Source organism: Massilia phyllostachyos (assembly GCF_021044825.1).
Lineage (GTDB): Bacteria > Pseudomonadota > Gammaproteobacteria > Burkholderiales > Burkholderiaceae_D > Telluria > Telluria phyllostachyos.
This window is the reverse complement of sequence record NZ_JAJNOC010000013.1, coordinates 1-57266: the sequence shown is the minus strand read 5'-3', so window position 1 is coordinate 57266 and position 57266 is coordinate 1. Positions and strand designations below refer to the sequence as shown.

General features: G+C 66.2%; 51 protein-coding genes (1 of these 51 running past the window's edge). 39 read left to right on the top strand and 12 right to left on the bottom strand.

What is annotated here, in order from left to right; translation table 11 throughout:
• Positions 1–872, bottom strand: partial view of a DUF885 domain-containing protein gene (locus tag LQ564_RS24475; RefSeq protein ID WP_231060736.1) — the 5' portion only. 835 nt of this gene lie to the left of the window's left edge; the window shows 872 of its 1707 coding nt (coding positions 1–872); it begins with the start codon at positions 870–872; its stop codon lies off the left edge, out of view.
• Positions 873–1161: 289 nt separating this feature from the next.
• Here LQ564_RS24475 and LQ564_RS24470 point away from each other — a divergent pair, with 289 nt between their 5' ends.
• The 3 genes from LQ564_RS24470 to LQ564_RS24460 are packed head-to-tail and all read left to right on the top strand — an operon-like array spanning position 1162 to position 4417.
• On the top strand, positions 1162–1560 hold the full coding sequence (locus LQ564_RS24470) for a hypothetical protein (RefSeq protein WP_231060735.1): 399 nt from the start codon (positions 1162–1164) through the stop codon (positions 1558–1560).
• Entirely contained in the window at positions 1561–3030 is a 1470-nt protein-coding gene (locus LQ564_RS24465; protein WP_231060734.1) for an ATPase domain-containing protein, read from the top strand. It abuts the gene before it with no gap.
• A gap of 7 nt (positions 3031–3037) precedes the next feature.
• A complete protein-coding gene (locus LQ564_RS24460) occupies positions 3038–4417 on the top strand; it encodes a hybrid sensor histidine kinase/response regulator (protein ID WP_231060733.1) in 1380 nt (459 codons plus the stop codon).
• A 4-nt stretch (positions 4418–4421) separates the two neighbouring features.
• On the opposite strand, the gene LQ564_RS24455 is transcribed toward LQ564_RS24460, so the two are convergent.
• Together LQ564_RS24455 and LQ564_RS24450 are read right to left on the bottom strand one after the other, a co-directional pair.
• Complete coding sequence (locus LQ564_RS24455) at positions 4422–5615, bottom strand: pyridoxal phosphate-dependent aminotransferase (protein WP_231060732.1); 1194 nt, start codon at positions 5613–5615, stop codon at positions 4422–4424.
• Positions 5616–5677: 62 nt separating this feature from the next.
• Positions 5678–7192, bottom strand: coding sequence for a peptide MFS transporter (locus LQ564_RS24450; protein WP_231060731.1), 1515 nt, complete (start codon positions 7190–7192; stop codon positions 5678–5680).
• A gap of 162 nt (positions 7193–7354) precedes the next feature.
• On the opposite strand from LQ564_RS24450, the gene LQ564_RS24445 reads away from it, so the two are divergent.
• Positions 7355–8332 carry an amidohydrolase family protein gene (locus LQ564_RS24445; RefSeq protein WP_231060730.1) on the top strand — a complete coding sequence of 326 codons (978 nt, stop codon included), beginning with the start codon at positions 7355–7357 and terminating at the stop codon, positions 8330–8332.
• A 92-nt stretch (positions 8333–8424) separates the two neighbouring features.
• Positions 8425–10821, top strand: coding sequence for a glycoside hydrolase family 31 protein (locus LQ564_RS24440; RefSeq protein ID WP_231060729.1), 2397 nt, complete (start codon positions 8425–8427; stop codon positions 10819–10821).
• A 159-nt stretch (positions 10822–10980) separates the two neighbouring features.
• Here the strand turns inward: LQ564_RS24440 and LQ564_RS24435 are convergent, their stop codons facing one another.
• Together LQ564_RS24435 and xth are read right to left on the bottom strand one after the other, a co-directional pair.
• Positions 10981–11604 carry a LysE family translocator gene (locus tag LQ564_RS24435; RefSeq protein WP_231060728.1) on the bottom strand — a complete coding sequence of 208 codons (624 nt, stop codon included), beginning with the start codon at positions 11602–11604 and terminating at the stop codon, positions 10981–10983.
• Positions 11605–11656: 52 nt separating this feature from the next.
• Complete coding sequence (gene xth, locus LQ564_RS24430) at positions 11657–12454, bottom strand: exodeoxyribonuclease III (protein ID WP_231060727.1); 798 nt, start codon at positions 12452–12454, stop codon at positions 11657–11659.
• A 182-nt stretch (positions 12455–12636) separates the two neighbouring features.
• Between xth and LQ564_RS24425 the strand changes: the two genes are divergently transcribed.
• The 8 genes from LQ564_RS24425 to LQ564_RS24390 all read left to right on the top strand — a co-directional run bounded on the left by LQ564_RS24425 (position 12637) and on the right by LQ564_RS24390 (position 19542).
• On the top strand, positions 12637–13467 hold the full coding sequence (locus tag LQ564_RS24425; RefSeq protein WP_231060726.1) for an ABC transporter substrate-binding protein: 831 nt from the start codon (positions 12637–12639) through the stop codon (positions 13465–13467).
• Positions 13468–13495: 28 nt separating this feature from the next.
• Complete coding sequence (locus tag LQ564_RS24420; protein WP_231060725.1) at positions 13496–14191, top strand: amino acid ABC transporter permease; 696 nt, start codon at positions 13496–13498, stop codon at positions 14189–14191.
• Between the two features lie 10 nt (positions 14192–14201).
• Positions 14202–14882: an amino acid ABC transporter permease gene (locus LQ564_RS24415; protein ID WP_231060724.1), complete on the top strand. Its 681-nt coding sequence runs from the start codon at positions 14202–14204 to the stop codon at positions 14880–14882.
• A gap of 15 nt (positions 14883–14897) precedes the next feature.
• Positions 14898–15626, top strand: coding sequence for an amino acid ABC transporter ATP-binding protein (locus tag LQ564_RS24410; RefSeq protein WP_231060723.1), 729 nt, complete (start codon positions 14898–14900; stop codon positions 15624–15626).
• 91 nt (positions 15627–15717) lie between these two features.
• Positions 15718–16899, top strand: coding sequence for an FAD-dependent oxidoreductase (locus LQ564_RS24405; protein ID WP_231060722.1), 1182 nt, complete (start codon positions 15718–15720; stop codon positions 16897–16899).
• Between the two features lie 69 nt (positions 16900–16968).
• Positions 16969–17583 (top strand): pyridoxamine 5'-phosphate oxidase family protein, encoded by a 615-nt coding sequence (locus LQ564_RS24400; protein ID WP_231060721.1) that lies wholly within the window; start codon positions 16969–16971, stop codon positions 17581–17583.
• Positions 17584–17943: 360 nt separating this feature from the next.
• Positions 17944–19239: a hypothetical protein gene (locus LQ564_RS24395; protein WP_231060720.1), complete on the top strand. Its 1296-nt coding sequence runs from the start codon at positions 17944–17946 to the stop codon at positions 19237–19239.
• 54 nt (positions 19240–19293) lie between these two features.
• Complete coding sequence (locus tag LQ564_RS24390; protein WP_231060719.1) at positions 19294–19542, top strand: hypothetical protein; 249 nt, start codon at positions 19294–19296, stop codon at positions 19540–19542.
• Between the two features lie 12 nt (positions 19543–19554).
• Here LQ564_RS24390 and LQ564_RS24385 read toward each other — a convergent pair whose 3' ends face one another.
• The 3 genes from LQ564_RS24385 to map are packed head-to-tail and all read right to left on the bottom strand — an operon-like array spanning position 19555 to position 23766.
• The gene (locus tag LQ564_RS24385) at positions 19555–20301 is read right to left on the bottom strand and encodes a pseudouridine synthase (RefSeq protein WP_231060718.1); all 747 of its coding nucleotides are present in this window, start codon (positions 20299–20301) and stop codon (positions 19555–19557) included.
• A 23-nt stretch (positions 20302–20324) separates the two neighbouring features.
• Positions 20325–22919, bottom strand: coding sequence for a [protein-PII] uridylyltransferase (locus LQ564_RS24380; protein WP_231060717.1), 2595 nt, complete (start codon positions 22917–22919; stop codon positions 20325–20327).
• Positions 22920–22929: 10 nt separating this feature from the next.
• A complete protein-coding gene (map, locus tag LQ564_RS24375) occupies positions 22930–23766 on the bottom strand; it encodes a type I methionyl aminopeptidase (protein WP_231060716.1) in 837 nt (278 codons plus the stop codon).
• 259 nt (positions 23767–24025) lie between these two features.
• Between map and rpsB the strand changes: the two genes are divergently transcribed.
• The 17 genes from rpsB to LQ564_RS24290 all read left to right on the top strand — a co-directional run bounded on the left by rpsB (position 24026) and on the right by LQ564_RS24290 (position 40972).
• Positions 24026–24775: a 30S ribosomal protein S2 gene (rpsB, locus tag LQ564_RS24370; RefSeq protein WP_231060715.1), complete on the top strand. Its 750-nt coding sequence runs from the start codon at positions 24026–24028 to the stop codon at positions 24773–24775.
• Positions 24776–24927: 152 nt separating this feature from the next.
• On the top strand, positions 24928–25836 hold the full coding sequence (gene tsf, locus LQ564_RS24365) for a translation elongation factor Ts (RefSeq protein WP_231060714.1): 909 nt from the start codon (positions 24928–24930) through the stop codon (positions 25834–25836).
• A 286-nt stretch (positions 25837–26122) separates the two neighbouring features.
• Complete coding sequence (gene pyrH / locus LQ564_RS24360; RefSeq protein ID WP_231060713.1) at positions 26123–26839, top strand: UMP kinase; 717 nt, start codon at positions 26123–26125, stop codon at positions 26837–26839.
• Between the two features lie 56 nt (positions 26840–26895).
• Positions 26896–27456 carry a ribosome recycling factor gene (frr, locus tag LQ564_RS24355; RefSeq protein ID WP_231060712.1) on the top strand — a complete coding sequence of 187 codons (561 nt, stop codon included), beginning with the start codon at positions 26896–26898 and terminating at the stop codon, positions 27454–27456.
• A gap of 117 nt (positions 27457–27573) precedes the next feature.
• Positions 27574–28326: a polyprenyl diphosphate synthase gene (gene uppS / locus LQ564_RS24350; protein ID WP_231060711.1), complete on the top strand. Its 753-nt coding sequence runs from the start codon at positions 27574–27576 to the stop codon at positions 28324–28326.
• Between the two features lie 38 nt (positions 28327–28364).
• Positions 28365–29195 carry a phosphatidate cytidylyltransferase gene (locus LQ564_RS24345; protein ID WP_231060710.1) on the top strand — a complete coding sequence of 277 codons (831 nt, stop codon included), beginning with the start codon at positions 28365–28367 and terminating at the stop codon, positions 29193–29195.
• Between the two features lie 22 nt (positions 29196–29217).
• A complete protein-coding gene (gene ispC / locus LQ564_RS24340; RefSeq protein WP_231060709.1) occupies positions 29218–30393 on the top strand; it encodes a 1-deoxy-D-xylulose-5-phosphate reductoisomerase in 1176 nt (391 codons plus the stop codon).
• Between the two features lie 4 nt (positions 30394–30397).
• The gene (rseP, locus tag LQ564_RS24335) at positions 30398–31735 is read left to right on the top strand and encodes an RIP metalloprotease RseP (RefSeq protein WP_231060708.1); all 1338 of its coding nucleotides are present in this window, start codon (positions 30398–30400) and stop codon (positions 31733–31735) included.
• A gap of 75 nt (positions 31736–31810) precedes the next feature.
• The gene (bamA, locus tag LQ564_RS24330; RefSeq protein WP_231060707.1) at positions 31811–34144 is read left to right on the top strand and encodes an outer membrane protein assembly factor BamA; all 2334 of its coding nucleotides are present in this window, start codon (positions 31811–31813) and stop codon (positions 34142–34144) included.
• A gap of 18 nt (positions 34145–34162) precedes the next feature.
• Positions 34163–34687, top strand: coding sequence for an OmpH/Skp family outer membrane protein (locus LQ564_RS24325; RefSeq protein WP_231060706.1), 525 nt, complete (start codon positions 34163–34165; stop codon positions 34685–34687).
• Between the two features lie 76 nt (positions 34688–34763).
• Positions 34764–35837, top strand: coding sequence for a UDP-3-O-(3-hydroxymyristoyl)glucosamine N-acyltransferase (gene lpxD, locus LQ564_RS24320; protein WP_231060705.1), 1074 nt, complete (start codon positions 34764–34766; stop codon positions 35835–35837).
• Complete coding sequence (gene fabZ, locus LQ564_RS24315; RefSeq protein ID WP_231060704.1) at positions 35834–36316, top strand: 3-hydroxyacyl-ACP dehydratase FabZ; 483 nt, start codon at positions 35834–35836, stop codon at positions 36314–36316. The genes lpxD and fabZ overlap by 4 nt, the downstream gene beginning before the upstream one ends.
• A 1-nt stretch (position 36317) precedes the next feature.
• Positions 36318–37106: an acyl-ACP--UDP-N-acetylglucosamine O-acyltransferase gene (gene lpxA, locus LQ564_RS24310; RefSeq protein WP_231060703.1), complete on the top strand. Its 789-nt coding sequence runs from the start codon at positions 36318–36320 to the stop codon at positions 37104–37106.
• Positions 37107–37158: 52 nt separating this feature from the next.
• Complete coding sequence (lpxB, locus tag LQ564_RS24305; protein ID WP_231060793.1) at positions 37159–38289, top strand: lipid-A-disaccharide synthase; 1131 nt, start codon at positions 37159–37161, stop codon at positions 38287–38289.
• A 5-nt stretch (positions 38290–38294) separates the two neighbouring features.
• The gene (rnhB, locus tag LQ564_RS24300; RefSeq protein WP_231060702.1) at positions 38295–38939 is read left to right on the top strand and encodes a ribonuclease HII; all 645 of its coding nucleotides are present in this window, start codon (positions 38295–38297) and stop codon (positions 38937–38939) included.
• Positions 38936–39724, top strand: coding sequence for a TrmH family RNA methyltransferase (locus tag LQ564_RS24295; protein WP_231060701.1), 789 nt, complete (start codon positions 38936–38938; stop codon positions 39722–39724). The genes rnhB and LQ564_RS24295 overlap by 4 nt, the downstream gene beginning before the upstream one ends.
• 51 nt (positions 39725–39775) lie before the next feature.
• Positions 39776–40972 carry an EAL domain-containing response regulator gene (locus LQ564_RS24290; RefSeq protein ID WP_231060700.1) on the top strand — a complete coding sequence of 399 codons (1197 nt, stop codon included), beginning with the start codon at positions 39776–39778 and terminating at the stop codon, positions 40970–40972.
• A gap of 435 nt (positions 40973–41407) precedes the next feature.
• Here the strand turns inward: LQ564_RS24290 and ppsR are convergent, their stop codons facing one another.
• Positions 41408–42256 carry a posphoenolpyruvate synthetase regulatory kinase/phosphorylase PpsR gene (gene ppsR, locus LQ564_RS24285; RefSeq protein WP_231060699.1) on the bottom strand — a complete coding sequence of 283 codons (849 nt, stop codon included), beginning with the start codon at positions 42254–42256 and terminating at the stop codon, positions 41408–41410.
• Between the two features lie 263 nt (positions 42257–42519).
• On the opposite strand from ppsR, the gene ppsA reads away from it, so the two are divergent.
• The 5 genes from ppsA to LQ564_RS24260 all read left to right on the top strand — a co-directional run bounded on the left by ppsA (position 42520) and on the right by LQ564_RS24260 (position 48345).
• Positions 42520–44898, top strand: a complete 2379-nt coding sequence (gene ppsA, locus LQ564_RS24280; protein ID WP_231060792.1) for a phosphoenolpyruvate synthase — start codon at positions 42520–42522, stop codon at positions 44896–44898.
• Positions 44899–45156: 258 nt separating this feature from the next.
• Positions 45157–45579, top strand: a complete 423-nt coding sequence (locus LQ564_RS24275) for an NfeD family protein (protein ID WP_231060698.1) — start codon at positions 45157–45159, stop codon at positions 45577–45579.
• Positions 45580–45618: 39 nt separating this feature from the next.
• On the top strand, positions 45619–46539 hold the full coding sequence (locus LQ564_RS24270) for an SPFH domain-containing protein (RefSeq protein WP_231060697.1): 921 nt from the start codon (positions 45619–45621) through the stop codon (positions 46537–46539).
• Positions 46536–47360, top strand: a complete 825-nt coding sequence (locus LQ564_RS24265; protein WP_231060696.1) for an SDR family oxidoreductase — start codon at positions 46536–46538, stop codon at positions 47358–47360. The genes LQ564_RS24270 and LQ564_RS24265 overlap by 4 nt, the downstream gene beginning before the upstream one ends.
• 130 nt (positions 47361–47490) lie before the next feature.
• Positions 47491–48345 carry a hypothetical protein gene (locus LQ564_RS24260; protein WP_231060695.1) on the top strand — a complete coding sequence of 285 codons (855 nt, stop codon included), beginning with the start codon at positions 47491–47493 and terminating at the stop codon, positions 48343–48345.
• A gap of 106 nt (positions 48346–48451) precedes the next feature.
• On the opposite strand, the gene LQ564_RS24255 is transcribed toward LQ564_RS24260, so the two are convergent.
• Positions 48452–50614, bottom strand: a complete 2163-nt coding sequence (locus LQ564_RS24255) for a TonB-dependent receptor (RefSeq protein ID WP_231060694.1) — start codon at positions 50612–50614, stop codon at positions 48452–48454.
• 109 nt (positions 50615–50723) lie between these two features.
• Here LQ564_RS24255 and LQ564_RS24250 point away from each other — a divergent pair, with 109 nt between their 5' ends.
• The 3 genes from LQ564_RS24250 to LQ564_RS24240 all read left to right on the top strand — a co-directional run bounded on the left by LQ564_RS24250 (position 50724) and on the right by LQ564_RS24240 (position 53605).
• Positions 50724–51896 carry a PepSY-associated TM helix domain-containing protein gene (locus LQ564_RS24250; RefSeq protein ID WP_231060693.1) on the top strand — a complete coding sequence of 391 codons (1173 nt, stop codon included), beginning with the start codon at positions 50724–50726 and terminating at the stop codon, positions 51894–51896.
• A complete protein-coding gene (locus tag LQ564_RS24245; RefSeq protein ID WP_231060692.1) occupies positions 51893–52075 on the top strand; it encodes a hypothetical protein in 183 nt (60 codons plus the stop codon). Before LQ564_RS24250 ends, LQ564_RS24245 begins: the two co-directional genes overlap by 4 nt.
• A gap of 75 nt (positions 52076–52150) precedes the next feature.
• Positions 52151–53605: a Ppx/GppA phosphatase family protein gene (locus tag LQ564_RS24240; protein WP_231060691.1), complete on the top strand. Its 1455-nt coding sequence runs from the start codon at positions 52151–52153 to the stop codon at positions 53603–53605.
• Between the two features lie 101 nt (positions 53606–53706).
• On the opposite strand, the gene LQ564_RS24235 is transcribed toward LQ564_RS24240, so the two are convergent.
• On the bottom strand, positions 53707–54198 hold the full coding sequence (locus LQ564_RS24235; RefSeq protein WP_231060690.1) for a SixA phosphatase family protein: 492 nt from the start codon (positions 54196–54198) through the stop codon (positions 53707–53709).
• Positions 54164–56320 (bottom strand): polyphosphate kinase 1, encoded by a 2157-nt coding sequence (gene ppk1 / locus LQ564_RS24230; RefSeq protein ID WP_231060689.1) that lies wholly within the window; start codon positions 56318–56320, stop codon positions 54164–54166. The genes LQ564_RS24235 and ppk1 overlap by 35 nt, the downstream gene beginning before the upstream one ends.
• A 144-nt stretch (positions 56321–56464) precedes the next feature.
• Here ppk1 and lepB point away from each other — a divergent pair, with 144 nt between their 5' ends.
• Complete coding sequence (lepB, locus tag LQ564_RS24225; RefSeq protein WP_231060688.1) at positions 56465–57130, top strand: signal peptidase I; 666 nt, start codon at positions 56465–56467, stop codon at positions 57128–57130.
• The last annotated feature ends 136 nt before the right edge of the window (positions 57131–57266 follow it).

Genomic DNA, 57266 nt, shown 5'->3' with positions numbered 1-57266 from the left:
TGCTTCATGGTCTCCAGCATCTCGGCGCGGATCTTGGCCATCTCCGCCAGCCCGATCGCGTGGATCTGCTCGGCCGTCAGGTGCGTGGTCGTGAATTCGACGATCTTCGACTGGTAATACGCTTTCCCGCCCGGCATGCTCTCGGCGGCGAGGGTGGCGCGCGCCTGCGGCACGTAGTCGTTGCGGAAGAAGGCCAGCACCCTGGCATAGGCCGGCTGCACCTGCCGCCGGATGACCTCGCGCGCCTGTGCGCGTAGCGCTTCCTGCTCGCCGGCGGGAATCGCCGCCGGCATGGTCTTGAACGGGGTGTAGAACACGACATCCTGCGCCGACTTGGCCTCGGCGATCGCCGCCAGCGCCACGTCGCGCCCCGCCAGGGTCACGCGCGGCGGCGTGAAGCCGCGCGCCAGGCCGGCGCGCATGTTCGCCGTCTCCTGCTCGAAGTAGCCGGGGAGGGCGGCCAGCTGCTGCAGGTAGTTGCGGTAGTCCTCGCGCGTGGCGAAGGGCCGGCGCGCGCTGAAGGTGACGCTGGTCCAGAAGGCGCTGTCGGCGTTGACCGGCTGCTCGTATTCGCGGAAGCGCTGGGCGTCCAGCAGGGCGGCGATCTGGGCGCGGTAGACCGCGTAGTTCACCTGCTCGGGAGCGGACAGTGCGGCCGGCCTGATACCGTCGAGCTCCTTCAGGATGCCTTCCCAATACACCCGGCGTGCCTCCTGGGCCGGGGCGTCGACCCGCGCGAACGAGGTGCCGACGCCGCGCTCGCCTTCGCCGCGGGCAAGCTGCTCCGCGACGCGCCACTTCCATTCTTTGGTGTAGATTGTCTTGAAACGCGCGTCGGCGCTGGGGGCGGCTTGGGCAGAGGAAACTGCCACGGCCAAAACGATCCATGCCGCCGGAACGGCCGTGCTCAGTCTCATGTTCATTTCTTCCCGCGATCATCGAGCGACATTGCTCGGCAATGCATCTTAGCGGGGCTGTGCTTGTTTGACATCAACCAAAATGTTTCTGGACGATCGTAGTCGAATTAATCAGTTTGCCGGAACGACACGTTATAATGCGCGTTGCACTGGGAGCCGGCCCCGGCGTCCATTGCCGCGCACTGGCGCCAGTCCAGTAGATCCAGACAACCATCAGCGGCATTCATTGTTGAACGACGAAGACATGACGAATCGTACGGGCGCGCCGACGTCCGCGGCGGGCAGCGGCGCGCTGCTGCAACCGTGGCGGCGCATCGCGCAGCAGCTTTGCCCGCTGATCGGCGAGAGCGGCTTTTGCGCCTTATTCGGGCGGGCCGTGCACATGATCGGTCCGGAGCACGCCTGGCTGGCGCAGCAGCAGCCCTGCCGTTCGCCCGACCAGCTGTTCACCGCCCTCGAAGAGCGCCTCGGCAGCGTCGACGCGGCGCAGGCCGGCGCGGCCAATGAGGCCCTGCTGCGCACCTTTACCCAACTACTTGCCGCACTCATCGGTGAGAAACTGACCCAGCGCCTGCTGGCGTCGGCCACGGCCCCTGCGGAACCCGCGCCAGGCCAGCAGACGAATGCACAGGAGCAGAAATAAATGAGCGACAAAGTATCCTTGGGGAAATTGGCTACCGGCGTGCCGGGGCTCGATATCCTCCTGGGCGGTGGATTGAACGAGTTCTCGTTCAACCTGATCACCGGAGCGCCCGGCTGCGGCAAGACCACGCTCGCGCACCAGATCATGTTCTCGCTCGCCACCACCGAGCGCCGCGCGCTGTTCTTCACCGTGCTGGGCGAGCCGCCGCTGAAGATGCTGCGCTACCAGCAGCAGTACAGCTTCTTCGACATGGAGAAGGTCGGCACCGCGATCCGCTACGTGAACCTGGCGGCCGACCTGCGCGCCGGCGACTTCAGCGGCGTGCTCGAGCGCATCACGAAAGAGGTCGAGGACTTCGCCCCCAGCCTGGTGTTCGTCGACTCGTTCCGCTCGGTGATCCAGACCGGCAAGCCGGGCATCGAAGGCATGAGCGACCTGCAGTATTTTGTCCAGGAGCTGGGCACCCGCATGACCAGCTGGATGGCTACCACCTTCCTGATCGGCGAATACCAGAAGAGCGAGATCGAGGCCAACCCGATCATGACGGTGGCCGACGGCACGCTGGCCCTGTCGCAGAACCATGACCAGAACGCGGTGGTGCGCAAGATCCGCGTGGTCAAGATGCGCGGCCAGGCCCACATGGCCGGCTCGCACACCTTCCGCATCACCGACGCCGGCCTGCGCATCTATCCACGCCTGCTGCCGCCGCTGGCCTCGGACCACCGGGCGGGCATGGAGGTCGACCGCGAGCCGCGCCGCATCCCGACCGGCATTCCGGGGCTCGACGAGCTGCTGCACGGCGGCCTGCCGCAGGGGCATTCGCTGCTGGCGCTCGGACCGACCGGCTGCGGCAAGACCATCATGGGGTCGAAGTTCCTGCAGGCCGGCGTCGAGCGCGGCGAGAACGGCGTCATCATGCTGTTCGAGAAGGGCACCTCGCGCCTGCGCAACGCCGAACTGGCCGCGATGGTGCAGTCCGGCCGGGTCGGCGTGGTGGAGACCCGCTACATCGACATGACCGCCGAGGAGTTCGAGGACGACCTGCTGGTCGCGATCGACCGCATCGGCGCGCGCCGCGTCGTCATCGACTCGCTGTCCGAGTTCAGCCTGTACCTCGCGCCCGAGTGCCGGCGCGACCTGCGCGAAGCCGTGTTCCGCATCCTCACCAGCCTGGCCAAGAAGGGCGTGACGGTGCTGGTCACGGTCGGCCTGGACGACCGCAGCCTTGATATGAATTCGGCGCGCGCCGACCTTGCTTACCTCACCGACGCCCTGGTCGCCATGCGCTACGCCGAAGTCGACGGGCATGTGAAGCGCTACATGTCGGTGGTCAAGGTGCGTGGCAGCGACCATAGCCACGACCTGCGCGAATACCGCATCACCGACGAGGGCATCGAGGTCGACGCCTTGCCGGCGCCTGTGAGCGGGGTCATGTATGGCCGCGTCGACAGCGTCATTTCAGCGGACTGAGGACGGGATGGGAACGCACGACAAATCGGCTGACGGCAGTCCAGAGCGTTCCCCCATCGGCGAGGGCGGCTCCTTGTCCGGCGCGCAGCGCGAATCCGATCTGCGCAAGCGCATCCAGGCGCTGGAAGCGGAGCTGTCCGCCAGCCGCGTGCAGGCGCGCGAGCACGCCCGGCTGGAAGAGCAGGTCGAGCAGCTGCGCGAAGCCAACGAACACCTGGTGATGGCGACCGTCAGCGCCCAGTCGCTGCGCGACCTGGCCGAAGCCACCAACCGCCGCCAGACCGAATTCCTCGCCATGCTGGCGCACGAGCTGCGCAACCCGCTGGCGCCGCTGAGCATGTCGGCCAGCCTGCTGCACAGCCTGGGCGGCAGCAACCAGCAGCTGACCCACGTGGCCGGGGTGGTGCGGCGCCAGGTCGACCACATGGCGCGCCTGCTCGACGACCTGCTCGACGCCGCGCGCATCAGCAGCGGCAAGATCACCCTGGCGGTGCGCCCGATGACGCTGTCCGCCGCGCTCGACCAGGCCATCGAGACCGTGGCGCCGCGCATCCGCGAACGCAGCCAGCACTTGCAGGTGGCGCTGCCGGACGAGCCCTTGACCATCGAGGGCGACCCGGTGCGCCTGACCCAGGTCTTCGCCAACCTGCTCGGCAACGCCTCCAAGTACACCGGCGACGGCGGCCGTATCGCGCTGCGCGCCTGGCGCGCGCAGGAAGAAGTGGTGGTGGAGGTGAGCGACAACGGCAGCGGCATCGCCGCCGAGATGCTGCCGCAGGTGTTCGACCTGTTCATCCAGGGCCCGCGCTCGCTGGCGCGCTCCGAAGGGGGCCTGGGCATCGGCCTGAACGTGGTGCGCAACCTGGTCGGCATGCACGGCGGCAGCGTGGGCGCGGACAGCGCGGGCGAAGGACGCGGCAGCACCTTCACCGTGCGCCTGCCGCTGTCCGCCGCGGCGGCGCCGGCCATGGAAGTCGCGCCCGGCCCCAGCGCGGCCGAAGGCGCCTGCCGCATCCTGCTCATCGAAGACAACGTCGATGCCTGCGACACCCTGCGCACCCTGCTGGAGCTGGCCGGCCACGAGGTGACCGTCGCCTACGACGGCCATGCCGGCCTGGCCGAGGCGCAGGCGGGCCCCTACGACATCGTCATCTGCGACATCGGCCTGCCCGGCATCGACGGGCTCGAAGTGCTGGCGCGCCTGCGCGCCGGCCAGAGCGGCCCGGGTGTGCGCTGCTTCGCGATCGCCCTGTCGGGCTATGGCCAGCTCGAAGACCGCGAGCGCGCATTGGGCGCCGGCTTCGACCGCTACCTGGTCAAGCCGGCCGCGCCGGACGCCCTGCTCGGACTGGTCGGCGAGGCGCGCGGGCTGCGCCAGCCCGCCTGAGTGGTCAACGGCCCAGGAAGGCCCTGAGGCGCGCCAGCGCTTCCTCGATCCGCTCCTGCTTCGTCGCATACGAAAAACGCACATGTCTGGCCGGGGCCGCGAAACCGAAATCGTCGCCCGGCACGATCGCCACGTGCGCTTCCTTCAGCACCGACCAGCAGAACGCCGTGCTGTCCTGCGCCTGCGGGTGCGCCAGCTTCGAGATGTCGGCGTAGACGTAGAAGGCGCCGTCCGGCATCACCGGCACCTCGAAGCCCAGGTCGACCAGGGCAGGCACCAGGTAGTCGCGGCGGCGCTGGAATTCGCGCCGGCGTTCTTCGTAGGTGGCCAGGGCTTCGGGCGTGAAGCAGGCCAGCGCCGCCTGCTGGGCCACGGTCGGCGCGCAGATGAACAGGTTTTGCGCCAGCTTCTCGAAGGTCGGCGCCAAGCAATCCGGCACCACCAGCCAGCCCAGGCGCCAGCCGGTCATGCTGAAGTATTTGGAGAAGCTGTTGACGGTGATGACGTTCTCGTCGAGCGCCAGCGCGCTCACCGGCTGGTGGTCGTAGGACAGGCCCTGGTAGATCTCGTCGATGATGGCGAAGCCGCCGCGTGCGCGCACCGCCGCCAGCATGGCTTGCAGCTGCTCGGGCGTCATCGAGGTGCCGGTCGGGTTCGAGGGCGAGGCGACCAGCACGCCGCGGGTGCGCTCGCTCCAGGTCGCGGCGACGTGGGCGGCGGTCAGCTGGTAGCGATCCTCGGCCGCCGCCGGCACCAGCACCGGCTTGCCGCCGAAGCTCGAGACGAAATGGCGGTTGCAGGGGTAGCAGGGGTCGGGCATCAGGACCTCGTCGCCCTCGCCGATCAGGGCCGCGCAGGCCAGCAGCAGGCCGGCCGAGGCGCCGGCGGTGACGACGATGCGGCGCGGGTCGATGTCGAGGCCGTGCACCTTCGCATAGTGGCCGGCAATCGCCTCGCGCAGCTCGCGCAGGCCGAGCGAATCGGTGTACTGGGTGACGCCGCCCTTGATGGCTTCCATGGCGGCGTGGGCGACGACGTCGGGCGCGGTGAAGTCGGGCTCGCCCACGCTCATGCTGATGACGTCGATGCCGCCGCGGCGCATGTCGCCGGCGGCTTTCACCATCTCCATCACGCGGAAGGGTTCGATGGCGTGGACGCGCTGGGCGACCTGCAGCTTGTTCGAGAGATTGATGCTCATGCTGAAACCATATAAATCAGATCCGCCATCATACCGTAGGGTGGGCGGGTTTCCCGCCCACCCTACTGGTGTGCGTTGTGCGTGGCAGTTAACTTGCGCATCAAGGGCAAGGCCGCCAGCGCAATCACGGTGCACGCAATCGCCGCCAAACCGAGCTTGTTGAACAGGCTCGTATAAATCGGCAGCGTCTGCACCGGATCGACGACGTCGCGCGGCACGCTGGCCAGATTCGCCACCACGCCGCCCAGGTACTGCGAAATCCCGACGCCGACGTAGTAGGCGCCCATCATGAAGCCGCCCATCCGCGCCGGCACGTAACGCGCGATCATCGCCAGCCCCAGACCGCTCACCAGCAGTTCGCCCAGCGAATACAGGCCGTAGCCCGCGATCATGATCCACGACGAGGTCAGCCCGTTCACCGCGAACGCCCCCGCCACGCCATAGGTGAAGAAGCCGGCCGCCACCACCGCGAAGCCGAGCGCGAACTTGGCGGCGATCGAGATGTCCCTGCCGCTCGCGCCGGCGCGGGTGTACAGGAAGGCCAGCACCGGGCTCAGGACCATGATCCAGATCGCGTTCAGGGCCTGGAACTGGGCCGGGGACCAGGTCCACAGGCGCTGGCCGAACACGAAGAAGCCGAGGTCCACGTTACGCAGCGCGAACAGCGACAGCGAGGTCGACATCTGCTGGTAGAAGATGAAGAAGAACACCGTCTGCAAGGTCAACACCAGCGCCGCGATCAGACCGGCGCGTTCGTTCGGGGCGCTGGTGCGGATCAGGTGGAAGAAGATGCCCAGCACGACGAAGCCGGCCACGTAGACGAAGGCGCGTGCCAGCGCCTGGTATTCGAGGATCACGGCCGACGCCGCGACCGCCACCAGGCCGCCGCCCAGCACCGCCAGCAGCTTGTTCACCTGCAGCGGCTGCGCATCCGGCGGCGAGCCCACGTGCGACACCGTCGCGCGCAGCACGCCCACCGTCAGCAGGCCGACGAACAGGCCGACGCTGCACACCGCGAAGGCCACGTGCCAGCCCAGTTCACCGCCGTAATTCAGGTTGACGTAGTCCTTGATCCAGGGCGTGGCCAGCATCGAGAAGGTCGAGCCGACGTTCACCGCCATGTAATACAGGGTGAAGGCGGAATCGATCTTCGAATCGTCGCCTTCGTAGATCTTGCGCACCAGGTTGGCGGTGTTCGGCTTGAACAGGCCGTTGCCGACCACGATCACGCCCAGCGCCGAGAAGGTCATCCAGGTATTCGTGGTGGGCACCGCCATCAGCGCGTAGCCGAGCGAAAGGATGATCCCGCCCAGGATCATGCAGCGGCGCGTGCCCAGCACCTGGTCGCCGATCCAGCCGCCGATCGCCGGCGCCACGTAGATCAGGGCCGCCGCGGCGCCCCACACCAGGTTGGCGCGGCTGTCCTCGAAGCCGAGTCGCTGCACCATGAAGTACACGATCAGCGCCTGCATGCCGTAGTAGCCGAAGCGCTCCCACAGCTCGATCAGCGCCACCGTGGCGAAGGAGCGGTTCTTGCTCATCGTGGGCGCCGCTGCCGGCGCAAGTCCGTTTTTCATCTGCTTCCTTTGTCAGTACGGCCGCCGCTCCGGCTTGCCGCGATCCGGCGATGCTACGCGAGGCGCATGAAAGCTGCAATCTTGACAGCGGCTGCTGCCAATGCGATAACATGGCGTTCCCCGGCATCGATGCCGGGCGCTTTTTTCGTGCGAGGTATCTGTATGAGGCGTGTCCCTGTCCTGCTGTCCGCTGCCGTGCTGCTGGCCCTCGCCGGCGCCGCCAAGGCGGGGCCGAGCGCGCCGTCTGCGCCGATCCGCGCGCCGCTGGCCGACCATCACCAGTACATCTACAGCCCCGCGGCCGCCGCCTTCCTGTCGTCGAACGCGCAGCTGGAGCCGGTGTCGGCCCACGACCTGATCGCCCAGCTCGACGCCGCCGGCATCGAGCGCGCGGCGGTGCTGTCGGTGGCCTGGATCTACGGGCGTCCGGCCCAGCTGCCGGGCGAAGAATATGCGCGCGTGCGCGCCGAGAACGACTGGGCCGCGCGCCAGGCGAGCGACTATCCGGGACGCCTGGTGGCGCTGTGCAGCGTCGACCCGCTCAAGGATTACGCGCTGGCCGAACTGGCGCGCTGCGCCGCGAGCCCGGAGTTCGGGCGCGCCATCAAGCTGCACCCGGGCTCGGTCAGCCGCCTCGACGAGGCCGACCAGATCGAGCGCGTGCAGCGCGTGTTCCGCGCGGCGAATGCGCGCGGCCTGGCGATCGTGCTGCAGCTGCGCGGCACCAGCGCCGCCGGCGCGCGCGTCCTGATCGACCGGCTGCTGCCGTTCGCGCCCGACGTGCCGGTGCAGGTCGCGTATGCCGAGATGTTCCCGGGCGGCGCCGCGCAGGCGGAGGCGGCCACGCCGCTGGCGGCATTGAGCGTGCTGGCCGAAGCCGCCGTGCGCCAGGACCCGCGCATGCGCCAGGTCTGGCTCGATGCGGCCTCCTTTACGCGTCCGGGCCTGTCGCGCGCCGACGCGCTGCGCCTGGTGCGGCGCCTGCGCCAGGTCGGCCTGGAACGCGTGCTCTACGGGTCCGAGACCGCGGTCGGCACCGAGGTGCCGCCGAGCGACGCCTGGGCCGCCTTCCGCAGCCTGCCGCTGACCGACGCCGAGGCAGCGCGGGTGGCCAACAACGTGATGCCGTATCTGCGCTAGCGACGACCTCATGTAATTTTCTTACATGAATGTTGTACCCCCGGGCGGATTTCTGTCATGCTCTCGTTTGGTAAAAACGACAACCGGAATCCATGACGCCCACGACGATCGCCCGCTTGATGCTGTGCCTGCTGGCCAGCCCGCTTGCCTACGCCCAGAACGCTGACCGCCAGCTGCAGGGCCATACCCGCAACCAGAACACCCTCGAACTCGCGACCAGCGACGGCCGCTACCTGATCAAGCCGTATTCGGCGAACGTGGTCGAGACCACCTTCATCCCGAACGGCGAACGGTTCGAGGCGGCCTCGCACGCCGTGGTGCTGGCGCCGGTGGACGTGGGCGCCCGCTTGACGGACGAGGGCGCGCGCCTGGTGTACGCGACGGCCGGCATCACGGTGGTGGTCGACAAGCGGCCGTTCCGCATCAGCTACCTGTACAAGGGCAAGCCGCTGGTGGCGGAGAAGCACGGCTACGGCCGCGACGGCAAGATGGAGACCATCGAGTTCGCGCTCGACGACGGCGAGGCGCTGTACGGCGCCGGCGCGCGCGCTGCCGGCATGGACCGGCGCGGCAAGCGCTTCCAGCTCTATAACAAGGCGCACTACGGCTACGGCGAGAAGTCGCAGCTGTTGAACTTTACGATTCCGCTCGCGCTCTCGTCGAAGAAGTACGCGATCCACTTCGACAATCCGCAGGTCGGCTGGCTCGATTTCGACAGCCGCAAGGACGGCACCCTGCGCTACGAGGTGATCGGCGGCCGCAAGACCTACCAGGTGGTGGCCGGCGACAGCTGGGACGGCGTGATGGCCGACTACACCGCGCTCACCGGCCGCCAGCCGCTGCCGCCGCGCTGGGCCTTCGGCAACTTCGCCAGCCGCTTCGGCTACAAGAGCGAGGCCCAGACCCGCGCCGTGGTCGACCGTTTCATCGCCGACAAGATCCCGCTCGACGCCGTGGTGCTGGACCTGTTCTGGTTCGGGAAGACCGTCAAGGACACGATGGGCAACCTGGCCTGGGACCGCGACACCTTCCCGAACGCCGAAAAGATGATGGCGGACCTGAAGCAAAAGGGCGTCAAAACGGTGATCGTCACCGAGCCGTTCGTGTTGACGACCTCGCAGCGCTGGCAGGAAGCGGTGCAGCAGCGCGTGCTGGCCACCGACGAAGCGGGCAAGCCGGCGACCTACGATTTCTACTTCGGGAACACCGGCCTGGTCGACATGTACACCCAGCGCAGCCGCGACTGGTTCTGGAACGTGTACAAGAACCTGAAGGCCGGCGGCGTGGCCGGCTGGTGGGGCGACCTGGGCGAACCGGAAGTGCATCCTTCGTGGGTGCAGCACGGCGAAGACGGCGCCAGACAGGGCGCCGACCGCATCCACAATATCTACGGCCACGACTGGGCGCGCCTGATCGCCGAAGGCTACCGCAAGGATTACCCGAACGAGCGCCCCTTCATCCTGATGCGCGCCGGTTACTCGGGTTCGCAGCGCTTCGGCATGATCCCCTGGTCGGGCGACGTCAGCCGCGGCTGGGGCGGACTGCAGTCGCAGGTGGAGATCTCGCTGCAGATGGGCATGCAGGGCCTGGCCTATATGCACTCGGACCTGGGCGGATTCGCCGGTGCGGTGCTGGACGATGAACTCTACGTGCGCTGGCTGCAGTACGGCGTGTTCCAGCCGGTGTTCCGCCCGCACGCCCAGGACGACGTGGCGCCCGAGCCGGTGTTCCGTTCCGAGCGCACCAAGGTGCTGGCGCGCGAAGCCGTGTGGCTGCGCTACGCCATGCTGCCGTATAACTACACGCTCGCTTTTGACAACAGCAGCACCGGCATGCCGCTGATGCGGCCGGTGCTGTTCGAGGAAGACGAAGCGACCGCCATCTCGTCGACCTATTTGTGGGGGCATGACTTCCTGGTCGCGCCGGTGGTCGAGCCGGGCGCTACCCGTAAGGAGGTGCACTTCCCGGTGAAGGGCTCGGTCTGGTTCGATTTCCACACCGGCGAGAAGCATATGGGCGGGATCACGGAAGTTGTAAAACCGGCCGAAGCCAACATTCCGGTCTACGTGCGCGCCGGCGCCTTCGTGCCGATGGCGAAGGTGGTGCAGAGCACGCGCGACTACTCGACCCGCAGCATCGACCTGCACTACTACCACGACGCCAGCGTGGCGAAGGGGGAGGGCAAGATGTATGACGACGATGGCGAGACGGCGGACGCCTATGCCAAGGGGCGGTACGAGATCGTGCGCTTTGCCAGCCAGTACGCGGGCGGCAAGCTCGAGATCAGGTTCAGCACCGAGACCGGCAAGGCGCAGGCTGCCTCGGAGCGTGGCTTCGCGCTGAAGGTGCACAATGTGCAGGCCAGGCCGCGCGCGGTGACGGTGGATGGCAAGGCGGTGCGGTTCAGCTGGAATGACCAGCACAATTTGCTGGAGGTGCCGGTGGCGGCGCGCAAGCAGCCGTCAAGCACGGTGGTGGTGACGCTTTGAAGGAGGATGCGGGCTGGCGGCAAGCTTTTGCGGCCCGCAACCTCGGCACGTCGTTCCCGCGCAGGCGGGAACCCAAGTTTGTTCGCGGATTGCTAGCTGATATTGGATCCCGGCCTTCGCCGGGATGACGTGCTGAACAAGCGTATTGCAGTTGATGGTTCAGCGCGCAACGATCAGGCGCAGGCCCAGGCCCACGAAAATCGCCCCCGCGATCCGATCCAGCCACATCCCCGCGCGCGGCGTGCGGTTCAGCCACTGGCCGATCGACCCCGAGAAGTAGCCGAGCAGGCCGAAGATCAGCGCCGCCTGCGCGGTGAAGATCAGGCCCAGCCAGGCGATCTGCCAGTTCGCATCGCCGCGCGAGGCGACCACGAACTGCGGCAGGAAGGACAGGAAGAACAGCACCACCTTCGGATTGATCGCATTCGCCAGCAGCCCCTTGAAGAACAGGGTGCGCGCCGATTCGTCCGGCACGCCGGACGCCACCGTGGCGCCGCCGCGGCTGCGCAGGGCGCCGATGCCCATCCAGATAAGATACAAGCCACCGGCGACCTTGAGCGCCGTGAAAGCGACCGGCGACGCCGCGAGCAGGGCGCTCACGCCGATCACGGCCAGCAGGGTGTGATTCAGGCAGCCCAGGGCGCAACCGAGTCCGAAGGCGATCCCGCGCGCGCGTCCCTTGGCGATGCCGGCGCCCAGCACCATCATGTTGTCGGGGCCGGGCGAGAGGGTGATCAGGATGGCGGCGGTGAGGAAGCCGAGGAACTGTTCGGGTGTGAGCATGGTGCTGGTTTATCGATGACAAACCAGCATGGTAGCGCAAATGATGGCGCCGTCACCCCTTCGGCTGCAGCGCCGCGGCCATGTCCAGCTCGACCCAGGTCGGCGCGTGGTCGCTCGGCTTTTCCTTCGCGCGCTGGAACTTGTCGACGCCGGCGCCGCGCAGGGCGGGCGCCAGGGCAGGGCTGAGCAGCAGGTGGTCGATGCGGATGCCGGCGTCGCGCCCGAAGGCGTTGCGGAAGTAATCCCAGAAGGTGTAGACCACCTGGTCCGGGTACATCGTGCGCAGCGAGTCGGTCCAGCCCTGCGACATCAGGCGCGCGAAGGCGGCGCGGCTCTCGGGGCGGAACAGGGCGTCGTCCAGCCAGCGCTCCGGCTTGTAGACGTCGAGATCCGTCGGGATCACGTTGAAGTCGCCGCACATCACGACCGGCGCCTTCGTTTGCATCAGCTCCGCGCCGCGCAGGATCAGGCGCTCCATCCACGCCAGCTTGTAGTCGAACTTCGGCCCCGGCGCCGGATTCCCGTTCGGCAGGTACAGGCCGCACACCACCAGGCCCTGGTAGACCGCCTCGATGTAGCGGCTTTGTTCGTCCGTCGGGTCGCCCGGCAGGCCGCGCTGCAGTTCCTGCGCCGGGCCATCGCGGGTGAGGATGGCGACGCCGTTCCAGCTCTTCTGGCCATGCCAGATCGCGTGGTATCCGGCCTCGCGGATTTGGATTTCCGGAAACTTCTCCTGCGGCGCCTTGAGCTCCTGCAGGCAGACCACGTCCGGCTTGCGTTCGTCGAGATATTCGAGCAGGGCCGGCAGGCGCGCCCCGATTCCGTTCACGTTATAGGTTACGACCAGCATGGCGCCTCCGCTTCAATCCTTGTTGCTTGCCACTCTAGCATGGCGCGGCGGAGTACGGATGACTGAACACATCCCGGCCTTTATAGTCGAGAGCGCATTTTCTTATGGCTAATTGATCGTTCGGCCATGCAAGATCATGCCTTATACTTCTCCGATTGAATTTTTGCTGCATGGAGAAGAATATGTTCAGCCGCCGTCACGTTTTGCTGGGTGCGCTCGCCCTGTCCGCCAACCTGGTCGCCGCCGCCGCGCATGCCGACCAGCTGGCCGACATCAAGAAGAAGGGCACGATCGTCTTCGGCGTGCTCGGCACCGACGAACCGAACAGCTTCGTCGACCCCAGGACCCGCCAGCTGGTCGGCTACGAGATCGACATCGCCACCGCGGTGGCCAAGAAGATCGGCGTCAAGCCGGTGTTCAAGCAGATGTCGGTGTCGGCCCGCATTCCGGAGCTGCAGCAGGGCCAGGTCGACGCGCTCGCCGCCACGCTCACCCACAACAAGGAGCGCGAATCGCAGGTCGACTTCGCGCTGACCCATTTCGTGACCGGCTCGAAGGTCATGGTCCGCGCCGGCAGCGGCATCGGCGCGCTGCCCCAGCTGGCCGGCAAGAAGGTCGTCACCGTGCGCGGCGGCACCCAGGAAACCAATATCCGCGCGGCCGTGCCGACCGCCCAAGTGGTGACGTTTGAAAACACCCAGCAGGCCTTCCAGGCGCTGCGCCAGGGGAAGGGCGTCGCCTACGTCAACGACGAATCCTCGCTGCTGGCCGACTACGGCAAGCTCGGCCCGGCCGCCAAGGGCTTCACCATCCTGCCGACTTCGATCGGCAACGAGTCGATCGCCCTCGGCCTGAAGAAAGGTGAAAAGAGCCTGAAGGCGGTGGTCGACCAGACCCTGCGCGAACTCGAAGCCAGCGGCGCCGCCGAGCAGCTGTTCAACAAGTGGTACGGCCCGGGCACCCGCGCCAACATCGCCAAGCGCACCTTCAAGATCAGCTCCGACAAGATCTGATTGCCGACTGTCTTCGATAGCTAGCGTTTTGCCGTTTTTCGATCCCAGCATCCTGCAATCCGGCCAGTACCACGACTGGCTGGTGCAGGGCCTCGTCCTGTCCCTGCAACTGACCGCCGCCAGTTTCGTCATCGCGCTGCCGCTCGGCGCCCTGGTCGCCCTGATGCGCACCTCGACGGCCGCGCCGCTGCGCATCATTGGCGCCGCCATCGTCGAAGGCATCCGCAACGTGCCGCTGCTGGCGCACCTCCTGTTCTGGTACTTCGCCTTTCCCGAACTGCTGCCGGAAGGCGCGCGCGAGTTCCTGTATGCGCACAACCCGGAAGCCGTGTGCGCGGTGATCGCGCTGTCGCTGTACAGCGGCGTGCACATGGCCGAGGACATCCGCAGCGGCATCCGCGCGGTGCCGGCCTCGCAGCTGGAGGCGGCCCGTTCGCTGGGCCTGGGACGCATCAAAGCGATGCGCCTGGTGCTGCTGCCGCAAGCCTTCCGCGCCTCGGTGCCGCCGCTGCTGTCGCAGACCATCAACCTGTGGAAGGACACCAGCGTTGCCACCGTGATCGGCGCCGCCGAGATGATGTACCAGGCCGCGCGCGTGGAGACCGCGAGCTTCCGCAGCGTCGAGGCCTTCACCTTCGCGACCCTGGCCTACCTCACCGTGTCGCTGCTGATTTCGTTCGCTGCGCATTTGTACCAGCGGCGCTTCCCGGTCCGTCCGGCATAAGGCTGAACCCATGCTCGAACTGATCGATACCTACTGGCTGTACTTCCTGGTCGGCCAATATCCCGATGGTCCCCTCGGCGGCCTGGCGCTCACCGTGCTGCTGTCGTTCGGCGCGCTGCCCCTGGCGATGCCCTTCGGCCTGCTGCTGGGCGTGGCGCGCGTGAGCAGCCATCGCGCGGTCCGCTGGCCGGTGGCGACCCTGGTGCAGCTGGTGCGCGCGGTGCCGCTGCTGCTGGTCGTGTTCTGGGTCTACTTCTTCCTGCCCGCCGTGACCGGCGTGAAGACCGGCCAGGCCACCACCATGCTGATGGTGCTGGTGCTGTTCGATGGCGTCTACCTGGCCGAGATCGTGGCCGCCGGCATTCGCGCGCTGCCGAAAGGGCAGCTCGAGAGCGCCCGCTCGCTGGGCCTGTCGTACCCGCAGGCGCTGCGCCTGGTGGTGCTGCCGCAGACCCTGCGCAACGGCCTGCCGTCGATCGTCAGCCAGCTGGTCTCGACCATCAAGGCGACCTCGCTCGGCTACATCATCGGCCTGTCGGAAGTGTCGTTCATCGCCACCCAGATCAACACCCTGGTGTTCACGCAGGCGGTCGAGGTCTACCTGATCCTGGCGCTGACCTATTTCATCCTCTGTTTCGGCCTGTCCCGCCTGGCCTTCCTGCTCGAGCGCCGCCTGGCGCGGGCTTCGTAAAAGGGTAGTCGAACGATGATCGTTCTCGATAAAGTCAACAAGTTTTACGGAGATTACCATGCGCTCGTCGATGTCAGCGAGCGCGTGGAGAAGAACGAGGTGGTCGTCGTGTGCGGACCCTCGGGCTCGGGCAAGTCGACCCTGATCCGCACCCTGAACCGCCTCGAGGAAATCGACGGTGGCACGATCTCCATCGACGGCCGCGAGATCCACGCGAAGGGGACGAACGTCGACCGGCTGCGCGCCGGCATCGGCTTCGTGTTCCAGCACTTCAACCTGTTCCCGCACCTGACCGTGCTGGAGAACTGCACGCTGGCCCCGGTCAACCTGAAGCGCGCGAGCTCGAGCGAAGCGCGCGACTACGCAATGACGCTGCTGGAGCAGGTCGGCCTGGCGCACAAGCGCGACGCCTATCCGAATGCACTGTCGGGCGGCCAGCAACAGCGCGTGGCGATCGCGCGCGCCCTGGCGATGCGCCCGCCGATCATGCTGTTCGACGAGCCGACCAGCGCCCTCGACCCGGAAATGGTGGGCGAGGTGCTGGGCGTGATGCGCTCGCTGGCGCACGGAGGCATGACCATGGTGTGCGTCACCCACGAGATGGGTTTTGCGCGCGAAGTGGCGGATCGCATCGTGTTCATGAGCGAGGGCCGCATTCTCGAACGCGCCAAGCCGGAAGACTTCTTCGCCAACCCGCAGACGCCGCGCGCGCAGCAGTTCCTGGCCGATCGCCGGCGCAGCTGAATCTCCCGCTTCATGCGGGATCGATAGAAGCTGCGCTGCCCGTTCCGATCGCTTACCATTGCGCTGATGGCATCGCGGTCGTTGGGAGATCATGGAAAAAAGCAGATATCGGATCGGCATCGTCGGCGCGGGCACGGCGGGCCTGGCCACGGGCATCGCCTTCGCCCGTCTCGGGCATGAAGTCGACGTGTTCGAAAAACACCCCGCGCTGGCGACGCTCGGCGCGGGCGTCCTGATCCAGCCGCAGGGCGTCGCCGCCCTCGACGATCTCGGCGTCGGCCCGGCCTTCGAGGCCGCCAGCGTGCCCGTCGACGCCCTGGTCGGCCTGAACCAGCGCGGCTGGAAGCTGGTCGATATCCGCTACCGCGAGCTGCAGGCGCGCGCCGTCAGCCGCAGCGCGCTGGGACGGGTGCTGCAGCAGGCCTGCCTCCAGCTCGGCGTTACGCTGCGCTTCGGCGCGGACGTGCAGGCCGTGCGTACCCAGGACGAACGTGGACTGGTCGCAGTCGATGGCGCCACGCGCGACTTCGACATCGTCGTCATCGCCAACGGCGCAAGCTCGCACCTGCCGGCCGACTCCGGACTCGCCGTGCCCTCGAGGCCCTATGCCTGGGGCGCCCTGTGGTCCCTGATCGACCTGCCGGACTGGTACGCGCCGACGGAGCTGCTGCAGCGCTATCGCGGCACGCGCCAGATGTTCGGCATCATGCCGACCGAGCGCGTAGCTGACGCCCTGCGCGTGTCGTTCTTCTGGAGCCTGCACCGCAACGCCTTCGCGGCGTGGCGCGAGACGCCGATCGAGGCATTCAAGCGCGAGCTGCTCGCACTCTGGCCAGAGTCGAACCCGCTGGTCGAGCGCATCCACTCGCACGACCAGTTCGCCTTCGCCGCCTATTGCCATGCCCGTCCCTCGCGCCTGGCCGAAGGACCGATCGCCATCGTCGGCGACGCCGCCCACGCCATGAGCCCGCAACTCGGCCTGGGCACGACCCTGGCGGTCCAGGATGCGCTGGTGCTGGCCGCGAACGTGCAGGCGCACGGGCCGGCCGAGGGCCTGGCGCGCTATTCGGCGAGCCGCCTGCGCACCGTGCGCGCCTACCAGGCCCTGAGCCGCGCGCTGACGCCGTGCTTCCAGGCCGATTCGAACGGCTTGTGGCGCGACCTTGCCTTCGCCGGCTCGCTGTACCTGCCGGGCACGCGCTACCTGATGCATCGCTCGATCGCCGCGCCGCGCCGCTGCGTGCGCCAGGCCTGGGTCGCGCAGACCGAATGACGGTGGCGCGGGCGCGGCTGGCTGTGCTAGGGTAGAAGAGACCTATTCATTCCTGTTGACCGGAGCGCCATGGCCGAACATCTCATCACCGATCTCGCCGCGCTGGAGGCCCTGTTCGGCCAGGTGGCGCCGCAGTCGATCGCCAAGGAAACCGATCGGCTCCATCCCGCCTACACGCGCTGGATCGAGAACGCCCGCTTCGCGCTCCTGGCGACGAGCGGACCCCAGGGCGTGGACGTCTCTCCGCGCGGGGATGCGGGGCCGCTGGTGCGCATCGTCGACGAGCACACGCTGCTGCTGCCCGAACGGCGCGGCAACAACCGGATCGACAGCCTGCGCAACCTGATCGCGGACCCGCGCATCGGCCTGATCTTCCTGATTCCCGGCGTCGGCGAGACGCTGCGCATTCGCGGCCGCGCACAGATCGACGTCGATCCGGCGCTGCTCGCATCGTTTGCGGTCGCCGGCAAGCAGCCGCATTGCGTGCTGCGCATCGCGGTCGACACGGTGTTCTTCCAGTGCGCCCGCTCGATCCTGCGCTCCCGCCTGTGGCATCCCGGGGAACACGACACTACCGGCGTGCCGTCGCCCGGGACGATCCTGGCCGCACTGACGCAGGACGGTTTCGATGGCGATGCGTACGACGGCGCTTTGCCGCAGCGCCAGCGCGATACCTTGTACTAGACCGGAAGGCAAAAGGGGACTCGCCGACGGCTACGAACACAGGGAGGCCGGAAGCGTCGGAGTGCCGGCGGCCTCCGCCAGGATCGAGCCTGAAGGCTTCTACGTCTGCGTGAGCGGTGCGCACGGCCTGGCTGCAGAGGTCATCGGGTACATCGTGGCCGCCTGCGCCGCTTATGGGAGTGTGATCGTGAACGAGATCGACTGAGCCAGGCGTGCAGACAATTTGGCGCTTGACGACACTGAAAAGGAGATCGGGATGATCTACGAAGGAAGCTGCCACCGGCGCTAGCTTGCCCCATCTGTGAGAATTCTTGAGTATGTCGGGGGCGCATCGATGGCATGATCGACGGGATATCAATCTTGGAGATCGCGATGTCAAGACAGAGAACCGGGCCACGAAGGCGGCATTTTCTCTCCAGGCTTCCGGCCTGTTTGATCGCATGGGGTCTGTTGTCCTGTCATTCTGCCCAGGCGGCGCCCGACTACCTGAAACTGCTGGACCGGGCCGAAACCGCCAGCGGTGCGCCGGGCGTGTTCGCGCAGCTGGAAACGCTGGCGCCGGAAGCGCGCGCCGCGGTGCTGGAGGAACGTGCGGGCGCGCTGGACATGCTGAGGAATATGCGCTCGCTCGCAGGCGACGCGTCTGGCGCGGCGCAGGCCTCGATGTGGTTCGACATCGCGCGTGACGTGCAATCGCAGTATGGACGCAGTACCAGCCTGGCGCTGGAATCGGCCACCGCCGAAGATGCGCTGGCCGCCATCGTGCGAGAGGCGAAGAACCGGCAGATCGTGATCCTGAACGAAGCGCACCATGTGCCGTTCCATCGTGTGTTCGCCGCCAGGCTGGCCCGCGAACTTCGCAAGATCGGGTACGAATACCTGGCAGCCGAGGCCTTTACGCCCGACATTCCCCTGCATCCGGCAACCGTCGACCGCAACATGGGGTTCTACGTGAACGAGCCGATGTACGGCGCATTCGTGCGCGGTGCGATCCGCGACGGTTGGTCGTTTGTCGGCTACGATCACAATCCCGAGGGGGCGCAGCCGCATGAGCGCGAGCGCCTGCGCGAGCTCGGTTCCGCCCGCAACCTCGTCGAACGCATCTTCACGAAGCATCCGAAGGCAAACGTCTTCATGTACGTGGGCTATGGCCACGCCGGCAAGCAGGACGTGGCAAACAAGGATGGCTGGAAGTCGGTGGCGACGCTGCTGCGTGAGCAGCTCGGCGTCGATCCGCTTTCAATCGAGCAGACGTTCATGTACGCACGGGGTGACGCGCGTGTCGAACATCCGCGCTACCGCGCCGCCATGGAGCGCTTTGCGCCGTCCCTCCCGGTCGTGCTCAGGACGCCGGCGGGCGGCTATGCGATGGCGGGTGTCAGACCAGGCAGCTACGACATGCAGGTCTTTCATCCCGATGAGACAGAGCATGGAAAGGAAGGCCGGCCGGTGTGGATGCAGACCCGGGCAGGCCTCGCCCCGCAGCCGGTGCCCGCAAACCTGCTGCCGGCGCAGGGAAGGCGCCTGATCCAGGCTTTCCATGCGGACGACGGCCCCGATGCGACGCCGCTCGACATGGTGATGGTCGAGGCCGGAAAGCCGGCGCCGGCCCTGATGCTGCCGCCAGGGACCTTCCGCTTCGGCTTTGCAAAGTGAGCTGTTGCGAGGTGCCGTACAATGCGGCCCTCCTTCAGTCACATAGGCACCATCATGGAAAACATCGACCAGCGCTACCTCGTCCAGCAAAACAAGCGCACCCCGGACGGCAAGGCGCCGCCCGTCTTCGCGAAAGTCATGCGCAGCAAGGAAGGGAAGTTCGAAGGAGTTTCCTTCATCAAGAACAAGGAAAAGGCCACGGTCATGACGGTGGCCGACGCCGAGGAAGTGATCCGTTGGGCGACCCAGAAAAAAGGCAATGCCAGGGAATACGACACCAGGATCATCTGCGTCGGCCAGTGAGGCCGAGACAACTCAGAACTGCTCGTCCGGCCGCAGGTAGCGCCACTGCCCCTGCGGCAGGTCGCCGAGCTTGACCCGGCCGATGCGCACCCGCTTCAGGCCGACCACCTTCAGTCCCACCATATCGCACATGCGTCGGATCTGGCGCTTGCGGCCCTCCTTCAGCGTGAAGCTGAGCTGGTCGTCGTTCTGCCAGCGCACCTTGGCCGGCAGCAGCGGCTTCCCGTCCATCCACAGGCCGTGGTTCAGCTTCTTCAGGTCCGCATCGGGCAGCTTGCCCGGCCGCGTGTACTGCACCCGCACCAGGTACTCCTTCTCGATGTCGGTGTTCTCGCCGATCAGCTGCTTGGCGATGCGGCCGTCCTGGGTCAGCACCAGGAGGCCCACCGAATCGATGTCCAGGCGCCCGGCCGGCACCAGGCTGCGCAGCTGGGTCGGATGGAACTGCTCGTCCGCATCGTCCTCGAGCCAGCGGTTCTCCGGCTTGATCAGGGTGACGGCCGGCTTGTAGCCATCCTCGGCCTGGCCGCTGACGAAACCGACCGGCTTGTTGATCAGGACCGTGACGCGCTTCGATTGCTCGGCCGCGGCCTGGCGCTCGACGGTGATCTTCTGGTGCGGCAGCACCTTGCTGCCCAGCTCCGACACCACCTTGCCGTCCACCCGCACCCAGCCTTTGGCGATCCATTCATCGGCTTCGCGGCGCGAGGAGAGGCCGAGTTCGGACATGCGTTTGGAAAGGCGGATCGGTTCAGTCATGTGGCAGATACAAAAATAAAGGATTAAATCTTGAGCGCGTCGAGCAGATCGGTCTCGAGCTGGACCTGCACGCGCGGGTTGTTGAGCGAGGCGCCGTCGATCAGGAACACGTCCTCGACGCGCTCGCCCAGGGTCATGATCTTCGCCGTGTGCAGGTTGATGCGGTAGCGCGTGAGCACGTTCGCGATCGCGTACAGCAGGCCGGGACGGTCGTTGGCCGCCACCGACAGCACGTGGAACTGGCCGCGCTCGTCCGGACGCAGGTCGACGGTGGGCTGGATCGGGAAGGTGCGCGACAGGCGCGACAGGCGTCCGCGCGAAGGCGGCGCCAGCGGCTCCTGCGACAGCAGGAGCGCGCACAGCTCGTGCTCGATCAGGCTGATGATGTCGCGGTAGCTGCCGGCAAAATTCTCGTCCGTGACGAGGAAGCTGTCGAGCGCGTAGCCGTGGCGCGTGGTGTGGATCTTCGCGTCCAGGATGCTGAAGTTCTTGCGTTCGAAGTAGCTGCAGATGCGCGCGAACAGGTCGGGCTGGTCTTTCACGTAGACCGCGACTTGCAGGCCTTCGCCGATCGGCGCCAGGCGCGCCTTCACCACCGGCTTGTCGCTGTCGACTTTTTCGTACAGCGCGCGCGTTTGCCAGGCGATGTCGGAGGCGTCGTGGCGCAGGAAGTAGGCGACGTCGAGCTGCTTCCACAGCGCCTCGTGGTCCTTGGCGCCCAGGCCGAACAGGCGCAGGGTGGCGAGCGCTTCGCGCTGGCGTGCGCGCAGCTCGCGGTCGGCGCTGTGCGGTTCGCCGCCCAGCACGCGCAGGGTCACCTTGTACAGGTCTTCGAGCAGCTTGGCCTTCCAGGCATTCCACACCTTGGGGCTGGTGCCGCGGATGTCGGCCACCGTCAGCAGGTAGAGCGCGGTCAGGTGGCGCTCGTCCTTGACCTGCGCGGCAAAGCTCGAGATCACGTCCGGGTCGGACAGGTCCTGCTTCTGCGCGACGGTGGACATCAGCAGGTGCTGCTGGACCAGGAACACCACCAGCTCGGTGTCCGCGTCCGAAAGCCCGTGGCCGCGGCAGAAGTCGCGCGCGTCCTGCATGCCGAGTTCCGAATGGTCGCCGCCGCGGCCCTTGGCGATGTCGTGGAACAGGGCGGCGACGTAGAGCAGCCAGCGGTCGCGGAAGTCGGCGATCAGCTGGCTGCAGAAGGGGTATTCGTGGGCGTGCTCCGGCATCGTGAAGCGGCGCAGGTTGCGCACCACCATCATGATGTGCTGGTCCACCGTGTAGACGTGGAACAGGTCGTGCTGCATCTGGCCGGTGATGTTGCGGAAGGCCGGCAGGTAGCGGCCCAGCACGCCCATGTCGTTCATGCGTCGCAGCGCGTGCAGCAGGCCGCTCGGCGCTTTCAACACGCGCAGGAACAGCGCCTTGTGGACCGGGTTGGCGCGGTAGTCGGCGTCGATCACGTTCCGCGCATGCCACAGCGCGCGCATGGTGCGCGCGGTCATGCCCTTGATGTCGGGGCGCTCGGTCATGGCCACGAACACGCCCAGCACGGTCGCGGGAACGCGCTCGAAGGTGTCGCTTGCCGCGATGTCGATGAAGCCGTTGACTTCGTTGAAATGCTCGTTGAAGTCGCCGCCGATCGGCACGCAGGCCGCCTGGCGCGGGAACAGCTGGGCCTCGATATTCTGCAGCATGATGGTGTTCAGCTGCGTCACCACCTTGGCCGCCCAGTAGTAGCGCTGCATCAGGAATTCGCTGGCGCGGCGTCCCTCGGCGTTCTCGAGGCCGAAGGTCTTCGCGATCGCGGTCTGGACGTCGAACACCAGGCGGTCTTCGCGCCGCTTGGTCTGCAGGTGCAGGCGCACGCGGATGTCCTTGAAGGCGTATTCCTTCTCCATCAGCTGGCGCGCCTCGGTGCGCGTGATGAGCTTCGCGCGCGCCATCTGGCTCCAGGATTGCGCCAGGCCGGCCGCTTTCGCCACCCACATGATCACCTGTAGATCGCGCAGCGCGCCCGGGCTTTCCTTGACGTTGGGTTCGAGGGCGAAGGCCGTGTATTCGTACTTGGCGTGGCGCAGGCGCATCTCGGCGGTCTTGGCCTGGAAGAAGGCTTGCGGGTCGAGGGCCGCGCGGTGGCGCTTGCGCAGCTCGTCGAACAGGACCGGGTCGCCGGTCACCAGGCGCGCTTCCAGCAGGCTGGTTTGCACCGTGATGTCGGCGCGCGACTCGACCAGGCATTCGTCCACCGTCCGGATGCTGTGGCCGATTTCCAGGCCGAGGTCCCAGAACAGCTGGACCAGCGACTCCAGGCGCGCCTGGGTCAGGGCGTCGGCCGGCTGGCCGAGCAGGATCAGCAGATCGACGTCGGAATAGGGAAACAGCTCGCCACGGCCGTAGCCGCCGACGCCGACCAGCGCGGTATTCGCCGGCAGGCCGGCGGCGCGCCAGGCGTCGGTCAGGATGCCGTCGACGCAGGTGCGCAGGCCGCGCAGCAGCTTTTCCGGCTTGCCGTCCGCGTGGAAGGCGTCGATCAGGGCCTGGCGCTCGGCTCGCAGTTGATCCCTGAGCCGCTGGCGCAGTTCCGTGCGGGAGCTGTCGAGGAGCGCCGGCTGGCCCATGGCTGCTCCTTTACGCCGCGACCGGGGCGTACTGCGGCAGCAGCGCGTGCACGATGGCGGGCGCTTGCGGGCTGCCGGCCGACATCGTCAGCACCTCGACGCCGGTCTCCGTCACCAGGACGGTGTGTTCCCACTGGGCCGACAGGCTGCGATCCTTGGTCTTGATGGTCCAGCCGTCCGGCATTTCCTTGATCTCGCGGCGGCCGGCGTTAATCATCGGCTCGATCGTGAAGATCATGCCGGGGACCAGCTCCTCGCCGGTGCCGGGGCGGCCATAGTGCAGCACCTGCGGCTCTTCGTGAAACTTGCGGCCGACGCCGTGGCCGCAGAACTCGCGCACCACGCTGTAGCCGTTCTTTTCGGCGTGCTGCTGGATCGCGTGGCCGATGTCGCCCAGGCGGTTGCCCGGCTTGACCTTGGCGATGCCCAGCCACATGCACTCGAAGGTGACTTCCGACAGGCGCCTGGCCATGATGGTCGGTTCGCCGACCAGGAACATGCGGCTGTTGTCGCCGTGGAAGCCGTCCTTGGTGATCGGCGTGATGTCGATGTTCAGCGCATCGCCGCTTTTCAGCGCCTTCTCGCCCGGGATGCCGTGGCAGATGACGTCGTTGACCGAGGCGCAGATGGAGCCGGGGAAGGGCGGGTAGCCCGGCGGCGCATAGTTCAGCGTGGCCGGCTGGGTGCCCTGCACGTTGATCATGTAGTCCTTGGCCAGGCGGTCGAGCTCGCCGGTGGTGACGCCGGGCTTGACGAAGGGCGTGATGTAGTCGAGCACTTCCGAGCCGAGGCGGCAGGCGATGCGCATGCCTTCGATTTCTTCGGGTGTTTTTGGGGTGGAGGTCATGAAAAGCTTGTCCTGCAAATAAAATGGTCGGTATTTCCTGAATGTCGTGATTATAAGGGTTCCGCCGGACGGGCGGGAAACACGCCCCCTGGATGCAACCCTTGATAAGAAGGCTGAATACGGCTAGAATCTCGGGTTGCTCGGATTCGCATCGAGCAATGTTGTAAAAAACGACTTTTTAAATGAAATCGCGAACGCGGCCGCAAAGGGTGCCTGCAAGGTGACTGGCCACGTTCAAGACCCAACCCTGGAGAATTACATGTCCGTTACTATGCGCGAAATGCTGGAAGCCGGTATCCACTTCGGCCACCAGACCCGTTTCTGGAACCCGAAAATGGCTCCGTTCATCTTCGGCCACCGCAACAAGATCCACATCATCAACCTGGAAAAGACCCTGGCCATGTACCAGGACGCGATGAAGACCATCAAGCAGATCTCCGCCAACCGCGGCACGATCCTGATGGTCGGCACCAAGCGCCAGGCACGCGACATCATCGCCGCTGAAGCCCAGCGCGCTGGCGTCCCGTACGTCGACCAGCGCTGGCTGGGCGGCATGCTGACCAACTTCAAGACCATCAAGACCTCGATCAAGCGCCTGAAGGACATGGAAGCGCAAGTGGAAGACGGTTCGGTCGAGAAGCTGTCGAAGAAAGAAGCGCTGATGTTCTCGCGCGAAATGGAAAAGCTGCAGAAGTCGATCGGCGGCATCAAGGACCTGGGCGGCATTCCCGACGCGATCTTCGTGGTCGACGTCGGCTACCACAAGGGCGCCATCACCGAAGCCGGCAAGCTGGGCATCCCGGTCATCGGCGTGGTCGATACCAACCACTCGCCGGAAGGCGTGACCCACGTGATCCCGGGTAACGACGACTCGTCGAAAGCGATCACCCTGTACGCACGCGGCGTCGCCGATGCGATCCTGGAAGGCCGCGCCAACGCCACCAACGAAGTCGTTGAGATGGTCAAGGCCGGCGGCGACGACTTCGTCGAAGTTTCCGAGCAGGCATAATGCGAGGGCAGGGTAATCCCTGCCTGAGCGAAGAAGGGGGCGCCCGTGTGGCACAAGCCCCCCTTTTTTTAAGCATCGAGCTTAGCAATAAATTATCGTGTGGCTGTTCCCGGAACAGTTGCACTCTCTAATCAATATTTGGGAGAAAACACATGGCAGCTATTACCGCAGCGATGGTGGGTGAACTGCGCGCGAAAACCGACGCGCCGATGATGGAATGCAAGAAAGCACTGACCGAAGCCGAAGGCGACATGGGCCGTGCCGAAGAGATCCTGCGCGTCAAGCTGGGCGGCAAGGCATCGAAGGCAGCATCGCGTATCACCGCTGAAGGCGTGGTCGCGGCTTACATCGCCGGCAACGTCGGCGCGCTGGTCGAAATCAACAGCGAAACCGACTTCGTTGCCAAGAACGACGACTTCCTGGCCATGGCCAACCTGGCGGCCAAGCTGGTCGCCGAAAACAACCCGGCCGACGTCGCCGCTCTGGCAGCGATCCCGCACGACGGCAAGACCTTCGACGACGTGCGTACGGCATTGATCGGCAAAATCGGCGAGAATATGACCGTGCGCCGCTTCCAGCGCTTCGAAACCGCCGGCAAGCTGGCATCGTACCTGCACGGCGCCCGCATCGGCGTCATGGTCGAGTTCGAAGGCGCGGACGAGCAAGTCGGCAAGGACGTCGCGATGCACATCGCCGCGATGAAGCCGGTCGCCCTGTCGGCAGAATCGGTGCCGGCCGAAATGATCGAGAAAGAGCGTTCGGTTGCTGAACTGAAAGCCAAGGAAGACGCCGACAAGGCCGTCGCCGAAGGCAAGCAGCCGCAATCGGCTGAAATCGTCGCCAAGCGTATCGACGGTTCGGTGCAGAAGTACCTGAAAGAAGTTTCGCTGCTGAACCAGGCATTCGTGAAGAACGACAAGCAGTCGATCGAACAGATGCTGAAGGCCGCCGGCACCACCGTGAAATCGTTCACGATGTACGTCGTCGGCGAAGGCATCGAGAAGAAGGTGGACGACTTCGCAGCGGAAGTCGCAGCCCAGATGGCTGCCAACAAGCAGTAATTGAAAGCGGGCCGTAAGGCCCGTTTTTGTAGGGTGGTGCTGCGTGCGTTCGTGGTAGCGCATGCAAACCTGGGTCCCGGCCTGCGCCGGGACGACGTGCGGAGGGAGCGGGCCGTCGCAGCCTGACGTTGACCTCCAGCCGCAACAACCGTCGTACCGGCGAAGGCCGGTACCCAAGTTGATAAACAAGCCACCCACGCTTCCATCCGCCCCCGGCAGATGAGACCCGCGCCAACAGCGCCCGGTCAGACCCGAATTCGAAACACAACATAGGAGCCGCTTCATCATGACAAAACCAGCCTACCAACGAGTCCTCCTCAAACTGTCTGGCGAAGCGCTGATGGGTGACGATAACTTCGGCATCAACCGCGCGACCATCGAGCGCATGGTGGCCGACGTGGCGGAAGTGGCGAAGCTGGGGGTGCAGGTGGCGGTCGTGATCGGCGGCGGCAACATCTTCCGCGGCGTGGCCCCGGGCGCCCAGGGCATGGACCGCGCCACCGCGGACTACATGGGCATGCTCGCCACCGTCATGAACGCCCTGGCCCTGGCCGACGCCATGCGCCACGTGGGCATCACCGCGCGCGTGATGTCGGCGATCGCCATCGAGCAGGTGGTCGAGCCTTACGTGCGTCCGAAAGCCCTGCAGTACCTGGAAGAGGGCAAGGTCGTCGTGTTCGCCGCCGGCACCGGCAACCCCTTCTTCACCACCGACACCGCGGCCGCCCTGCGCGGCGCCGAGATCTCGGCCGAGATCGTCCTCAAGGCCACCAAGGTCGACGGCGTCTACTCCGCCGACCCGAACAAGGATCCGAACGCGACCCGCTACAATTCGATCACCTTCGACGAAGCGATCAGCAAGAACCTGCAGGTGATGGACGCCACCGCGTTTGCCCTGTGCCGCGACCAGAAGCTGCCGATCAAGGTGTTCTCGATCGTCAAGCCGGGCGCCATGAAAGCGGTCATCATGGGCGAGGACGAAGGTACACTGGTGCACGTCTAAGCCGTAGAATCGCAGTTTGTTGAATATATTTGAACCAAGAAAAACAGGAGAGCAGCATGTCCTTAGCTGATGTGAAAAAGAACGCCCAGGATCGCATGACCAAGTCGATCGACACCCTGAAGGCCAACCTGGCGAAGGTCCGCACCGGCCGCGCCCACGCCGGCATCCTCGACTCCGTGATGGTCGAGTACTACGGTTCGCCGGTCCCGCTGTCGCAGGTCGCCAACCTGACCCTGATCGACGCCCGCACCATCGGCGTGGCGCCGTTCGAGAAGAAGATGGCGAACACCATCGAGAAAGCGATCCGCGACTCCGACCTGGGCCTGAACCCGTCGTCGCAGGGCGACACCATCCGCGTGCCGACCCCGCCGCTGACCGAAGAGCGCCGCAAGGAAATGGTCAAGCTGACCAAGTCGGAAGGCGAAGACGCCAAGATCGCCGTGCGCAACATCCGCCGCGACGCCAATGAAGCGGCCAAGAAAATGGTCAAGGACAAGACCGCGTCGGAAGACGAAGAGCGCCGCTCGAACGACGAGATCCAGAAACTGACCGACAAGTTCGTCGCCGAAATCGACAAGCTGCTGGCCGACAAAGAAAAGGACATCATGACCGTCTAAGACGGGCAATGTCCAAGCGGACCGGCCCCGGCATTGCCGCGGCCGGTCCGATCCCTTTAAGAACGGCTGCCGCGGCCGCCCTCGACGGGTGCGGCGTCAGTCCTGCTGGAAGCAACGATGTTCAAGAGTTCGACCGCCGCCATCCCCGACACGCGCCCCGTGCCGCGCCACATCGCCATCATCATGGACGGCAATGGCCGCTGGGCGACCAAACGCCTGCTGCCGCGCGTGGCCGGCCACGTCAAGGGCGTGGAGGCGGTGCGCGGCGTGGTCGAGCATTGCGTCGAGCGCGGGGTCGAATACCTGACCCTGTTCGCCTTTTCCTCGGAAAACTGGCGCCGTCCGGCCGAGGAAGTCTCGCTGCTGATGAAGCTGTTCGTCACCGCGCTCGAGCGCGAAGTGTCGAAGATGCACGCGAACAATATTCGCCTGAAAGTCGTGGGCGACCTGAGCCGCTTCGACCCGAAGCTGCAGGAAATGATCAACGCGGCGGAGCGCCGCACCGCCAACAACAGCCGCCTGACGGTCACCGTGTGCGCCAACTATGGCGGGCGCTGGGATATCATGCAGGCAACAAGCAAGATGGTGGCGGCCAATCCAGGCGTCACCGAGTACGCCGAAGAGCTGCTGGCGCCGCACCTGGCCATGGCCTATGCGCCCGAGCCCGACCTGTTCATCCGCACCGGCGGCGAAGAGCGCATCTCGAACTTCCTGCTGTGGCAGCTGGCGTATTCGGAGCTGTACTTCACCAAGACCTTCTGGCCCGATTTCACCAAGGCCTCGCTGGACGAAGCGATCGCCTCCTACCACGACCGCGAACGCCGCTTCGGCCAGACCGGCGAGCAGGTGGCCCAGAAGACCCAGTCGTAACGACATCGTCAACATAGACAACAGAACAACGACCGACAATGCTGAAGATCCGGATCATTACCGCGCTCGTCCTGCTGGCAGTGCTGCTGCCGGTCCTGTATCTCAATAACACCATGGCGTTCGCGGTGGTGGTGTCCGTGTTCTTCGGCGCCGCGATCTGGGAGTGCTTCCGCCTGTTCAACCCGGACAGCAAGCGCGCGGCGCTGATCGCGGTGTTCTGGACCGCCGCCTTCGCCTATGCTTTCTTCATCCAGCCCGGCGGCAACCCGACCTTCTGGTTCGCCATCAGCGTGCTGCTGTGGGCGCTGCGCTTCGCGCCGTCCCTGAAGCTCGGCCTGCCGGCGCTGGGCACGAACGGCAACACCTTCCTCAGCCTGGTCTACGCGATCGCCGTGGTCGGCTGCTTCGCCGCCATCGTCACCCTGTTCTCGTATTCGCCGCTCTACCTGCTGTCGGTGATGGCCATCGTCTGGGCCGCCGACATCTTCGCCTACTTCTGCGGCAAGACTTTTGGGAAGCGTAAGCTGGCGCCCTCGATCTCGCCAGGTAAATCCTGGGAAGGCGCGATCGGCGGCGGCGTCGCCGTCCTGCTGCTGGCCACGCTCGCCATCGTCGAATGGGGCGATGCGCTGGCCAACACCTTCCCGGTGCGCGTGCAGGCCAGCCTCGGCTGGGGCGCCCTGTACGCCGTGCTCATCCTCATCGTCGCGGCCAGCGTGGTCGGCGACCTGTTCGAATCCCAGCTCAAGCGCCGCGCCGGCTTCAAGGACAGCAGCAACCTGCTGCCCGGCCACGGCGGCGTGCTGGACCGCGTCGACGCACTCGTCCCGGTCCTGCCCTTGGCAGCCCTGATCGGCGCCTGGCTGTAGCAACACTCTAAGGAACACCACAATGCAGCGCATCACCATCCTGGGCGCCACCGGCTCGATCGGCGCCTCGACCCTCGACGTGCTCGCCCGCCATCCCGACCAGTACAGCGTCTACGCGCTGACGGCCCACGGCCGCGTCGAGGAACTGGCCGAAGCCTGCCGCCGTCATCGCCCGCAGCGCGCGGTGGTCGGCACGGCGGAAGCGGCGCGCCGCCTGGCCGCATTGGTCGCGGACCTCGGCATCGCGGTGGAATACGGCGAGCAGGCCCTGTGCGATGTGGCGTCCCACGCCGACACCGACACCGTGATGGCCGCCATCGTCGGCGCGGCGGGTCTCGCCCCGACCCTGGCCGCGGCGCGCGCCGGCAAGAAGGTCCTGCTGGCCAACAAGGAAGCGCTGGTCATGTCCGGCCAGCTGTTCATGGACGCGGTGCGCGAGCACAAGGCGACCCTGCTGCCGATCGACAGCGAGCACAATGCGATCTTCCAGTCGCTGCCTGGCTCGTATGCGCGCGACCCGGATGCGGCCGGCGTGGCGAAGATCCTGCTCACCGCCTCGGGCGGCCCCTTCCTGAGCCGCGCCGTCGAGTCCCTGGAGCAGGTGACCCCCGACGAAGCCTGCAAGCACCCGAACTGGGTCATGGGCCGCAAGATCTCGGTCGATTCCGCCACCATGATGAACAAGGGCCTGGAAGTGATCGAGGCCCACTGGCTGTTCGGCGCGCCCGCGGACCGGATCGAGGTGGTGATCCACCCGCAGAGCGTGATCCACTCGATGGTCTCCTATGTGGACGGCTCGGTGCTGGCGCAGCTGGGCAACCCCGACATGCGCACCCCGATCGCCCACGCGCTGGCCTATCCGGAGCGGATCGCCTCGGGCGTGGCCCAGCTCGACCTCACCGAGATGGCCGCACTGCAGTTCCACAAGCCGGATTTTGCCCGCTTCCCCTGCCTGGCGCTGGCCTTCGACGCCCTGCGCGCGGGCGGCACCGCGCCGGCCCTGCTGAACGCGGCCAATGAAGTCGCGGTCCAGTCCTTCCTGGACCGCGAGATCGGTTTCCGCGACATCGACCGCGTGATCGCCACCGTGATGGATGATGTCGCACACGGCCCGGCGCCGACCATCGAGGCGGTGCTGGCGCAGGATGCCCGCGCGCGCGAAGCCGCCCGCAGCGCCATCGCCGCCCTGCGAGGCTGAGACCATGAGCCTGCTGTACACCATCGTCGCCTTTCTGCTGGCGCTCGGACCCCTGATCATCCTGCATGAACTGGGCCACTATCTGGTGGCGCGCGCTTGCGGCGTGAAGGTGCTGCGTTTCTCGGTCGGCATGGGCCGCGTGGTGTGGTCGCGCCGTTTCGGCAGGGACCAGACCGAGTGGGCGGTGTCCGCGCTGCCGCTGGGCGGCTACGTCAAGATGCTCGATAGCCGCGACCCGGAAACCGCGCCGAAGGACGAATCCGAATTCGACCGGGAGTTCACGCGCCAGAGCGTGTGGCGCCGCATCGCCATCGTGGCTGCCGGCCCGCTGGCCAACTTCCTGGTCGCGATCGGCCTGATGGCGGTGCTGTTCATGCACGGCGTCGACGAGCCTTCGGCGCGCCTGCGCGCGGTGCCGGCCGGCTCAAGCGCCCAGCAGGCCGGCGTGCAGGGCGGCGATACAGTCGTCGCCGTCAATGGCAACCCGGTCCAGTCCTGGTCCGAGCTGCGCTGGCAGGTCCTGCACGCGGCGGTCGACAAGACTGAAGCCCGCCTGTCGCTGCGCGGCCAGCATGGCGGCACCTATGACGCCGTGATCCCCGCCAGTGCGGTCGCACAACTCGACGTCGACGGCGACGTGATGAAGGCGCTCGGCCTCGACCTGTGGCGCAAACCGGCCCGCATCGAACAGGTCTTGCCGGGCGGGGCAGGGGAGCGCGCCGGCCTGCTGGCGGGTGATACGGTGCTGCGCGCCGACGGCAAGATCGTCGACGACGGCTTGACCTTCACCGAGACCATGCGCGCTTCCGCCGGACGCCCGGTGCAGCTCGAAGTCCAGCGTGGTGAACGGTTGCTGCCGATCGTGGTCGAACCCGAGCGTGACGCCAACGGGCGCGGCGTGGCCAAGGTCATGCTGGCGCAGCCGGTCGAGATGGTGACGGTGTCGTCCGGGCCGTTCGAGGCGCTCGCCAAGGGCGTGGAGCGGACCTGGGAAACCAGTGTGATGACGCTGAAGATGATCGGGAAAATGGTTACCGGGGAAGCATCTTGGAAGAATGTCACCGGTCCGATCACCATTGCCGATTATGCCGGACAAAGCGCGCGGGTTGGTCTGGCCACCTATTTGCAGTTCATCGCATTTATTAGTATTAGCTTAGGCGTAATGAATTTGTTACCAATTCCGGTTCTGGATGGTGGCCATTTACTGTATTATTCGCTGGAAGTTTTGACCGGGCGCCCCCTGCCTGCACGTGTTGGAGAGTTCGCACAGCGCTTCGGGGTCGGCCTGCTGTTCATGCTGATGGCGCTCGCCGTCTTCAATGACCTGGTGCGGTTGCTCTAGCGGTTGCCTGATCAGGGACCGTGCACCGGTAAAACAATATGTATGTTGTCCAATGACTGACCTGAAATACAGCCAATGAATTCACAACCGAATCGCTTTGCCCTGCCGTTCATCCGTCGCAGCTCCATCGGCGCAGCCGTACTGGCCCTGTGCGCCGGTAACGCACTCGCCGTCAACCCGTTCGTGGTCAAGGATATCCGGGTCGAAGGCATCCAGCGTACGGAAGCGGGCACCGTGTTCAGCTACCTGCCGGTGCGCGTGGGCGAGACCTTCGACGACGACAAGGCGACCGCCGCCATCAAGGCCCTGTTCGCGACCGGCTTCTTCAAGGACATCCGCCTGGAAGAGGAAAACGGCGTGCTGGTGGTGCTGGTCGAGGAACGCCCGGCGATCTCCTCGGTCGACTTCACCGGCACCAAGGAATTCGAGAAGGACAACCTGGTCAAGGCGCTCGGCGAAATCGGCGTCGGCGTGACCAAGATCTTCGACAAGGCGGCGGTCGACCGCGCCGAGCAGGAACTCAAGCGCCAGTACCTGTCGCACGGCCTGTACGGCGTGAAGATCACGACCACCGTCACCCCGATCGAGCGCAACCGCGTGACGATCATGTTCAACGTCGACGAAGGCGAGATCGCCAAGATCCGCCAGATCACCTTCGTGGGCAACAAGGCCTTCAGCGACAAGCAGCTGCGCGAGCAGCAGGAGCTGTCGACCTCGGGCTGGTTCACCTGGTACTCGAAGGCCGACCAGTACTCCAAGCAGAAGCTGACCGGCGACCTGGAAGCGATCAAGTCCTTCTATCTCGCCAACGGCTACCTCGAAGCCAACGTCGAATCGACCCAGGTCTCGATCACCCCCGACAAGAAGGACATCTACCTCACCGTCAACATATTCGAAGGCGAGAAGTACACCGTCTCGAGCGTGAAGCTGGAAGGCGAGACCTTCGGCCGCGAGGAAGAACTCAAGCAGCTGATCCTGCTGAAACCGGGCAAGACCTATTCGGGCGACCTGCAGGAAGCCACCAACAAGCTGATCTCGGACCGCCTGGGCACCTTCGGCTATGCCTTCGCCAACGTGACGGCCAACCCGGAAATCAACCGCGAGAAGCGCGAAGTCGCTTTCACCTTCTTCGTCGACCCGGGCAAGCGCGCCTACGTGCGCCACATGAACATCTCGGGCAATACCGTCACCCGCGACGAAGTCATCCGCCGCGAATTCCGCCAGTTCGAGAGCTCGTGGTACGACGCCAACCGCGTCAAGCTCTCGCGCGACCGCGTCGACCGCCTCGGCTACTTCAAGGACGTCAAGATCGAGACCCCGGAGTCGCCGGGCACCTCCGACCAGGTGGACGTCAACATGATCGTGGAAGAGCGCCCGACCGGCAACTTCATGATCGGCGGCGCCTTCTCGCAGGCCGAGAAGTTCACCTTCACCGCGTCGATCTCGCAGGCCAACTTCGCCGGCAGCGGCCAGACCATCGGCGTCGAGGTCAACACCAGCAAGTACAACCGCACGATCGCGCTGTCGCAGACCAACCCGTACTTCACCGACGACGGCGTCTCGCGCTCGTTCCAGGTCTACCACCGCAATTCGCGTCCGCTGTACGGCTACGGCACCTACTCGACGCGCCAGACCGGCGGCAACCTGACCTTCGGCGTGCCGTTCTCGGAAAGCGATACCGTGTTCTTCGGCGCCGGCGTGGAACGCACCGAGATCGAGACCGACATCAACAGCCCGTTCAGCTACCTGCAGTTCGTGCGCGATAACGGCGGCCCGGCCAGCGGCATCGGCCGCGCCTCGACCTCCGCGATCCCGGTGACCGTGGCCTGGGGCCGCGACACCCGCGACAGCGCGGTGACACCGACCCGCGGCCGCTTCCAGCGCGCCAACCTCGAAGTCGACTTCATCGGCGACGTCAAGTACGCGCGTGCGGTGTACGAGCAGCAGTGGTACCGTCCGCTGACCTCGTGGATGACGCTGGCCCTGCGCGGCGAGTTCGACTACGGCAAGGGCTTCGGCGGCAACGCCTACCCGGTCTTCAAGAACTTCTACGCCGGCGGCATCGGTTCGGTGCGCGGCTTCGAGAGCTCGACCCTGGGCGTGGTGGACCAGAACTACGGCTACGCGATCGGCGGCGCCAAGCGCATCATCGGCAACGCCGAGCTGCAGTTCCCGTTCCCGGGCGGCGGCAAGGACCGCAGCCTGCGCTGGTTCACTTTTGTGGACGGCGGCCAGGTCTACCAGGAAAAGGAGAAGATCCTGCTCGACCGGATGCGCTATTCGGCCGGTGTCGGCCTGCAGTGGATTTCCCCGGTCGGCCCGCTGAAGTTGAGTTATGCTAAGCCCCTGAACGCCAAGCCGGGCGACCAGACCGAACGCTTCCAGTTCCAGATGGGTACCGGCTTCTGACCCTTTCGGAGAATGACCTTGAATAAGCTGATCGCCTCTTGGCCCCGGACCCTGCTGCTGGCTGCGGTGTGCATGGCGCCGCTCGGCCATGCCCTGGCCCAGGGCCAGGCCGGGCCGAGCCGCATCGGCTTCGTCGCCACCGAGCGCCTGATGACGGAATCGAAGATGGCCAAGACCGCGGACGCCCGCATCCAGGCCGAGTTCTCGAAACGCCAGAAGGTGGTCGAGGAGACCGTCACGAAGCTCAAGCAGATGTCGGAGAAGTTCGACAGCGAGGCGGCCGGCCTGACCGACGTCGAGCGCACCCGCCGCGCGCGCGAGCTGCTGAACATGGACAAGGACGTCCAGCGCATGCAGCGCGAGTTCCAGGAGGACCTCATGCAGCGCAAGAACGAAGAGCGCGCCGCCATCGCGACCCGCGCCTACAAGATGATCGAGCAGGTCGCCGAGCAGGAAAAGCTCGACGCCGTGCTGGCCGAAGCCGCGTGGTTCAGCCCGCGCATCGACATCACCGACAAGATCCTGAAGCTGCTGGACAAGTAGCCGGCGCCGCCGCGTCCCCAGGGGGCGCGCGATCCCGGACTGCCCCGGCGGCTTCCAGCCACCTGGATGCATGACATTGACTGACACCCGACATACCCCGCCCGGCGTCCGCCTGGCCGACCTGGTCGAGCGCTTCGGCGGACAGCTGGTGGGCGACCCCGAGCTGGTCGTCGCGGCGATCGCGCCGCTCGACAGCGCCGGCAGCACCGACATCAGCTTCCTCAGCAACAGCAAGCTGCGCGCGCTGGCCGCGCAAAGCCAGGCCGCGGCCCTGATCCTGTCGCCGCTGGACGACCCGACGGTATCCGCGACCTTCGAAGGCGCGCGCATCGTCACCACCAACCCCTACGCCTACTTCGCGCGCACCGCGCAGTACTTCGTGTCGCTGACGGAAACCCCGGCGCGGCCGGGCATCCACCCGAGCGCGGTGGTCGATGCCGGCGCCCTGGTCGACCCGACCGCCCACGTCGGCCCGAACGTCACCATCGAAGCCGGCGCCGTGATCGGCGCGCACGCGGTGATCGACGCCGGCTGCTACGTCGGCAAGGAAGCGCGCATCGGCGCCCACACCCACCTGTTCGCCAACGTGACCTTCCACGCCGGCTGCAGCATCGGCGCGCGCGGCATCATCCATTCCGGCGCCGTGATCGGCACCGACGGCTTCGGCTTCGCGGTCGAAGGCGGCAAGTACATCAAGATTCCGCAGACCGGGGCGGTGGTGATCGGCGACGACGTCGACATCGGCGCCAACACCTGCATCGACCGCGGCGCGCTGGCCGACACCGTGATCGAGGACGGCGTCAAGCTCGACAACCAGATCCAGATCGGCCACAACTGCCATATCGGCGCCAACACCGCGATGGCGGGCTGCGTCGGCGTGGCCGGCAGCGCCAAGATCGGCAAGGGCTGCACCTTTGGCGGCGCCGCCATGGTGCTGGGCCACCTGGAAATCGCCGACAACGTCCACATATCGTCCGGCAGCATGGTGTCGCGCTCGGTGCTCGAGCCGGGCCAGTACACCGGCTTCTACCCGCTGGCCAAGAACGCCGAGTGGGAACGCAGCGCCGCCATCGTGCGCAACCTCGGCTCGATGCGCGAGAAGATCCGCGCGCTGGAAAAGACCATCAAAACTCTCACAGAACAACAATGACTACCGAACAGACCACCACCAAGACGACCCTCGACATCAACGGGATCAAGGAATACCTGCCGCACCGCTATCCGCTGCTGCTGGTCGACCGCGTGCTGGACGTCGAGCTGGGCAAGCGCATCACCGCCATCAAGAACGTCACCGTCAACGAAGAATTCTTCAACGGCCACTTCCCGCACAAGCCGGTGATGCCGGGCGTGCTGATGATCGAAGCGATGGCGCAGACCGCGGCCATCCTGTCGTTCATGACCATGAACGTGAAGCCGGACGAGAACTCGGTCGTCTACTTCGTGGGCATCGACAATGCGCGCTTCAAGCGTCCGGTCGAGCCGGGCGACCAGCTCAAGATGGACATCGAGATCCTGCGCGTCTCGCGCGGCATCTGGAAGTACAAGGCCGTCGCCACGGTGGACGGCAAGGTCGCGGTCGAGGGTGAGCTGATGTGCACCATCCGCGCCAACGAAGCAGCAGGTGCCTGAAATGAGCAAGATCCATCCCAGCGCGATCGTCGACCCCAGGGCGGAGCTGGACGGCTCGGTCGCGGTGGGACCGTACTCGGTCATCGGCCCGGACGTGCGCATCGGCGCCGGCACCGTGGTCGGCCCGCACGTGGTCATCGAAGGCCATACGACGATCGGCAAGGACAACCGCTTCTTCCAGTTCTGCTCGATCGGCGGCGCGCCGCAGGACAAGAAGTGGAAGGGCGAACCGACCCGACTCGAGATCGGCGACGGCAACACCATCCGCGAATTCGTCACCATGAACCTGGGCACCGCCCAGGACGAAGGCATCACCCGCCTGGGCGACGACAACTGGATCTCGGCCTACGTCCACCTGGCGCACGACTGCCAGGTCGGCAGCCACACGATCTTCTCGAACAATGCCCAGCTGGCCGGCCACGTGCACGTGGGCGACCACGCCATCCTGTCGGGCTACTGCGGGGTGCACCAGTTCTGCAAGATCGGCGCCCATGCCTTCATCGGCATGTACACCAGCCTGACCCAGGACGTGCCGCCGTTCGTGCTGGTGTCCGGTAACCCGGCCGGCCAGCGCGGCGTCAACATCGAGGGCCTGAAGCGCCGCGGCTTCTCCCGCGAGCAGATCGACGGCATCCGCGCCGCCTACAAGCTGCTGTACCGCTCGGGCCTGACGCTGGAAGAGGCCAAGGCCGCCCTGACGGAAGAAGAAAGCCGCTCGCCGGCAGCCGCCGGCGATATCCGCGCGATGCGCGAATTCCTCGGGTCGGCCAGCCGTGGCATCGTCCGCTGATTTTTCCCTCGAGGGTGCGCTCCCGGGCGCGCCTCCGGGCGTGAGCCTGGCGATGGTCGCCGGCGAGGTGTCCGGCGACATGCTGGCCGCGCGCCTGATGGCGGGCCTCAAGCCGCAGCTGCCGAACGTGCGCTTCCATGGCATCGGCGGCGCGCGCATGCGGGAAGAGGGCATGGTGTCCGACGTGCCGATCGAAACGCTCACGGTGCGCGGCCTGTTCGAGATCATCCCGCGCTACCGCGAGATCAAGGGCATCCAGAACACCCTGCGCGACCGCCTGCTGAAGGAACGGCCCGCCGCCTTCATCGGCGCCGACTACCCCGGCTTCAACCTCGGGCTGGAAGAGCAACTGCGCGCGGGCGGGATCCCGACCGTGCACTTCGTCAGCCCGCAGATCTGGGCCTGGCGCGGCGGCCGCATCAAGAAGATCAAGCGCGCGGTCTCGCACATGCTGGTGATCTTCCCCTTCGAGGAAGCGATCTACCGCGCGGCCGGGGTGCCGGTGACCTATATCGGCCACCCGCTGGCCGAGATGATTCCGCTGGCGCCCGACGTGGCGGCGGCGCGCGCGGCGCTCGGCATCGCGCCGGATGCGCGGGTGGTGACCATCATGCCGGGCAGCCGGATGGGCGAGCTGAAATACCTGGCCGAGCCCTTCGTCGCGGCGGCGAAGCTGCTGGCGCAGCGCGATCCGCAGCTGGTCTTCATCGCGCCGATGGCGGGCGAGCGCCAGCGCGCCGCGTATGCCCAGATCGTGGAAAGGGCGGGCCTGGCCGACGTGCCGGTGCGCCTGCTCGACGGCCAGTCGCACGAGGCCATCGCGGCCGCCGACGCGGTGCTGGTGGCGTCCGGCACCGCGACCCTGGAAGTGGCGCTGTTCAAGAAGCCGATGACCATCGCCTACAAGGTGATGGAGGCGTCCTGGCAGATCATGCGCCACATGGGCTACCAACCGTGGATCGGCCTGCCGAACATCCTGGCGCGCGAATTCGTCGTGCCCGAGTATCTGCAGCACGCGGCCACGCCGCAGGCGCTGGCCGATTCGGTGTGGCGCCAGCTGGACGATCCCGCCGGCGGCGAGCTGCTGGCGCGGCGCTTCACGGACATGCATCACAGCCTGCTGCGCAACAGCGCGGAGGCGAGCGCGGACGCTGTGCTCCGCGTGATCGGCAAGAGAAAATAAACGACATGAGCAGGAAGAAGTTCAACCTCTACCCCGGCCTGCCGCCACGGCTGCGGCCTTTCACCGACCTCGATATCGTCTGTGGCGTCGACGAGGCCGGCCGTGGTCCGCTGGCCGGGCCGGTGTTCGCCGCCGCCGTCATCCTCGATCCGAAGAAGCCGATCGAGGGGCTGCGCGATTCGAAGAAGCTGACCGAGGCGCGCCGCGACGAACTGGCGCCGCAGATCAGGGAGCACGCGCTGGCCTGGGCCATCGCCGAATGCTCCTGCGAAGAGATCGACACCCTGAACATCCTGCACGCGACCATGCTGGCGATGCGCCGCGCGGTGGAAGCGCTCTCGATGCTGCCGACCATCGCCCTGATCGACGGCAACCGTTGCCCGCCGATGGGCGTCAGGGCGCACGCGGTGGTCGAAGGCGACGACAAGGTGCACGCCATCTCGGCCGCCTCGATCCTGGCCAAGACCGCGCGCGACGCCGCGCTGGTGCAGCTGCACGTCCAGTATCCGCAGTACTGCTTCGACCAGCACAAGGGCTACGGCACCGCGCTGCACCTGGCGCGCCTGCGCGAGCACGGCCCGTCGCCGGTGCATCGCCGCTCCTTCGGCCCGGTGCGCGAACTGCTGCAAGTCGACATGTTCGCGGCATGAAGAGCATCACCTCGCGCGACAACGCGTTCTACAAGGAGCTGAAAGCGCTCGCCACCAGCTCGCAGGCGCGCCGCAAGGCGGGCAGGAGCCTGCTCGACGGCGTGCACCTGTGCCGCTCCTGGCTCGACCTGCGCGGCGCGCCGCTGCACTGCGTGGTGTCGGAGGGCGCGTTGGCCAACCCGGAAGTCGCGGCCATCGTGGCCGAGTGCGAAGGGCTGCATGCGCCTGTGACGGCGCTGCCGGACGCGCTGTTCGGCGCCGTCAGCCAGGTCGAGAACGGCGTGAATATCGTGTTCATCGTCGAGTCGCTCACGCCGTCGAAACCGGCGGGCTTGACTGAATCGGCCGTGCTGCTGGACGGCGTGCAGGACCCCGGCAACGTCGGCTCGATCCTGCGCAGCGCGGCGGCGAGCGGCATCAGGCAGGTCTACTGCAGCCCGGGCACGGCGTTCTGCTGGTCGCCCAAGGTGCTGCGCGCCGCGATGGGCGCCCACTTCGTGCTCGACATCTTCGAGAACGTCGCATTGCCCGAACTGGTGCGGGGCGCGCGGGTACCGGTGCTGGCCACCAGCGGCTACGCCAGCGAACAGCTCTACACCCTCGACCTGCGTGAGCCGGTGGCGTGGGTGCTGGGGCACGAAGGGCAGGGCGTGTCGCAGGAGCTGCTGGACCTGGCCACGCACCGGGTCGCGGTGCCGCATGCCGGCAAGGTGGAGTCGCTGAACGTCGCCGCCTGCGCCGCGGTGTGCTTTTTCGAACAGTTGCGCCAGCAGAGCGCACGATAGACGACGGGCCGGGCGCAGGGTAATCTAGGGCCTGGCAGAAGTGGAGTAGAGATGGACATCGCGCATTTGCATTTCCTGGTGGCGGAAGCCGACGCGGCCCAGCGCCGAGCGCTGGTGGAGCTGCTCGGCCAGTTGGGCGCAAGCCGGGTCACGGACGTCCCCGACGGCCACCTGGCGCTGCAGCGCCTCGACGCCGGCGTCGGCCCGAAGATCGACATCGCCATCGTCGACCTGGCGCTGCCCGGCATGGACGGCCTGGAACTGCTGCGTCACCTGAACGGCGCGCACGAGGGCCTGCGCCTGATCGTCACCGGCGCCCAGCCGGCCAACCTGCTGTTCTCGGTCGAGACCCTGGCCCAGGCCGTCGGCGTCGACCTGCTCGGCACCATCGCCAAGCCGGTCAGCGCCGTCAAGCTCAAACCCCTGCTCGACAACTACACCCCGCTGGCGCGCGTCGACGAGCGTCCGGCGGCGCCGCGCTTCGGCTTCCCGGACATCGGCGTCGGCCTGCAGAAGCGCCAGTTCGAGCCCTTCTTCCAGCCCAAGATCGAACTCGCCACTGGTCAAGTGAAAGGCCTGGAAGCCTTCGCCCGCTGGCGCCACCCCGAACACGGCGTGCTCGGCCCCGCCTCCTTCATCGACGCGCTGCAAGAGAACAACCGGGTCGACTTCCTCGACTGGAGCATGATCGAGCTGTCCGCCGAGCGCTGCCGCTGGTTCCAGGACCAGGGCATCCCGGTGCCGATCTCGCTCAACCTGGCCCCCGAAACCCTGGCCAACGCCGCGTTTCTGCGCCAGATCAGCGCCTGCGTCCAGCGCCACGGCATCCTGCCCGAATACCTGACCTTCGAGATGCCGGAGTCCTCGGTGCTGAACACCGACCCGAACTTCATCGAACGCCTGGTGCGCCTGCGCATGATGGGCTTCGGCCTCGCCATCGACGACTACGGCACCGGCCGCTCCAACCTGCAACTGCTGGCCCGCATCCCCTTCACCGAACTGAAGATCGACCGCAGCTTCGTCGACGGCGCTTCCAAGCGCCGCCCGCTGGGCACCGTCCTGCGCTCCTGCCTCGGCCTGGCCCACAGCCTCGAGCGCATGTCCGTCGCCGTGGGCGTCGAAACCCGCCAGGACTGGGACTTCCTCCAGAACCTCGGCTGCACCTACGCCCAGGGCTACCACATCGCCAACCCCATGGAAGCCGCCGCCTTCCCCAACTGGCTCGAAGACTGGCGCCACTTCTTCTAATTGGGGTCAGAGTCGAATTACTGAGCAATTTCTCAGAATTTCCCCATAATTCGACTCCGACCCTAATTGCTGAGAATTAATTGTCCAGAAACTTAATCAGGGTCAGAGTCAAATTATTGAGCAATTTTCCAGAATTGCTCGACAATTGGACTCTGACCCTCATGGATATTGCGGTCAGATTTTCGCTCGGTTATCGAAAATTACTTTGCTCAATTGTTCAGTGAAATTAATTGCTGAGCTAAAACGAATTTCGTAATCCGCAGCAAAAAATCAATGAGGGTCAGAGTTGAATTGTTCGGAAATTTAACAAAGTTATCAAACAATTCGACTCTGACCCCAATTAGGTTCGCTACGCAGCACGTCAGCGCAAATGAGGGTCGGAGTCGAATTATGGGAAATGTTTGAAAGTTTCCGAATAATTCGACTCTGACCCCATTAGTATTCGCGGCGGTCGGGTTTGATTTCTTGCAGGATGGTGGTGGCGATTTCTTCGATCGATTTGGTGGTCGAGGACAGCCAGCGCACGCCTTCGCGCTTCATCATCGCTTCCGCCTCGTTCACCTCATAGCGGCAATTCTCGATCGACGCATACTTGCTGCCGGCGCGGCGTTCGTTCCGGATCTGGGACAGGCGCTCCGGCGTGATGGTCAGGCCGAACAGCTTCGATTTGAACGGCGGCAGCGAAGAGGGTAGCTTGCCGCGTTCGAAGTCGTCCGGAATCAGCGGATAGTTCGCCGCCTTCAGCCCGTACTGCATCGCCAGGTACAGGCTGGTCGGCGTCTTGCCCGAGCGCGACACGCCCACCAGGATCACGTCGGCCTCGGCCAGGTTCTTGTGCGATTGCCCGTCGTCGTGCGCCAGCGAGAAGTTGATGGCTTCGATGCGGTTCTTGTATTCCTCGGTGTCCACCGCATTGTGGATGCGCCCGATCGTGTGCGTCGACTTGACCCCCAGCTCCTGCTCCAGCGGCGCGACGAAGGTCTGGAACAGGTCCATGTGCATCCCCTGCGCCGCCCGGATCACGCTCGACAGGTCGTGCTTCACCAGCGTCGAGAACACGATCGGCCGCTGGCCGTCGCGCGCGAAGCTGTCGTTGATGCGGCGCGCGGCGTCGTGCGCCTTGTCGATCGAATCGATGAAGGGCAAGCGGATCTGGCGGAAGCGCATCTCGAACTGGCTCAGCACCGCGTGGCCGAAGGTTTCGGCCGTGATGCCGGTGCCGTCGGAGACGAAGAACACGGTGCGCGTGGATGGGACAGGAGGGGCGCTGGCTTCGATGGTCATGGTGTCGTCTTGCTAAGTCGTCGTGACAAAGTTGCAGCATCGTGCGGTGTGCGGCGCGCGCTCACGGGTTAAAATGCTCGGCAACGGGTCTGCATTGTGCTGCACGACGGCCAGAATAACAAGAACACCCCGTCGCCCGCACGCTGCCAAAAGGTTTCTATCTCAAGTAAGGGTGTATCACCATGACTAACCTGTCTGTAGCAGCATTGAAGGAGCCTGATCAAGCGTCACGTACCTACGTCGCCTCGTTCGAGAACCTGCGCATGAGCGACGTCGAATCGGTCGGCGGCAAGAACGCCTCGCTGGGCGAGATGATCTCGCAGCTGGCCGAAGCCGGCGTGCGCGTGCCGACCGGCTTCGCGACCACGGCCGACGCGTTCCGCGACTTCCTCGAGTACAAGGTCGAAGGCGGCCAAGGGGAGGCAAATTCGCTCGCCCAGCGCATCGCCACGCGCCTCGAGAACCTGGACATCGACGACGTCCGCTCGCTGGCCGCCGCCGGCGCCGAAATCCGCCAGTGGATCGTCGACACGCCGTTCCAGCCGCGCCTCGAAGCCGAGATCCGCGACTTCTACGAGCGCCTGGTGGCCGACTCCAGCACCGAGGTGTCCTTCGCCGTGCGCTCCTCCGCCACCGCCGAGGACCTGCCCGACGCATCGTTCGCCGGCCAGCAGGAGACCTTCCTGAACGTGGTCGGCATCGACAACGTGCTGGAAGCGATGAAGCACGTCTTCGCCTCGCTCTACAACGACCGCGCGATCTCCTACCGCGTGCATAAAGGCTTCACCCACGCCGAGGTCGCGCTGTCGGCCGGCGTGCAGCGCATGGTGCGCTCGGACACCGGCGCCGCCGGCGTGATGTTCACCATCGATACCGAATCGGGCTTCAAGGACGTGGTGTTCATCACCTCGAGCTACGGCCTGGGCGAGACCGTGGTGCAGGGCGCGGTGAATCCGGACGAGTTCTACGTCCACAAGCCGATGCTCGCGCAGGGCAAATCGCCGGTCATTCGCCGCAACATCGGCTCGAAGCTGATCAAGATGGAGTTCACCAGCGAGGCCAAGGCCGGCCGCTCGGTGAAGACCGTCGACGTGCCGATCGAGCTGCGCAACCGCTACTCGCTCACCGATGCGGAAATCGTCGAACTGGCCAAGTACGCCGTCATCATCGAGAACCACTACGGCCGCCCGATGGACATCGAGTGGGGCAAGGATGGCCGCGACGGCAAGCTGTATATCCTGCAGGCGCGTCCGGAAACCGTGAAGTCGCAGCAGAAGGCCACCGATTCGCAGCAGCGCTTCAGCCTGAAGGGCTCGGGCACCGTGCTGACCTCGGGCCGCGCGATCGGCCAGAAGATCGGCGCCGGCCCCGTGCGCGTGATCCACGACCCGAGCGAGATGGAGCGCGTGCAGCCGGGCGACGTGCTGGTGGCGGACATGACCGACCCGAACTGGGAACCGGTCATGAAGCGCGCATCGGCCATCGTCACCAACCGCGGCGGGCGCACCTGCCACGCGGCGATCATCGCGCGCGAGCTGGGCGTGCCGGCGGTGGTCGGCTGCGGCGACGCGACCGAGACCCTGAAGGACGGCACCTTCGTGACCGTCTCCTGCGCCGAAGGCGACGAGGGCCGCATCTACGACGGCCTGCTGGAAACCGAGGTGACGGAAGTTTCGCGTGGCGAACTGCCGCCGATCCCGACCAAGATCATGCTCAACGTCGGCAACCCGCAGCTGGCCTTCGACTTCCAGTCGGTGCCGAACGGCGGCGTCGGCCTGGCGCGCCTCGAGTTCATCATTAACAACAACATCGGCGTGCACCCGAAGGCCATCCTCGAGTACCCGAACATCGACGCCGACCTGAAGAAGGCGGTGGAGTCGGTCGCTCGAGGCCACGCTTCGCCGCGCGCCTTCTACGTCGACAAGCTGGCCGAGGGCGTGGCGACGATCGCCGCCGCCTTCTGGCCGAAGCCGGTGATCGTGCGCCTGTCCGACTTCAAGTCGAACGAGTACAAGAAGCTGATCGGCGGTTCGCGCTACGAGCCGGACGAAGAGAACCCGATGCTGGGCTTCCGCGGCGCCGCGCGCTACCTGGCCGAGGACTTCGCCGAAGCCTTCGAGATGGAATGCATGGCCATGAAGCGCGTGCGCGAAGAGATGGGCCTGACCAACGTCGAGATCATGATCCCGTTCGTGCGCACCCTGGGCCAGGCCGAGAAGGTGATCGGCCTGCTGGCCAAATACGGCCTGAAGCGCGGCGAAGGTGGAGGTGAAGGCGGCCTGCGCGTCATCATGATGTGCGAGGTGCCGTCCAACGCCATCCTGGCCGAGCAGTTCCTGGAGCACTTCGACGGCTTCTCGATCGGCTCCAACGACCTGACCCAGCTGACCCTGGGCCTGGACCGCGACTCCGGTATGGAGCTGCTGGCCAAGGACTTCGACGAGCGCGACCCGGCCGTGAAAGCCATGCTGTCGCTGGCCATCAAGGCGTGCCGCGCGAAGGGCAAGTACATCGGCATCTGCGGCCAGGGGCCGTCGGACAATCCGGACTTCGCGCAGTGGCTGGTGGGCGAGGGCATCGAATCGATGTCGCTCAATCCGGACTCGGTGATCGACACCTGGAACAAGCTGGCCGCCGGCTGACGCCGTCGCAGGCCACGTGAGCAAACCCCGCCCCCCGCATCGGGTCGCGGGGTTTTTCATGCGCCGGCAGGCCATGCGGCGGCGATAAAGCGCGGCCTTGCCCTTCCATTCCCGCCCATACCTGCTACACTGACATGGACAACGCATCGCCCGGAAGCCCAGGATAAGCAAACGCACCCACATCATCGAACCCTCGCCGCCTGCTGCAGGCCGCGGGGGTTTTTTACTTTTTCAAACCACGACAAAGGAGACACAACGATGACCGACTTGACGAGCTGGCTGGTGGCGGCCGGCATCCTCGTGGTGGCCGAGCTCTTCACCGGCACCTTCTACCTCCTGATGATCGCGATCGGCCTGGCCTTCGGCGCGCTCGCCGCCTGGCTGGGCCTGAGCGGTCCGCTGCAGACCTTCGCCGCCGCCAGCGTGGGCCTGGTCGCCACCGCCATCCTGCACCGCAGCCGCTTCGGCCGCCCGGCGCGGATGGAAGCCACGCGTGACAGCAACGTCAACCTCGACATCGGCCAGCGGGTCGTGGTCGATGCCTGGCAGGGTGGCCGCGCAAGAGTCATGTACCGCGGCGCGTTATGGGACGTCGAACTCGGCCCGGGGGCCCAGCCCGAGGCGGGCGACTTCCGCATCGTCGAGGTGCTGGGCAGCCGCCTGATCGTCGCCAATTCATAAGATTATCCAATAATAACTACTCATCTATAAGGGACACTAATGGAATTCTCCTTCGGCACCTTTGCCCTGGTCTTCTTCGTCATCGCCCTGGTCTTCATCTTCAAGACCATCAACGTGGTCCCCCAGCAGCACGCCTGGGTCGTCGAACGGCTCGGCAAGTTCCACGCCGTGCTGGCGCCGGGCCTGAACATCGTGGTGCCCTTCATCGACCGCATCGCCTACAAGCACAGCCTGAAGGAGATCCCGCTCGACGTGCCGCCGCAGGTCTGCATCACCAAGGACAACACGCAGCTGCAGGTCGACGGCATCCTGTACTTCCAGGTGACCGACGCCATGCGCGCCTCCTACGGCTCGTCCAACTACATCCAGGCCATCACCCAGCTGGCCCAGACCACCCTGCGTTCGGTGATCGGCAAGATGGAGCTGGACAAGACCTTCGAAGAGCGCGACCACATCAACACCACCATCGTCAACGCAATCGACGAGTCGGCCGCCAACTGGGGCGTGAAGGTGCTGCGCTACGAGATCAAGGACCTGACCCCGCCGGCCGAGATCCTGCACGCGATGCAGCGCCAGATCACCGCCGAGCGCGAGAAGCGCGCACTGATCGCGGCGTCCGAAGGCCGGCGCCAGGAGCAGATCAACATCGCCAGCGGCGAGCGCGAGGCGGCGACACTGCGTTCGGAAGGCGAACGCCAGGCCGCGATCAACCGCGCCCAGGGCGAAGCGAGCGCCATCGTCGCGCTGGCCGACGCCAGCGCCGCCGCGCTGCGCCAGGTCGGCGCCGCGATCCGCGAGCCGGGCGGCATGGACGCGGTGTCCCTGCGCGTGGCCGAGCACTACGTCGACGCCTTCGAAAAGCTGGCGAAGACCAACAATTCGCTGATCATTCCGGCCAACATGGGCGACATGGGCAGCGTGATCGCCAGCGCGCTGCAGATCGTGAAGTCACAGAAATGAGCACAGTAATGAGCGCGCGCGTGGTAGTGATCACCGGCGCATCAAGCGGCATCGGCGCCGAGATCGCGCGCCAGCTGGCGGCGAAGGAGGGCTGCAGCGTGAACCTGGTGCTGGCCGCGCGCAACGCGGCGCAGCTGGATGCGGTCGCCGGCGAATGCGCCGCCCTCGGCGCCCAGACCCTGTGCGTGCCGACCGACGTCGGCATCCAGATCCAGTGCCGGCGCCTGGTAATCACCGCGCTCGAGCGCTTCGGCCGCATCGACGTCCTGGTCAACAACGCGGGCCGCTCTGCGCATGCGCTGTTCGAGGAAGTCGAAGACCTATCTTGGTACGAAGAGCTGATGCGCGTGAACCTGTGGGGCAGCGTGTGGTGCACCCAGGCCGCGCTGCCGGCCCTGAAGGCCAGCGGGGGCCGGATCGTCGCCGTGTCCTCGCTGGCCGGCCTGGTCGGCGTACCGGGGCGCACCGCCTACAGCGCCACCAAGTTCGCCATGACCGGCTTCTTCGAAGCGCTGCGCGCCGAAATGAAAGGCCACGGCGTGAGCGTCACCACCGCCTATCCCGGCGTGGTGGCGACGCGCATCCGTTACCGCGGCTTCAATGCGCAAGGCGGCGAGATGGGTTCGAGCGCCCTGAAGGAAGAGGGCGCGATGAGCGTCGAGGAATGCGCACGCCTGATCATTGCCGGCATGGACGGGCGCAAGCGCGAAGTGGTGATGACGGCAAAGGGGAAGATAGGGCGCTTCCTGAAGCTGCTGGCCCCGCGCCTGGTCGAGAAGATGGCGCTGGCGGCGCTGAAACAGGACGTGCGACCGCACTAAGCACGGTCTACTGACCGCAAGGTCATCAATCGTGCGCGATAATATTATGACAACTGCGATAATCGAAGTGTTGTCCGTTTAGACATGGTCTGGCGGGCATTTATGAATAACACTTTTGATTGGAGCTTTCATGTCCCGCCCTGTTTCACGTTCGTCCGCAGCACGTACCAAACCATTCGCCGTGGCCGCCCTGACCGGCGCCATCCTGCTCGCCGCCGTCACCGGCACCGCCCAGGCCCAGCAATCGCCGGCCCTCGACCGCATGAGCATCTCGGCCGGCGCCTTCCGCGCCGAGCCGAAGATCCACCTGGGCGGCGATACCCAGTACGGCCGCGTCGATACGCCGGACGAGAAGATCGACGACGTCACCCTGCCGCGTGTGAAAGCCGAGCTGCTGTTCGGCGACAGCCACGGCCTGTCCTTCGACTATTTCCGCTTCGACGAGGATTACTCGGCCAACCCGAGCGGCGCGACGGTCTACGAAGGCCGCCCGGTGAGCGGCACCATCGACGCCAGGGCCAACCTGCGCCTGGAGATGGCGCGCCTGGCGTACAAATACTGGTTCGGCAAGGAGAAGACCACCTTCGGCGTCGGCCTGGGCGCGGCCTACCTGCGCGCCAGGATTTCCGGTTCGGCGACCGCCAACGTGAGCGCGACCAACCCGGTCGAGAACTACAGCTGGAGCGGTTCGGGCGAGGCCAAGGACAGCGTCTGGGCCCCGACCGTCGAGCTGGCGCTGCGCCATTCGCTCAACGAGAAAGTGCGCCTGTTCGCCGAGGCCGGCGGCGTCAAGAAGAACGGCGGCACCGTCGAGGGACACGTGTACAACGCCTCTGCCGGCGTCGAGTGGATGGCCTTGCCGAACGTCGCCCTGGTGGTGGACTACGGTATCCAGAAGATCGACCTGCACCGCAATGGCGAACGCACGGCGGACCTGGACCTCAAGCTCAAGGGCCCGTCGGCTTTCGTTAAAGTGCGCTTCTAAGGAAGCAGCATGACGAAACGGGGGTTTCCGCTCAAGCGGGAACCCCCGTTTGTATTTGTGTAGCGTCAATTTGGGCGAAGCGCAGCGTGACGCTGCACCCGCCTGATCAGAAGTCGACCGTCGCCGACACCACCACGCTGCGCGGCGCGCCCAGGACCAGGTAGCCCGAGCCCGGATAGCCGCCGGCCGAGGCCCAGTAGGCCTTGTCGGTGACGTTGTCGATGCGGGCGCGCAGGGTCAGGCCGCGGTCCATGAAGCGGGTGGCGTAGGCGGCGCCGATGTCCAGACGCGACCACGAGGGCAGTTGCTGGGTGTTGGCGGCGTCGGCGTACTGCTTCGAGGTGTGCAGGGCGCGCGCATTCAGCGACAGGCCGTTCACGCCCGGCACGTCCCATTCCGCGCCCAGGTTCAGCTGCGTGCCCGGCACGCCGATCGCATCCTTGCCCTCGTTGACGCCGCCGGCGGTCTCGCGCTGCTCGGCGTCGAGCAGGGTCAGGCCGCCCAGCAGGCGCAGGCCGCGCTGCGGCGAGCCGTACACGGTCAGCTCGAGGCCGCGGTTGCGCTGCTCGCCGTACACGCCGAAGCGGCGGTTCTCGACGTAGGCGCTCGGTTGCGCGGTGCTGAACACGGCCGCACTCAATCCGAGCTTGCCGCCGTCGTATTTCACGCCCAGTTCGCGCTGGCGCGAGACGTAGGGCGCAAAGATTTCGCCGACGTTGACGATGTCGGTGCCCGATGCGACCGGGCCCTTCTGCAGGGCTTCGCTGTAGTTGGCATAGACCGACACGCCCTGGACCGGCTTGAACACGATGCCCGCCACCGGCGTGACTTCGCTTTTCTCGTAGCCGGCGTTCGGCCTGGCGGTGCCGTAGTCGTAGCCGAAGTCCTTGATGGTCTGGTGGCGCGCGCCCACCGTCACCAGGAGGCGGTCGTCCAGCAGGCCGATGGTGTCGGCCACGGCGAAGCTCTGCAGGATGCTCTTGATGGTCAGGCGCGGGTCGTTCATGTCGCCGCCCACGAAGAAGTTCGGGTTCGGCGCCGCGGCATCGCGCGGACGGTAGAGGTTCGAGGCGAAGCCGGCGAAGTCGCTGATCGCGTACGCGTTGTCCGATTCGAGGTGGAAGCTTGATGCGGTGGCGCTCAGCTTGTGCGACAAGGCGCCGGTCCTGAATTCGCCGCGCACGCCGATCTCGCCGGTGCGCACGTCGTCTTCACGCGCGTTGTCGAAGCGGTAGGCGCTGGTGTCGCCGTTGGCGGCGGTGACCGTCGGGGTGGCGACGATGTTCATTTCGTAGGAAGTGCGCATGCCCATCGCGGCCCATGCCACGGCGCCGCCCGGCAGATCGACCTCCGCGCGCAGGGTGCCGAAGGTGTCGCGCTCGCCGGAATACGTCCAGGGCTGGGCGAAGTTGCGGTCGCTGTCGGGGGCCGCGATCATCGGCACGCCGACGCCCAGGTTCACGCTGGGGCGGGCATCGAACAGCTTGTGGTCCTGGTGGCCGACGTCGGCCGAGACGCGGTAGCCCTGGCCGCGGTAGTCGACGCCGACCGAATACACGCTCAGTTCGCGGCCTTCGCCGTCGACCGCGGTGTCGCCGTCGCGGCGCACCGCGTTCACGCGCACGCCGAGGCGCCCTTCGGGGCCGAAGCGGCGCGCGATGTCGGTCGCCACGTAACCCTGGCCGCCGGTCTCGACGCCCGCGGTGACCTGGGTCAGCGGCGAATTCGGCGCGCGCTTGGGCAGCAGGTTGATGGCGCCGCCGATGCCGCCGCCGCCCGGCGCCGCGCCGTTGACGAAGCTGTTGGCGCCGCGCAGCACTTCGACGCGCTCGAGCAGTTCCGAGGCCACGAACTGGCGCGGCAGCAGGCCGTACAGGCCGTTGTAGGCGAGGTCGTCCGAGTTCACCGCGAAGCCGCGGATCACGTACAGCTCCTGGTAGTTGCCGAAGCCGCGCGCCACGCGCACCGAGGGATCGTTCTGCACCACGTCGGCCACGCTGCGCGCCTGCTGGTCCTGGATCAGGGCGTGGGTGAAGTTCATGGTGTTGAACGGCGTGTCCATGATGTCGACGTTGCCCAGCAGGCCGAGGCGGCCGCCGCGCGCGACCTGGCCGCCGGCGTACTCGGCGGGCAGGCCCTGGGCCGAGGCGTCGGCGGAGGCGCTCACCACGACGGTGGCCACGGGTTCGGTGGTGGTGGAGGCGTCCTGGGCATGGGCGGCGAAGGCCGCGGCGGCGAGGGCGATCGGGGTGAGGCGGAGCAGTTTCATCAGCGGAACTCTGTTTTCTTATTGAGAATGATTGTTATTCTATCTCTTTTGGCTTGCCTCTGTAAATGAGAACCATTATTATTCGCTGACCCAAGCCTTCTCATCTCTCATGTCCCCATCGAAACTGCGCCTCTGGAGCTGGATCCATAAATGGAGCAGCCTGGTCTGCACCGTCTTCATGCTGCTGCTGTGCCTGACCGGCCTGCCGCTGATCTACCACCATGAAATCGGCCACCTGCTCGGCAACGAGGTCGAGGCGCCGGCGCTGCCGGCGTCGATGGGCGCCAATCCGCCGCGCGGCAACATCGACGCGGTGCTGGCCTCGGCCCAGGCGCTGTATCCGACCAAGATCCCGATGTACATCTCGATGGAAATCGACGAGCCGGCGATCTGGAACGTGACCCTGGGCGACCACCCGAACGACGAGCACTACAAGCCGATCGCGGTCGATGCGCGCACGACGAAGGTGATCACCGAGCCGGCCTTCGAGGGCGGGGTCTTCATGTCGACCATGTTCCGCCTGCACGTGGACCTGTTCGCGGGCCTGCCCGGCAAACTCTTCCTCGGCTTCATGGGCCTGCTGCTGATCGTGGCCGTGGTGAGCGGCGCGGTGCTGTACGCGCCCTTCATGCGCAAGCTCGACTTCGGCGCCGTGCGCCACGAGCGCAGCAAGGTCATCAAGTGGCTCGACCTGCATAACCTGCTCGGCATCGTGACCCTGGTCTGGGTGTTCGTGGTCGGGGCGACCGGCATGGTCAACACCTGGGCCGACCTGCTGCTCAAGTACTGGCAGGTGAACGAACTGGCGGTGATGCTCAAGCCCTACGAGGGCCAGCCGACGGTCCGGAAGATGTCGTCGCTGCACGACGCCATCGTGCGCGCCGAAAACGCGGAACCGGGCATGAAGGTCGGCTTCGTGGCCTTCCCCGGCACCCCGTTCTCGAGCCCCCACCACTACGGCGTCTTCATGCGCGGCGACGAAGCATTCAGCTCGCGCCTGTACAAGCCGGTGCTGATCGACGCCGCGACCGGCGCCATCACCGACCAGCGCGAACTGCCCTGGTACCTGACCGCGCTGCTGCTGTCGCAGCCGCTGCACTTCGGCGACTACGGCGGCCAGCCGATGAAGCTCCTGTGGGCGCTGCTCGACATCGGCACCATCATCATCCTCGGCTCCGGCCTGTATCTCTGGCTCAAGCGCAACCGCGCGGCGAAACCGGCCAGGCAAAAGCAGGGCGCCGCGCACAAGCCGGCGCTGGCGACGTCGAGGGAGGCGTCATGATCCGCACACCGTCGCAAATCTGGGCCGCGCCCATCCTGCTGGGCATCCTCACCACCATCGGCCTGATCGCCGCGCTGCTCGGCGACGGCGGCTGGGACCTGGTCTCCGCCGTGACGCTGGGCGCCCCGGTGCTGGCCGGAATCTGGTACGGCCTGCGCCGCGCGCCGCGCAGGCAATAAGGTCCGCGCGCCCCTGACAAAGGGGCGCGCCAGCTGTATACTGCGAGCGAACGATACCATCACGAGAAGGCGCGTATGTTTGCAGCAGTGGACCTCGGGTCCAACAGCTTCCGGCTTCACATCGGCGAGCCGGCGGGCGGCCGCATGCACATCGTGCGCACCGCACGCGATCCGATCCGCCTGGCCGCGGGGCTCGACAAGGACAACTACCTGACCGAGGCCGCGATGCGCACGGCGGTGCGCACCCTGCACGACTTCCGCGCCATCCTCGACGAATACACGCTCGACGCCGTGCGCGTGGTTGCCACCAACACCCTGCGCGTGGCGCGCAACGCCGACCAGTTGCTGCCTCAGCTGGAAGCCGCGATCGGCCACCCCGTCGAAGTCATCTCGGGCGAAGAAGAAGGGCGCCTGATCTACATGGGCGTGGCGCGCGCCATCGACAAGCCGGACGAACGCCGCATCGTGGTCGACATCGGCGGCGGCTCGACCGAAGTCATCGCGGCCATCGGTCCGGACATCAACCTGGTCGAATCCTTCGGCATCGGCACCCATCCGCAGACCGCCGCCTTCTTCGCCGACGGCCGCATCACCGCGCGCCGGTTCGACGCCGCCGTGACCGAGGCGCGCGCGCGTTTCGAGGATGCGGCGGGGCTGTACAAGGCGCAGGGCTGGGACGCTGCCTACGGCTCGTCCGGCACCATGCGCGCCATCGCCGAGGTGATCGCGAAGAACGGCATCGGCGACGGATCGATGTCGCAGGCCAGCCTGCGTGCGCTGCGCGACATCCTCTTCGCCCTGGGCCACGTCGACGCGTTCAGTCTCCCGGGCATCAAGAAGGAACGGGTGCCGGTGATGGTCGGCGGCCTGTCGGTGTTGATCGGCGTGATGCAGGAACTCGGCATCGAGCGCCTCACCGCGATCAACGCCGGCCTGCGCCTGGGCGTGCTGTCCGACCTCGAGCTGCGCGCCAATAGCCGCGACCGCCGCGACGCCGCCATCCGCGCCTGCATGCGCCGCTTCGGCGTCGACGGCCAGCGCGCGATGCGCACCGCGCGCATCGCCTCGAAGGTGTACGAAAAGCTCGAGCCCGAGGATTCGCGCCACCCCTATCTGTGCTGGAGCGCGATGCTGCACGAAGTCGGCCTGGCGATCTCGATGACCGGGGCCCACAAGCATGGCGCCTACATCGTCGAACACGCCGACCTGCCGGGCTTCACCACACGCGAGCAGCGCATGATGGGCGCCCTGGTGCTGGGCCAGAAGGGCAACCTGCGCAAGGTGCGCGAGGCGCTCTACGAACTCGACCTGGCCAAGGCGGTGCTGGCGCTGCGCATGGCGGTGGTGTTCATGCATGCGCGCGCGGACGAGGACGTGGGCGGCTTGCGGGTGCGCATGAAGGCGACGCGCATCGAGCTCGATCTGCCGCGCGAGGTGCTGGCCAGGCACCCGACACTGAGCCCGTGGCTGGTGAAGGAAGAGGAAAGCTGGAGCGAGATCGGCATCGCGTTCCAGGCCAGGGAATCGTAGGGTGGACGGGTTCCCCGTCCGCGCGTTCAGCCAGCGCAAGAATGGACGATGCGCGTCAATTCAGCTCGTAGTTGAACGCGCGGACGGCAGAGCGGTCCACCCTACCTGAGTTGCCCGACGAAGTCGGGACCGACGACCAGTTTGACGTAGGGCGCGCTGCCCTCGTCCTTGTCGCTGCCTGCTTTCTGGCTGATCCAGAACACCCCCGCCTTGCGGATCCGCCAGTCCATCTTGCTGCCCGCCAGCACCAGCGACGCGATCTCGCCCAGCAGCGGCTGGTGCCCCACGACCAGCACCGGCTGCCGGTGATTCGGCCAGCCGCAGGCATCTAGGATCGCTTCCGCCGACGAATCCGGCGCCAGCGCTTCGACCAGCTTGTAGTTGCGGCCAAGCGCTTCGACCGTCTGTACGCAGCGCTTGGCCGGGCTGCTCAGCACCCGCACGTCGTCCGGCAGCTGGCGGTGCAGCCAGGCGCCGACGCGCGCGGCGTGGCGCTTGCCCTTGGGCGTGAGCGCGCGTTTCAGGTCGCCGGCGTCGTCACCCTCGGCGACGTGCGGCTCAGCCTCGGCGTGGCGCCACAGGATCAGGTCCATGCTCGTTCTCCTTGTGCGGATGGACGCTCGCGCCGAGCGTTTCCATCAGGTGTTGTTGGGCGCTGAGGGCCTTCTGGCCGCCGCGGGTTTTCTTGCGCCGGTAGTGGCCGTCGCTGCCCAATTCCCAGGCGTTGACGTTGTCCTTCAGGTAGGGATGCAAGCCTTCGCGCAGCACGCGGCGCTTCAGAGCCGCCGCACGGATCGGGAATGCCACTTCGACGCGGCGGAACAGGTTGCGGTTCATCCAGTCGGCGCTCGACAGGTAGATGTCGTGTTTCAGGTCGTTGCGGAAGTAGTAGATGCGCGAGTGTTCCAGGAAGCGCCCGACGATCGAGCGCACCTTGATGTTCTCCGACATCCCCGCCACGCCGGGCCGCAGCGAGCAGGCGCCGCGCACGATCAGGTCGATCCGCACGCCCGCTTCCGAGGCTTCGTAGAGCGCCTTGATGACCGAATCGTCGGTCAGCGAATTCATCTTCGCGATGATGCGCGCCGGACGTCCCGCCTTCGCGATCGCGGCCTCCTCGCGGATCGCGCGCACGATCTCCTTCTGCAGCGAGAACGGCGCCAGCCACAGGCAGTCGATCTGCTTGGGGCGGGTCAGGCTGGTGAGGTGGATGAAGACCTCGTTGACGTCCGCCGTGATGGCGTCGTCGCAGGTGAGCAGGCCGAAGTCGGTGTAGAACTTGGCCGTGGTCGAGTTGTAGTTGCCGGTGCCCAGGTGGGCGTAGCGGCGCAGGCCGTTCTCCTCGCGGCGCAGCACCAGCGCCAGCTTGGCGTGGGTCTTCAGGCCCACCACGCCGTACACGACCTGGGCGCCGGCCTGCTCGAGGCGCTCGGCCCAGTTGATGTTGGCTTCCTCGTCGAAGCGCGCCATCAGCTCGACGATGACGGTGACTTCCTTGCCGCGCCGCGCGGCGGCGATCAGCGCTTCCATCAGGTCCGAATTCATGCCGGCGCGGTAGATGGTCTGCTTGATCGCGGCCACGCAGGGGTCGGCGGCGGCTTGCTGGATGAAGTCGATCACCGGCTGGAACGATTCGAAGGGATGGTGCAGCAGGACGTCTTGCTTGCGCAAGGTGGCGAAGATGTCCGGGCCGGTCAGCTTGGCCGGGAAGCCCGGCGTGAACGGCGTGAACTTCAGCTCCGACTTGTCGTGGACGTTGACGATCTCCAGCATGCGGCCCAGGTTGACCGGACCGTCCACCGCGAACAGGCGCGAGCGGTCGATCTCGAACTGCTCGAGCAAAAAGCTTGACAGATGCGGCGGGCAGGCGTGGCCCACTTCGAGGCGCACCGCGAAGCCGTAGTTGCGCGCATGCAGTTCGCTCTGCAGCGCCTGGCGCAGGTTCTTGACTTCGTCCTCGTCGACCCACAGGTCGCTGTTGCGGGTGACGCGGAACTGCGAGTAGGAGACCACTTCGCGCCCCGTGAACAGGTCGGCCATGTGGGCCTGGATCACCGAGGACAGCAGGCAGTAGGAGGCGCCCTTCTTGTCCGACAGCTCGTCCGGCAGCCGGATCACGCGCGGCAGCACGCGCGGCGCCTTCATGATGGCGATCCCGGTGCCGCGCCCGAAGGCGTCCTTGCCCGCCAGTTCGATGATGAAGTTCAGGCTCTTGTTGACCACCCGCGGGAAGGGGTGGGCCGGGTCCAGGCCGATCGGCGTGAGCAGGGGCCGCACTTCCTTGTCGAAGTACTGCTTCACCCACGCCTTCTGGGCGGCGTTGCGTTCGCTCCGTCGCAGCATGTGGATGCCGTTCTCCGACAGCAGCGGCAGGATCTCCCCGTTGAACAGTTTATATTGGCGGTCGATCAGGCTGCGGCACTCGGTGCTGGCGCGCTCCAGGGTGTGGTGCAGCGCGTGCGGGATGCCGTTGTGGCCGGCCTCCATCTGGTGCTGGGCCAGCAGGCTGGCCACGCGCACCTCGAAGAATTCGTCGAGGTTGCCGGACACGATGGTGAGAAAGCGCAGGCGCTCGAGCAGCGGAATGGAGGGGTCCTCGGCCTGCGCCAGCACCCGCCGGTTGAACTCGAGCAGCGACAGCTCGCGATTCAGGAAGGCCCCGCCTTCGGGAAGGTGCTTGGCCTCGGTCTCGATAGCCTTGTTTTTCATATCCATGGGTCTGCGTCGATAGTGTCGGCGCAGGCAGTGTAGTGAACGAATATGACAAGCCCGTTACACGCCCGGCATGATTACTATTTAAGCATCGTTAAAGCCTGGCCGCGTATAACGTTCTCATCATAACAAGAGGAGCTTGCGACGATGAGATCATTCCTGCGCGCCAACAAGGGATTTCTGGCCTTCCTGCTGCTGTTCGGCGTGTTCCGCACCGCGGTGGCGGATTGGAACCCGATTCCGTCGAGCTCCATGCGGCCCAACCTGCTGGAAGGGGACGTGGTGTTCGTTAACCGCCTGGCCTACAACGTGAAGCTGCCGCTGACCGACGTGGTGGTGGCGCGCACCGGCGAGCCGCGGCGCGGCGACGTCGTCACCTTCACCTCGCCGGCGGACGGCACCCGCCTGATCAAGCGCGTGCTGGCGCTGCCGGGCGACCGCGTCGAGATGCGCAACGAGCGCCTCAGCATCAATGGCGTGCCGTCCGACTACACGCCGCAGGAGACGGCGCAGGAGATGGCGGCCGAGGGCGTAACCGAGGCCCAGCGCTTCCTCGAGGTGGTCGATGGCCGCAGCCACCGCATCCAGATCATGCCGCGCCGCGCCGTGCCGCGCGACTTCGGCCCGGTGACCGTGCCGCCGGACTCCTACCTGATGCTGGGCGACAGCCGCGACAACAGCGCCGACTCGCGCTACATCGGCTTCGTGCCGCGCCACCTGCTGATCGGGCGCGCCGAGCGCATCCTGGTGTCGGCCGACTACCAGGGCAACTGGATGCCGCGTTTCGACCGCTTCGGCGACTCGTTGCGCTGACCTGTTAACACCGTTCTTTCAAACTTACGCAAAGCTGCCTGATACTACTTAAAGCTCGCCTTGCTGTTGAATTCCTGCTTCACAGGGGCCGGTTTCACCCTGCGCTCGCGCACAGGGCCAGCGCCTTCCCCTCCAC

Coding starts and splice junctions, on each gene's coding strand:
- LQ564_RS24470 (WP_231060735.1), top strand. CDS start 1,162: ATGACGAATCGTACGGGCGCGCCGACGTCCGCGGCGGGCAGCGGCGCG.
- LQ564_RS24465 (WP_231060734.1), top strand. CDS start 1,561: ATGAGCGACAAAGTATCCTTGGGGAAATTGGCTACCGGCGTGCCGGGG.
- LQ564_RS24460 (WP_231060733.1), top strand. CDS start 3,038: ATGGGAACGCACGACAAATCGGCTGACGGCAGTCCAGAGCGTTCCCCC.
- LQ564_RS24455 (WP_231060732.1), bottom strand. CDS start 5,615: ATGAGCATCAATCTCTCGAACAAGCTGCAGGTCGCCCAGCGCGTCCAC.
- LQ564_RS24450 (WP_231060731.1), bottom strand. CDS start 7,192: ATGAAAAACGGACTTGCGCCGGCAGCGGCGCCCACGATGAGCAAGAAC.
- LQ564_RS24445 (WP_231060730.1), top strand. CDS start 7,355: ATGAGGCGTGTCCCTGTCCTGCTGTCCGCTGCCGTGCTGCTGGCCCTC.
- LQ564_RS24440 (WP_231060729.1), top strand. CDS start 8,425: ATGACGCCCACGACGATCGCCCGCTTGATGCTGTGCCTGCTGGCCAGC.
- LQ564_RS24435 (WP_231060728.1), bottom strand. CDS start 11,604: ATGCTCACACCCGAACAGTTCCTCGGCTTCCTCACCGCCGCCATCCTG.
- xth (WP_231060727.1), bottom strand. CDS start 12,454: ATGCTGGTCGTAACCTATAACGTGAACGGAATCGGGGCGCGCCTGCCG.
- LQ564_RS24425 (WP_231060726.1), top strand. CDS start 12,637: ATGTTCAGCCGCCGTCACGTTTTGCTGGGTGCGCTCGCCCTGTCCGCC.
- LQ564_RS24415 (WP_231060724.1), top strand. CDS start 14,202: ATGCTCGAACTGATCGATACCTACTGGCTGTACTTCCTGGTCGGCCAA.
- LQ564_RS24410 (WP_231060723.1), top strand. CDS start 14,898: ATGATCGTTCTCGATAAAGTCAACAAGTTTTACGGAGATTACCATGCG.
- LQ564_RS24405 (WP_231060722.1), top strand. CDS start 15,718: ATGGAAAAAAGCAGATATCGGATCGGCATCGTCGGCGCGGGCACGGCG.
- LQ564_RS24400 (WP_231060721.1), top strand. CDS start 16,969: ATGGCCGAACATCTCATCACCGATCTCGCCGCGCTGGAGGCCCTGTTC.
- LQ564_RS24390 (WP_231060719.1), top strand. CDS start 19,294: ATGGAAAACATCGACCAGCGCTACCTCGTCCAGCAAAACAAGCGCACC.
- LQ564_RS24385 (WP_231060718.1), bottom strand. CDS start 20,301: ATGACTGAACCGATCCGCCTTTCCAAACGCATGTCCGAACTCGGCCTC.
- LQ564_RS24380 (WP_231060717.1), bottom strand. CDS start 22,919: ATGGGCCAGCCGGCGCTCCTCGACAGCTCCCGCACGGAACTGCGCCAG.
- map (WP_231060716.1), bottom strand. CDS start 23,766: ATGACCTCCACCCCAAAAACACCCGAAGAAATCGAAGGCATGCGCATC.
- rpsB (WP_231060715.1), top strand. CDS start 24,026: ATGTCCGTTACTATGCGCGAAATGCTGGAAGCCGGTATCCACTTCGGC.
- tsf (WP_231060714.1), top strand. CDS start 24,928: ATGGCAGCTATTACCGCAGCGATGGTGGGTGAACTGCGCGCGAAAACC.
- pyrH (WP_231060713.1), top strand. CDS start 26,123: ATGACAAAACCAGCCTACCAACGAGTCCTCCTCAAACTGTCTGGCGAA.
- frr (WP_231060712.1), top strand. CDS start 26,896: ATGTCCTTAGCTGATGTGAAAAAGAACGCCCAGGATCGCATGACCAAG.
- uppS (WP_231060711.1), top strand. CDS start 27,574: ATGTTCAAGAGTTCGACCGCCGCCATCCCCGACACGCGCCCCGTGCCG.
- LQ564_RS24345 (WP_231060710.1), top strand. CDS start 28,365: ATGCTGAAGATCCGGATCATTACCGCGCTCGTCCTGCTGGCAGTGCTG.
- ispC (WP_231060709.1), top strand. CDS start 29,218: ATGCAGCGCATCACCATCCTGGGCGCCACCGGCTCGATCGGCGCCTCG.
- rseP (WP_231060708.1), top strand. CDS start 30,398: ATGAGCCTGCTGTACACCATCGTCGCCTTTCTGCTGGCGCTCGGACCC.
- bamA (WP_231060707.1), top strand. CDS start 31,811: ATGAATTCACAACCGAATCGCTTTGCCCTGCCGTTCATCCGTCGCAGC.
- fabZ (WP_231060704.1), top strand. CDS start 35,834: ATGACTACCGAACAGACCACCACCAAGACGACCCTCGACATCAACGGG.
- lpxA (WP_231060703.1), top strand. CDS start 36,318: ATGAGCAAGATCCATCCCAGCGCGATCGTCGACCCCAGGGCGGAGCTG.
- lpxB (WP_231060793.1), top strand. CDS start 37,159: ATGGTCGCCGGCGAGGTGTCCGGCGACATGCTGGCCGCGCGCCTGATG.
- rnhB (WP_231060702.1), top strand. CDS start 38,295: ATGAGCAGGAAGAAGTTCAACCTCTACCCCGGCCTGCCGCCACGGCTG.
- LQ564_RS24295 (WP_231060701.1), top strand. CDS start 38,936: ATGAAGAGCATCACCTCGCGCGACAACGCGTTCTACAAGGAGCTGAAA.
- LQ564_RS24290 (WP_231060700.1), top strand. CDS start 39,776: ATGGACATCGCGCATTTGCATTTCCTGGTGGCGGAAGCCGACGCGGCC.
- ppsR (WP_231060699.1), bottom strand. CDS start 42,256: ATGACCATCGAAGCCAGCGCCCCTCCTGTCCCATCCACGCGCACCGTG.
- ppsA (WP_231060792.1), top strand. CDS start 42,520: ATGAGCGACGTCGAATCGGTCGGCGGCAAGAACGCCTCGCTGGGCGAG.
- LQ564_RS24275 (WP_231060698.1), top strand. CDS start 45,157: ATGACCGACTTGACGAGCTGGCTGGTGGCGGCCGGCATCCTCGTGGTG.
- LQ564_RS24270 (WP_231060697.1), top strand. CDS start 45,619: ATGGAATTCTCCTTCGGCACCTTTGCCCTGGTCTTCTTCGTCATCGCC.
- LQ564_RS24265 (WP_231060696.1), top strand. CDS start 46,536: ATGAGCACAGTAATGAGCGCGCGCGTGGTAGTGATCACCGGCGCATCA.
- LQ564_RS24260 (WP_231060695.1), top strand. CDS start 47,491: ATGTCCCGCCCTGTTTCACGTTCGTCCGCAGCACGTACCAAACCATTC.
- LQ564_RS24255 (WP_231060694.1), bottom strand. CDS start 50,614: ATGAAACTGCTCCGCCTCACCCCGATCGCCCTCGCCGCCGCGGCCTTC.
- LQ564_RS24250 (WP_231060693.1), top strand. CDS start 50,724: ATGTCCCCATCGAAACTGCGCCTCTGGAGCTGGATCCATAAATGGAGC.
- LQ564_RS24245 (WP_231060692.1), top strand. CDS start 51,893: ATGATCCGCACACCGTCGCAAATCTGGGCCGCGCCCATCCTGCTGGGC.
- LQ564_RS24240 (WP_231060691.1), top strand. CDS start 52,151: ATGTTTGCAGCAGTGGACCTCGGGTCCAACAGCTTCCGGCTTCACATC.
- LQ564_RS24235 (WP_231060690.1), bottom strand. CDS start 54,198: ATGGACCTGATCCTGTGGCGCCACGCCGAGGCTGAGCCGCACGTCGCC.
- ppk1 (WP_231060689.1), bottom strand. CDS start 56,320: ATGGATATGAAAAACAAGGCTATCGAGACCGAGGCCAAGCACCTTCCC.
- lepB (WP_231060688.1), top strand. CDS start 56,465: ATGAGATCATTCCTGCGCGCCAACAAGGGATTTCTGGCCTTCCTGCTG.